At 55.7% G+C, this 42,882-nt stretch carries 50 protein-coding genes and 4 tRNA genes; 1 reads left to right on the forward strand and 53 read right to left on the reverse strand.

Features of this window, described 5'->3' with window-relative positions:
- Window positions 1-49: 49 nt before the first annotated feature.
- The 4 genes from AC19YT_RS22735 to AC19YT_RS22750 all read right to left on the reverse strand — a co-directional run bounded on the left by AC19YT_RS22735 (window position 50) and on the right by AC19YT_RS22750 (window position 3,949).
- Window positions 50-673: a hypothetical protein gene (locus AC19YT_RS22735; protein WP_500611076.1), complete on the reverse strand. Its 624-nt coding sequence runs from the start codon at window positions 671-673 to the stop codon at window positions 50-52.
- Window positions 663-1,880 carry a site-specific integrase gene (locus AC19YT_RS22740; protein WP_177055547.1) on the reverse strand — a complete coding sequence of 406 codons (1,218 nt, stop codon included), beginning with the start codon at window positions 1,878-1,880 and terminating at the stop codon, window positions 663-665. Before AC19YT_RS22740 ends, AC19YT_RS22735 begins: the two co-directional genes overlap by 11 nt.
- Window positions 1,881-2,023: 143 nt before the next feature.
- Complete coding sequence (locus tag AC19YT_RS22745; protein WP_095109681.1) at window positions 2,024-2,542, reverse strand: single-stranded DNA-binding protein; 519 nt, start codon at window positions 2,540-2,542, stop codon at window positions 2,024-2,026.
- Between the two features lie 9 nt (window positions 2,543-2,551).
- Complete coding sequence (locus AC19YT_RS22750; RefSeq protein WP_095109682.1) at window positions 2,552-3,949, reverse strand: MFS transporter; 1,398 nt, start codon at window positions 3,947-3,949, stop codon at window positions 2,552-2,554.
- Window positions 3,950-4,138: 189 nt separating this feature from the next.
- Between AC19YT_RS22750 and uvrA the strand changes: the two genes are divergently transcribed.
- Window positions 4,139-6,973: an excinuclease ABC subunit UvrA gene (gene uvrA / locus AC19YT_RS22755; protein ID WP_500611075.1), complete on the forward strand. Its 2,835-nt coding sequence runs from the start codon at window positions 4,139-4,141 to the stop codon at window positions 6,971-6,973.
- Between the two features lie 91 nt (window positions 6,974-7,064).
- Here uvrA and bfr read toward each other — a convergent pair whose 3' ends face one another.
- From bfr to birA, 49 genes are all read right to left on the reverse strand, one after another.
- Window positions 7,065-7,529 carry a bacterioferritin gene (gene bfr, locus AC19YT_RS22760; protein ID WP_095109683.1) on the reverse strand — a complete coding sequence of 155 codons (465 nt, stop codon included), beginning with the start codon at window positions 7,527-7,529 and terminating at the stop codon, window positions 7,065-7,067.
- Window positions 7,530-7,684: 155 nt separating this feature from the next.
- Window positions 7,685-9,133 carry a catalase gene (locus AC19YT_RS22765; protein ID WP_095109684.1) on the reverse strand — a complete coding sequence of 483 codons (1,449 nt, stop codon included), beginning with the start codon at window positions 9,131-9,133 and terminating at the stop codon, window positions 7,685-7,687.
- A 225-nt stretch (window positions 9,134-9,358) separates the two neighbouring features.
- Window positions 9,359-9,745: a 50S ribosomal protein L17 gene (gene rplQ, locus AC19YT_RS22770; protein ID WP_095109685.1), complete on the reverse strand. Its 387-nt coding sequence runs from the start codon at window positions 9,743-9,745 to the stop codon at window positions 9,359-9,361.
- Between the two features lie 41 nt (window positions 9,746-9,786).
- Window positions 9,787-10,788, reverse strand: coding sequence for a DNA-directed RNA polymerase subunit alpha (locus AC19YT_RS22775; RefSeq protein WP_003176403.1), 1,002 nt, complete (start codon window positions 10,786-10,788; stop codon window positions 9,787-9,789).
- A 22-nt stretch (window positions 10,789-10,810) separates the two neighbouring features.
- Window positions 10,811-11,431, reverse strand: coding sequence for a 30S ribosomal protein S4 (gene rpsD, locus AC19YT_RS22780; protein WP_003210056.1), 621 nt, complete (start codon window positions 11,429-11,431; stop codon window positions 10,811-10,813).
- An 18-nt stretch (window positions 11,432-11,449) separates the two neighbouring features.
- Window positions 11,450-11,839 carry a 30S ribosomal protein S11 gene (rpsK, locus tag AC19YT_RS22785; RefSeq protein WP_007924177.1) on the reverse strand — a complete coding sequence of 130 codons (390 nt, stop codon included), beginning with the start codon at window positions 11,837-11,839 and terminating at the stop codon, window positions 11,450-11,452.
- Between the two features lie 30 nt (window positions 11,840-11,869).
- Window positions 11,870-12,226 (reverse strand): 30S ribosomal protein S13, encoded by a 357-nt coding sequence (gene rpsM / locus AC19YT_RS22790; protein WP_003194635.1) that lies wholly within the window; start codon window positions 12,224-12,226, stop codon window positions 11,870-11,872.
- A 129-nt stretch (window positions 12,227-12,355) separates the two neighbouring features.
- Entirely contained in the window at window positions 12,356-12,472 is a 117-nt protein-coding gene (gene rpmJ, locus AC19YT_RS22795) for a 50S ribosomal protein L36 (protein WP_002555468.1), read from the reverse strand.
- Between the two features lie 30 nt (window positions 12,473-12,502).
- On the reverse strand, window positions 12,503-13,831 hold the full coding sequence (secY, locus tag AC19YT_RS22800) for a preprotein translocase subunit SecY (protein WP_095109686.1): 1,329 nt from the start codon (window positions 13,829-13,831) through the stop codon (window positions 12,503-12,505).
- Window positions 13,832-14,266: a 50S ribosomal protein L15 gene (gene rplO / locus AC19YT_RS22805; RefSeq protein WP_047277881.1), complete on the reverse strand. Its 435-nt coding sequence runs from the start codon at window positions 14,264-14,266 to the stop codon at window positions 13,832-13,834.
- A 3-nt stretch (window positions 14,267-14,269) separates the two neighbouring features.
- Window positions 14,270-14,446 carry a 50S ribosomal protein L30 gene (gene rpmD / locus AC19YT_RS22810; protein ID WP_003186033.1) on the reverse strand — a complete coding sequence of 59 codons (177 nt, stop codon included), beginning with the start codon at window positions 14,444-14,446 and terminating at the stop codon, window positions 14,270-14,272.
- A 2-nt stretch (window positions 14,447-14,448) separates the two neighbouring features.
- Window positions 14,449-14,949 carry a 30S ribosomal protein S5 gene (gene rpsE, locus AC19YT_RS22815; protein WP_003176409.1) on the reverse strand — a complete coding sequence of 167 codons (501 nt, stop codon included), beginning with the start codon at window positions 14,947-14,949 and terminating at the stop codon, window positions 14,449-14,451.
- A gap of 3 nt (window positions 14,950-14,952) precedes the next feature.
- Window positions 14,953-15,303, reverse strand: a complete 351-nt coding sequence (gene rplR, locus AC19YT_RS22820) for a 50S ribosomal protein L18 (RefSeq protein ID WP_003186037.1) — start codon at window positions 15,301-15,303, stop codon at window positions 14,953-14,955.
- 10 nt (window positions 15,304-15,313) lie between these two features.
- Entirely contained in the window at window positions 15,314-15,847 is a 534-nt protein-coding gene (gene rplF, locus AC19YT_RS22825) for a 50S ribosomal protein L6 (protein WP_007896774.1), read from the reverse strand.
- A 12-nt stretch (window positions 15,848-15,859) separates the two neighbouring features.
- Window positions 15,860-16,252: a 30S ribosomal protein S8 gene (gene rpsH, locus AC19YT_RS22830; RefSeq protein ID WP_017848802.1), complete on the reverse strand. Its 393-nt coding sequence runs from the start codon at window positions 16,250-16,252 to the stop codon at window positions 15,860-15,862.
- A gap of 209 nt (window positions 16,253-16,461) precedes the next feature.
- On the reverse strand, window positions 16,462-16,767 hold the full coding sequence (gene rpsN, locus AC19YT_RS22835) for a 30S ribosomal protein S14 (protein WP_095109687.1): 306 nt from the start codon (window positions 16,765-16,767) through the stop codon (window positions 16,462-16,464).
- Window positions 16,768-16,780: 13 nt separating this feature from the next.
- Window positions 16,781-17,320, reverse strand: a complete 540-nt coding sequence (gene rplE / locus AC19YT_RS22840; protein ID WP_003210069.1) for a 50S ribosomal protein L5 — start codon at window positions 17,318-17,320, stop codon at window positions 16,781-16,783.
- 20 nt (window positions 17,321-17,340) lie between these two features.
- Window positions 17,341-17,655 carry a 50S ribosomal protein L24 gene (gene rplX / locus AC19YT_RS22845; RefSeq protein ID WP_042561341.1) on the reverse strand — a complete coding sequence of 105 codons (315 nt, stop codon included), beginning with the start codon at window positions 17,653-17,655 and terminating at the stop codon, window positions 17,341-17,343.
- Between the two features lie 11 nt (window positions 17,656-17,666).
- The gene (gene rplN / locus AC19YT_RS22850; RefSeq protein WP_002555479.1) at window positions 17,667-18,035 is read right to left on the reverse strand and encodes a 50S ribosomal protein L14; all 369 of its coding nucleotides are present in this window, start codon (window positions 18,033-18,035) and stop codon (window positions 17,667-17,669) included.
- 23 nt (window positions 18,036-18,058) lie between these two features.
- Complete coding sequence (rpsQ, locus tag AC19YT_RS22855) at window positions 18,059-18,325, reverse strand: 30S ribosomal protein S17 (RefSeq protein WP_003176419.1); 267 nt, start codon at window positions 18,323-18,325, stop codon at window positions 18,059-18,061.
- Window positions 18,326-18,327: 2 nt separating this feature from the next.
- Window positions 18,328-18,519, reverse strand: coding sequence for a 50S ribosomal protein L29 (gene rpmC / locus AC19YT_RS22860; protein ID WP_002555481.1), 192 nt, complete (start codon window positions 18,517-18,519; stop codon window positions 18,328-18,330).
- Complete coding sequence (gene rplP / locus AC19YT_RS22865) at window positions 18,519-18,932, reverse strand: 50S ribosomal protein L16 (protein ID WP_003232424.1); 414 nt, start codon at window positions 18,930-18,932, stop codon at window positions 18,519-18,521. Before rplP ends, rpmC begins: the two co-directional genes overlap by 1 nt.
- Before the next feature lie 12 nt (window positions 18,933-18,944).
- Complete coding sequence (rpsC, locus tag AC19YT_RS22870; protein ID WP_003176422.1) at window positions 18,945-19,631, reverse strand: 30S ribosomal protein S3; 687 nt, start codon at window positions 19,629-19,631, stop codon at window positions 18,945-18,947.
- A gap of 13 nt (window positions 19,632-19,644) precedes the next feature.
- Window positions 19,645-19,977, reverse strand: a complete 333-nt coding sequence (rplV, locus tag AC19YT_RS22875) for a 50S ribosomal protein L22 (protein WP_003210077.1) — start codon at window positions 19,975-19,977, stop codon at window positions 19,645-19,647.
- 11 nt (window positions 19,978-19,988) lie between these two features.
- Window positions 19,989-20,264, reverse strand: coding sequence for a 30S ribosomal protein S19 (gene rpsS, locus AC19YT_RS22880; RefSeq protein ID WP_002555486.1), 276 nt, complete (start codon window positions 20,262-20,264; stop codon window positions 19,989-19,991).
- A gap of 16 nt (window positions 20,265-20,280) precedes the next feature.
- Window positions 20,281-21,105: a 50S ribosomal protein L2 gene (gene rplB / locus AC19YT_RS22885; RefSeq protein ID WP_003176423.1), complete on the reverse strand. Its 825-nt coding sequence runs from the start codon at window positions 21,103-21,105 to the stop codon at window positions 20,281-20,283.
- A gap of 14 nt (window positions 21,106-21,119) precedes the next feature.
- Complete coding sequence (rplW, locus tag AC19YT_RS22890; protein ID WP_002555488.1) at window positions 21,120-21,419, reverse strand: 50S ribosomal protein L23; 300 nt, start codon at window positions 21,417-21,419, stop codon at window positions 21,120-21,122.
- On the reverse strand, window positions 21,416-22,018 hold the full coding sequence (gene rplD / locus AC19YT_RS22895; RefSeq protein ID WP_003210082.1) for a 50S ribosomal protein L4: 603 nt from the start codon (window positions 22,016-22,018) through the stop codon (window positions 21,416-21,418). The genes rplW and rplD overlap by 4 nt, the downstream gene beginning before the upstream one ends.
- 12 nt (window positions 22,019-22,030) lie before the next feature.
- On the reverse strand, window positions 22,031-22,666 hold the full coding sequence (gene rplC / locus AC19YT_RS22900; RefSeq protein WP_003186059.1) for a 50S ribosomal protein L3: 636 nt from the start codon (window positions 22,664-22,666) through the stop codon (window positions 22,031-22,033).
- A gap of 80 nt (window positions 22,667-22,746) precedes the next feature.
- Window positions 22,747-23,058, reverse strand: coding sequence for a 30S ribosomal protein S10 (gene rpsJ / locus AC19YT_RS22905; protein ID WP_003186070.1), 312 nt, complete (start codon window positions 23,056-23,058; stop codon window positions 22,747-22,749).
- 159 nt (window positions 23,059-23,217) lie between these two features.
- On the reverse strand, window positions 23,218-24,411 hold the full coding sequence (gene tuf, locus AC19YT_RS22910; protein WP_095109688.1) for an elongation factor Tu: 1,194 nt from the start codon (window positions 24,409-24,411) through the stop codon (window positions 23,218-23,220).
- Between the two features lie 30 nt (window positions 24,412-24,441).
- Window positions 24,442-26,547, reverse strand: a complete 2,106-nt coding sequence (gene fusA, locus AC19YT_RS22915) for an elongation factor G (protein ID WP_095109689.1) — start codon at window positions 26,545-26,547, stop codon at window positions 24,442-24,444.
- Window positions 26,548-26,577: 30 nt separating this feature from the next.
- Window positions 26,578-27,048 carry a 30S ribosomal protein S7 gene (gene rpsG / locus AC19YT_RS22920; protein WP_002555493.1) on the reverse strand — a complete coding sequence of 157 codons (471 nt, stop codon included), beginning with the start codon at window positions 27,046-27,048 and terminating at the stop codon, window positions 26,578-26,580.
- Window positions 27,049-27,167: 119 nt separating this feature from the next.
- Window positions 27,168-27,539 carry a 30S ribosomal protein S12 gene (gene rpsL, locus AC19YT_RS22925; protein ID WP_002555494.1) on the reverse strand — a complete coding sequence of 124 codons (372 nt, stop codon included), beginning with the start codon at window positions 27,537-27,539 and terminating at the stop codon, window positions 27,168-27,170.
- A gap of 216 nt (window positions 27,540-27,755) precedes the next feature.
- Window positions 27,756-31,955 carry a DNA-directed RNA polymerase subunit beta' gene (rpoC, locus tag AC19YT_RS22930; RefSeq protein WP_095109690.1) on the reverse strand — a complete coding sequence of 1,400 codons (4,200 nt, stop codon included), beginning with the start codon at window positions 31,953-31,955 and terminating at the stop codon, window positions 27,756-27,758.
- 64 nt (window positions 31,956-32,019) lie between these two features.
- Window positions 32,020-36,093, reverse strand: a complete 4,074-nt coding sequence (gene rpoB / locus AC19YT_RS22935; protein WP_095109691.1) for a DNA-directed RNA polymerase subunit beta — start codon at window positions 36,091-36,093, stop codon at window positions 32,020-32,022.
- Between the two features lie 220 nt (window positions 36,094-36,313).
- Window positions 36,314-36,679: a 50S ribosomal protein L7/L12 gene (gene rplL / locus AC19YT_RS22940; RefSeq protein WP_003176432.1), complete on the reverse strand. Its 366-nt coding sequence runs from the start codon at window positions 36,677-36,679 to the stop codon at window positions 36,314-36,316.
- A gap of 78 nt (window positions 36,680-36,757) precedes the next feature.
- Complete coding sequence (gene rplJ / locus AC19YT_RS22945; RefSeq protein WP_095109692.1) at window positions 36,758-37,258, reverse strand: 50S ribosomal protein L10; 501 nt, start codon at window positions 37,256-37,258, stop codon at window positions 36,758-36,760.
- A gap of 198 nt (window positions 37,259-37,456) precedes the next feature.
- On the reverse strand, window positions 37,457-38,152 hold the full coding sequence (gene rplA / locus AC19YT_RS22950; RefSeq protein ID WP_003232403.1) for a 50S ribosomal protein L1: 696 nt from the start codon (window positions 38,150-38,152) through the stop codon (window positions 37,457-37,459).
- Window positions 38,152-38,583, reverse strand: a complete 432-nt coding sequence (rplK, locus tag AC19YT_RS22955) for a 50S ribosomal protein L11 (protein ID WP_003210097.1) — start codon at window positions 38,581-38,583, stop codon at window positions 38,152-38,154. The genes rplA and rplK overlap by 1 nt, the downstream gene beginning before the upstream one ends.
- Window positions 38,584-38,700: 117 nt before the next feature.
- Complete coding sequence (nusG, locus tag AC19YT_RS22960; RefSeq protein WP_003186097.1) at window positions 38,701-39,234, reverse strand: transcription termination/antitermination protein NusG; 534 nt, start codon at window positions 39,232-39,234, stop codon at window positions 38,701-38,703.
- A 9-nt stretch (window positions 39,235-39,243) separates the two neighbouring features.
- Window positions 39,244-39,612: a preprotein translocase subunit SecE gene (secE, locus tag AC19YT_RS22965; RefSeq protein ID WP_009045851.1), complete on the reverse strand. Its 369-nt coding sequence runs from the start codon at window positions 39,610-39,612 to the stop codon at window positions 39,244-39,246.
- Window positions 39,613-39,657: 45 nt separating this feature from the next.
- A tRNA-Trp gene (locus tag AC19YT_RS22970) sits at window positions 39,658-39,733 on the reverse strand.
- Between the two features lie 145 nt (window positions 39,734-39,878).
- Window positions 39,879-39,954, reverse strand: a tRNA-Thr gene (locus AC19YT_RS22975).
- Window positions 39,955-39,980: 26 nt separating this feature from the next.
- Window positions 39,981-40,054 (reverse strand) — tRNA-Gly (locus AC19YT_RS22980).
- Between the two features lie 24 nt (window positions 40,055-40,078).
- Window positions 40,079-40,163 (reverse strand) — tRNA-Tyr (locus tag AC19YT_RS22985).
- Window positions 40,164-40,306: 143 nt separating this feature from the next.
- Window positions 40,307-40,756, reverse strand: a complete 450-nt coding sequence (locus AC19YT_RS22990) for a hypothetical protein (protein ID WP_095109693.1) — start codon at window positions 40,754-40,756, stop codon at window positions 40,307-40,309.
- 7 nt (window positions 40,757-40,763) lie between these two features.
- On the reverse strand, window positions 40,764-41,513 hold the full coding sequence (locus AC19YT_RS22995) for a pantothenate kinase (RefSeq protein WP_095109694.1): 750 nt from the start codon (window positions 41,511-41,513) through the stop codon (window positions 40,764-40,766).
- Entirely contained in the window at window positions 41,503-42,462 is a 960-nt protein-coding gene (gene birA, locus AC19YT_RS23000; RefSeq protein ID WP_095109695.1) for a bifunctional biotin--[acetyl-CoA-carboxylase] ligase/biotin operon repressor BirA, read from the reverse strand. Before birA ends, AC19YT_RS22995 begins: the two co-directional genes overlap by 11 nt.
- Window positions 42,463-42,882: the final 420 nt, after the last annotated feature.

Genomic DNA, 42,882 nt, shown 5'->3' on the forward strand with positions numbered 1-42,882 from the left:
GCGATATCAGCCATTTCTTGATGCATCGGTACAATTGGATTCGACCCCATCAATTCAATGATGGGCTGGCGCCAGCTCGGGCCGAAGAAAAACTTAACGTCGTGTCCGGGATTAGTTGACCACTACATAGGCTACCATCTGAGTAACAATCAATAAGTCTAGAGACGACCCCTTCCATTTCAATATCCGTGAGCGGCCCACTCTCAGGACACATCGACTGCACTGCATATCCTTTCTCATTTCCTTTTATTCTCCAGCCCTCCATCATCTTCAGCGTTTCACCAGGCACGCCCTCGTAGCCCAAGCTAACCCAGGTTCTGATGAACGCACGCATCGAACTGAGATGCCAATCCTCACCTTCTAAAGCGGAACGATAGGAAATGACCGATTCTGGGGAGAACAACAGGGGCCCTGTCGTAGACTCAAAATAATGTCTGAACCGCCTGAACACCGCCATTGTGTAAGGTGCAGAAGAAGTCTGAGCATAAATTGACAGCACCTGTAGAAACGCCCGTTTGATCTCACTATCAAGCCATTCTGGAAGGTGATCCAGGAAGAATCCGATATCTTTGTTTAGCTTCCAGTGGTCGGAGAAGATTGCTACCTCATATCCGTCCTTGGAAATAAAATTGGTACGCTCATAACGGGCAATGATAGAACTGTTAATAATCATCAGACTTAATCCCCAAATGCTTTTTCTGCAAACTCATGGTCGCTTCCCCGGCAGCTTCTTTGATGTGTCTTTTATTATAAGTTTGTGCTGTCCCCGAGGTTTCACTCCAACCCATGAGGTACGACCGTAGCTTGTTCTCTCGCTCCTGGCTCAAGCCTTTTTCTTCGCTGTTTTTTGAGAACATGTAATTCCAGTGATGCCGCAACGCATGCGAGTGCATGCCAGAGAACTCATCTGCCAAATTCGACAATGAGCCAATGAACTTGCCGAAGCCGGAGCCCGAAAGAGGCCATCCGACAGTTTTTCCAGGGCGATGGGTAACAAAAAGGTAGCCATGCTTACGAGCCCCAGGAACCTTGTTACGGTAACCACTGATATAGCGCTGGATCTTGTCCATCAACTCTGGAATCAGCGGAAATGTTCGCTCTCGCGTCTTTGCAAGTGGCTGATAGGTTCTGGGGTCACCGGCAGAGTCTGGCCGACGTACGATCTTCAAGGTGTATTTCCCAAAATCGAAGTCCTCGATCTTTAGGTTTAACAACTCGCCCCGACGCATCCCAGTTAGTCGGAGAACTGTAAACATCAAAGCGTTTCGATACTGCAATCCAATATCAGTAACAGGATTGGAGTCGCCTCCAGGTTTGAGAATTTCTTCTAAGACGTCCAGGACGTTATCGTCAAAATCTGATTCCGATCTGTCCTTTTCCGTTTGGCTGCTCAGAGTGGGCCGGTTAGCTTTGACCTGAGACACCATCGCCGCGATCTCACGAGCGCTAGTTGCCGTCACAGGATGCAACCTTCCAGCAAGAAATCCGACGTATTCGGCGATAACACTCATGCGGTTGTACTGATTATCTTTAGCTACTCGATCCTGTTTCCGCTGAATTGCTAAGACATTACCAGCTGATGGCCACATGCTACTCATAGGCTTCTGCATGAAGTCTCTCAGAGAGTGGACTTCATGACCTACGAGCAACTCGCTCCGCTTAAAACGCGACTCTAGGTTGAGATCGTAGTAGCTCTGCCAGGCATACATTGCTTTGAGTGCCGACAATGCATTGTCTATGGTATTGATCGACAGCGAGGCCCCACGCATCTGTGCAGTTACGTAAAGAGCGGGGTAGAACAGCGGCATGCCAAACTCGTCGATCAGAATCGCGAACCTTTCGCCCGACTCGCCCTTAAACCGCCTGATCGCTAGCTGCATACCCACCTCGAATACCTAACAGAAACTCAAGGTATGAGCCTAGTAAATTTAGGTCAAGTTTTTTTTAACACCCCCAAAACGACAAAACCCCCGCATGGCGGGGGTTTTAGGAAGAAACCTAACAAAACGGTCTCTGCGGCTCCTCAGAACGGAATGTCGTCATCAAAACTGTCGAAATCCGGAGCCGGTTGCGGCGCGGCCTGCTGGGGAGCCGGGGCCGAACGCTGTTGCGGGGCCGACTGCTGCGGGCGCGGAGCCTGCTGGCGTGGGGCCTGCTGCTGGTAGTTGTTGCCGCCACCTTGTTGCTCGCCCTGTTGTGGGCGGCCGCCGAGCAGTTGCATGGTGCCTTGCATGTCAACCACGATTTCAGTGGTGTAACGCTTGATGCCGTCTTTTTCCCACTCGCGGGTCTGCAACTTGCCTTCGATGTAGACTTGCGAACCTTTACGCAGGTATTCGCCGGCGATCTCCGCCACTTTGCCGAACATCGACACACGGTGCCATTCGGTTTTCTCGACCTTCTGACCGGTTTGCTTATCGGTCCATTGTTCGCTGGTCGCCAGACTCAGGTTGGTCACGGCGTTACCGTTAGGCAAGTAGCGAACTTCGGGATCCTGGCCGCAAGTGCCGACCAATATGACTTTGTTAACCCCACGGGCCATAACGTTCTCCTAGGCTTCGCACGCTGTCGGTGCCGGGTTGTTGACCAGGCCTTCGAGGGTCGTGCGATCCAATAGTTCGGTGTCCAATTTGATATAAATGGCGGCCTCTTCGGCCACCACCACTGCATCCGTTACTCCGACGACGGCCTTGAGGCGCTCGACCAGGCCGGCTTCGCGAATCGCTTCGGGCGACAGCGGCAAGCGCAGGCTCGTCACATACGGAGGTTCGCGCATGGTAACAGCAAAGGCGAACCAGAGTGCAGCCAGCGCAGCGCATCCCAGGAACACAACCGACAAACCGCCATGCTGGTACAACCAGCCGCCCATGATGCCGCCCAACGCCGAACCGAGGAACTGGCTGGTGGAGTAGACCCCCATCGCCGTGCCCTTGCCCCCCGCCGGTGAAACCTTGCTAATCAGCGACGGCAGCGTAGCCTCCAGTAGATTGAACGCGGTGAAGAACACCACCGTCGCCACCACCAGCGCCCTCAGGCTGTCGCCGAACCGCCAGAAGAATAGCTCAGTGAGCAGCAGCGTCAGCACGGCGCCGAGCAACACTCGTTTCATTTTGCGTTTCTTCTCGCCGTAGATGATGAACGGGATCATGGCGAAGAACGAAATCAGCAACGCGGTGAGGTACACCCACCAATGCTGCTCCTTGGGCAACCCGGCCTTTTCTACCAGGGCCAGGGGCAAGGCGACGAAGCTGGACATCAGCATCGCGTGCAACACAAAAATGCCCAGATCCAGGCGCAGCAGGTCCGGGTGCTTGAGCGTCGGCATCAGGGCCTGGCGCGCGACGCCGGATTCGCGGTGCTGCAAGGTGCCGGTGGAGCGCGGCACCATGAAGGCCACGATCAGAATGCCAAGCATGGCCATCGCCCCGGTAGCCAGGAACAGGCCCGACAGGCCAAAGGCGCGGGTCAGCAGCGGGCCGACGACCATGGCCACGGCGAACGATAGGCCGATGGTCATGCCGATCATCGCCATGGCCTTGGTGCGGTGCTGTTCGCGGGTCAGGTCCGAAAGCAGCGCCATGACCGCCGCGGAAATCGCCCCGGCACCCTGCAGCACCCGCCCGGCAATCACGCCCCAGATGGAATCGGCGTTGGCCGCCAGTACGCTGCCCAGGGCAAAGATGATGAGCCCCAGGTAAATCACCGGCCGACGACCGATACGGTCGGAAATGACGCCAAAGGGAATCTGGAACAACGCCTGGGTCAGGCCATAGGCGCCGATCGCCAGGCCGATCAGGGCCGGGGTGGCGCCCGCCAGGTCCATGCCATAGGTCGCCAGCACCGGCAGCACCATGAACATGCCAAGCATACGGAACGCAAACACCAGGGCCAGACCGCTTGCCGCGCGGGTCTCACCGCTGCTCATGCGTTCGCTGTGGGGATCGTGCATGGAAAAACCTCGTGTGAACCGGCGGCGATTCTACCAGTCCGATCGAGGGAGGGGGTACATGCGACCGTTTGCCGCGAGGATGTATCCCGCGTCAGCCCGGCATGGCCTGCAAAGGCGCATTTGATAGTGTGCATCCATCCAGTATTTGGCTTTATACTCCTGCCTTTACGCCCGCCGAGCGAGGCCACCTTGGACAAGATCCTGATTCGTGGGGCTCGAACCCACAACCTGAAGAACATCGACCTGACCCTGCCACGGGACAAATTGATCGTTATCACTGGCTTGTCCGGTTCGGGCAAGTCTTCCCTGGCCTTCGATACGTTGTATGCCGAAGGTCAGCGGCGCTATGTAGAATCGCTGTCGGCCTACGCCCGCCAGTTCCTGTCGATGATGGAAAAACCCGATGTCGATACCATCGAGGGCCTGTCGCCGGCCATTTCCATCGAGCAAAAGTCGACGTCCCATAACCCGCGCTCCACTGTGGGCACCATCACCGAGATCTACGACTACCTGCGCCTGCTTTACGCGCGCGTCGGCATTCCGCGCTGCCCGGATCACGACATCCCGCTGGAAGCCCAGACCGTCAGCCAAATGGTTGACTTGGTGCTGGCCCAGCCCGAAGGCGCCAAGCTGATGCTGCTGGCGCCGGTGATCCGCGAACGCAAGGGCGAACACCTTTCAGTCTTTGAAGAACTGCGTGCGCAGGGCTTCGTGCGAGCTCGGGTCAACGGCAAGCTGTGCGAGCTGGACGAGTTGCCGAAACTGGATAAACAGAAAAAGCACTCCATCGACGTGGTGGTCGACCGCTTCAAGGTGCGCGCCGACCTGCAACAGCGCCTGGCCGAATCCTTTGAAACCGCGCTGAAACTGGCGGACGGCATCGCTCTGGTGGCGCCGATGGACGACGAGCCCGGCGAGGAAATCATCTTCTCCGCACGCTTTGCCTGCCCGATTTGCGGCCACGCCATCAGCGAGCTGGAGCCCAAGCTGTTCTCCTTCAACAACCCCGCCGGTGCCTGCCCGACCTGCGATGGCCTGGGAGTGAAGCAGTTCTTCGACATCAAACGCCTGGTCAACGGTGACCTGACCCTCGCCGAAGGTGCGATACGCGGCTGGGACCGGCGCAACGTCTATTACTTCCAGATGCTCGGCTCCCTGGCCAGCCACTTCGGCTTCAGCCTGGAAGTGCCGTTCAATGAACTGCCGGCCGAACAGCAGAAAGTCGTCCTGCATGGCAGTGGCTCGAAGAACGTCGATTTCAAATACCTCAACGACCGGGGCGATATCGTCAAGCGCTCCCACCCGTTCGAGGGCATCGTGCCGAACCTGGAGCGGCGCTACCGCGAAACCGAGTCGGCCAGCGTGCGCGAAGAGTTGGCCAAGTTCCTCAGCACCCAGTCCTGCCCGGACTGCCGCGGCACGCGCTTACGCCGTGAAGCTCGGCACGTGTGGGTCGGCGAAAAAACCCTGCCGGCGGTGACCAACCTGCCGATTGGCGACGCCAGCGAATACTTTGCCGGGCTGAAGCTGACCGGCCGGCGTGGCGAAATCGCCGACAAGATCCTCAAGGAAATCCGCGAGCGCCTGCAATTTCTCGTCAATGTGGGCCTGGACTACCTGTCCCTGGATCGCAGTGCCGACACCCTATCCGGCGGTGAAGCCCAGCGTATTCGCCTGGCCAGCCAGATCGGCGCGGGCCTCGTGGGCGTGCTGTACATCCTCGACGAGCCGTCCATTGGCCTGCATCAACGGGATAACGACCGCTTACTCGGCACCCTCAAGCACCTGCGCGACATCGGCAATACGGTGATCGTGGTCGAGCACGACGAAGACGCCATTCGCCTGGCCGATTACGTCGTCGATATCGGCCCCGGTGCCGGCGTGCATGGCGGCCACATCGTCGCCGAGGGCACGCCCGCCGAAGTCATGGCGCACCCGGATTCGCTGACCGGCAAATACCTGTCAGGCCGCGTGAAAATCGGAGTGCCCGCCAAACGCACCCCGCGCAACAAGAAGCTGACCCTGTCCCTCAAAGGCGCGCGCGGCAACAACCTGCGCAACGTCGACCTGGAAATCCCCATCGGCCTGCTGACCTGCGTCACTGGCGTGTCTGGCTCGGGTAAATCGACGCTTATCAACAACACCCTGTTCCCCCTCAGCGCCACGGCACTGAACGGCGCGACCACCCTGGAAGCGGCAGCCCACGACAGCATCAAGGGCCTGGAACACCTGGACAAAGTGGTCGATATCGACCAAAGCCCCATCGGCCGCACGCCGCGCTCCAACCCGGCCACCTACACCGGGTTGTTCACGCCGATCCGCGAACTCTTCGCCGGCGTACCGGAGTCCCGCTCCCGGGGCTACGGGCCGGGGCGGTTCTCCTTCAACGTCAAGGGCGGCCGCTGCGAGGCGTGCCAAGGCGATGGCCTTATCAAGGTGGAAATGCACTTTCTACCGGACATCTATGTGCCGTGCGACGTGTGCAAGAGCAAGCGCTACAACCGCGAAACCCTGGAGATCAAGTACAAGGGCAAGAGCATCCACGAAACCCTGGAGATGACCATCGAAGAAGCGCGAGTGTTCTTCGATGCCGTCCCGGTCCTGGCGCGCAAACTGCAAACCCTGATGGATGTAGGCCTGTCCTACATCAAACTGGGGCAATCGGCGACCACCCTGTCCGGGGGCGAGGCGCAGCGGGTGAAGCTGTCCCGCGAGCTATCCAAGCGCGATACCGGCAAGACCCTGTATATCCTCGACGAGCCGACCACCGGCCTGCACTTCGCCGATATCCAACAGTTGCTGGATGTGCTGCATCGCCTGCGCGACCACGGCAACACGGTGGTGGTGATCGAGCACAACCTGGACGTCATCAAGACCGCCGACTGGCTGGTGGACTTGGGGCCGGAAGGCGGCTCCAAGGGCGGCCAGATCATTGCCGTCGGCACACCGGAGGAGGTGGCGGACATGAAGCAGTCCCACACCGGCTTCTACCTCAAGCCATTGTTGGAGCGCGACCGCGCCTGATTACGGGCCACAAAAAAGCCCCTGTCACTTGAATCGTGACAGGGGCTTCTTCATTTCTGGCATGTGGGCGCGGGGCTGGCCCGCGGCCGCATCAGAACTGCGATTGCAGGTAGTTTTGCAAACCGATGGATTTAATCAGGCCCAACTGCTTTTCCAGCCAGTAAGTGTGATCTTCCTCGGTGTCGTTCAATTGAACCCGCAGGATCTCGCGGCTCACATAGTCGTTGTGCTGCTCGCACAACTCGATGCCCTTACAGAGTGCGGCACGGACCTTGTTCTCCAGACGCAGATCGCTGGCGAGCATCTCAGGCACCGTGGTGCCGGTGTCCAGGTCGTCGGGGCGCATGCGGGGCGTGCCTTCAAGCATCAGGATGCGGCGCATCAGAGCATCCGCGTGTTGCGCCTCCTCTTCCATTTCGTGGTTGATGCGTTCGAAGAGCTTGGTAAAGCCCCAGTCTTCGTACATCCGCGAGTGAATGAAATATTGGTCACGAGCTGCCAGTTCTCCCGTCAGCAACGTGTTGAGGTAATCGATTACGTCCGGGTGACCTTGCATCGCCCTACATCTCCCTGCTTGAAAGGCCCTAGTTTGAACCAACGGGACTTGCAGGTCACGGGACAAACGGCAGAAAAGTGAAGATTTTCCGGGAAACGTGGCCGAAATAACGCAAAAACCGCCCAATTGAGGGCGGTTCTGCTTCTCGTTTAGAGTCAGTTAAGCGATACGCCTAGCGCCGCTGCGACTCCTTCTCCATAAGCAGGGTCAGCCTTGATGAAATGCTGCAATTGACGCTGAACCACATCCGCCGAAACGCCAGCCATCGCGCCGGCAATGTTGGCGATCAACAGTGCTTTCTGATCGTCATTCATCAACCGGAAAAGCGCACCGGCATGGCTGTAGTAATCGGTGTCTTCGCGATGATCGTAGCGATCTGCCGCGCCGCTCAGCGCCAACGACGGCTCAGCGTATTGCGGGGCCTGCTTGGGCGCATCAGCGTAGCTGTTGGGCTCATAGTTCGGTGCCGCTCCACCATTGCTGCCCAAAGCCATCGAACCGTCACGCTGATAGCTGTTGACCGGGCTACGTGGCGCGTTCACCGGTAACTGCTGGTGATTGGTGCCTACACGGTAGCGGTGAGCATCGGCGTAAGCGAATACGCGCCCCTGCAGCATGCGGTCCGGCGACAGGCCAACACCCGGCACCATGTTGCTGGGGCCGAACGCGGCCTGCTCGACTTCAGCGAAATAATTGAGCGGGTTGCGATTGAGTTCCAACTCACCCACTTCGATCAGCGGAAACTCTTTTTGCGACCAGGTCTTGGTCACGTCAAAAGGGTTTTCGTAATGAGCGACGGCCTGGGCCTCGGTCATGATCTGGATGCACACACGCCATTTCGGGAAGTCCCCGCGCTCGATGGCACCGAACAGGTCGCGCTGGGCGTAGTCCGGGTCGGTACCGGCCAGGCGCGCGGCCTCGGCCGGGGCCAGGTTCTTGATGCCTTGCTTAGTCTTGTAGTGCCACTTGACCCAGTGCCGCTCGCCTTGAGCGTTAATCAAGCTGTAGGTGTGGCTGCCGAAACCATGCATGTGGCGATAGCCGTCCGGGATCCCGCGATCCGAAAACAGAATGGTGACCTGGTGCAGCGCCTCAGGGGAATGCGACCAAAAATCCCACATCATCTGCGCACTTTTCAGGTTGCTTTGCGGTAGGCGTTTTTGGGTGTGGATAAAGTCCGGGAACTTCAGGGGGTCGCGGATAAAGAACACTGGCGTGTTGTTGCCCACAATGTCCCAGTTACCCTCCTCGGTGTAGAACTTCAAGGCAAAGCCGCGTGGATCGCGCTCGGTATCCGCCGAACCGCGCTCGCCACCGACAGTGGAGAAACGCAGGAAGGTCGGGGTCTGCTTGCCCACAGACTCAAAGAGCTTGGCGCTGGTGTAGGCAGTGATATCCCGCGTCACCGTGAACGTGCCGTAGGCACCCGAGCCTTTCGCATGCACGCGGCGCTCCGGGATGTTTTCACGGTTGAAGTGGGCAAGCTTCTCGATCAGATGAAAGTCGTCGAGCAACAATGGGCCGCGCGGGCCGGCGGAACGGGAATTCTGGTTATCAGCGACGGGAGCGCCACTGGCGGTCGTCAGGGTTTTGCTCTGGCTCATGCTCAATCTTCCTCTTCAGTCCTGGACACTGCCGGCTAATCGGCTGGGGAGGAGTATCGACCATGGCGATGACACCATCAAATTCATTAATTATTCGCGCGTGATAGAAAATAACTAATTATTAACCCCCATATGTAGTGCGCCTATTCCAATCAGCAACGGACACTTTTCACGCACACACAAAAAACCGGGCACTAGGCCCGGTTCTTTGTTCAGACTGACGTCTTACTCAGCGGATACAGCTTCACCGCTGGTAGAACGATCAACCAACTCGACATACGCCATAGGCGCGTTGTCGCCAGCGCGGAAACCGCACTTGAGGATGCGCAGGTAACCACCCTCACGGGTAGCGTAACGCTTGCCCAGGTCGTTGAAGAGCTTACCAACGATAGCTTTCGAACGAGTACGGTCGAAAGCCAGACGGCGGTTAGCCAGGCTGTCTGTCTTGGCCAGAGTAATCAGCGGCTCGGCAACGCGGCGCAATTCTTTGGCTTTCGGCAGTGTAGTTTTAATCAGCTCGTGCTCGAACAGCGACACCGCCATGTTTTGGAACATAGCCTTGCGGTGCGAGCTGGTACGGCTCAGGTGACGACCACTTTTACGATGACGCATGGTTCATTCCTTACCAAACTCACGTTCGGTGATTACGACGATCAGGCAGTCGCCTTGTCGTCCTTCTTAAGACTTGCAGGCGGCCAGTTGTCGAGGCGCATGCCGAGGGACAGACCGCGGGAGGCCAGAACGTCCTTGATTTCAGTCAAGGATTTCTTGCCCAGGTTCGGAGTCTTCAACAGTTCTACTTCGGTACGCTGAATCAGGTCGCCGATGTAGTAAATGTTTTCCGCCTTAAGGCAGTTAGCCGAACGTACAGTCAGTTCCAGATCGTCAACCGGGCGAAGCAGGATCGGATCGATCTCGTCTTCTTGCTCGATTACCACTGGTTCGCTGTCACCCTTGAGGTCGACGAACGCAGCCAACTGCTGTTGAAGGATGGTTGCAGCGCGGCGGATAGCCTCTTCAGGATCCAGGGTACCGTTGGTTTCCAGATCAATAACCAGCTTGTCCAGGTTAGTACGTTGCTCGACACGGGCGTTTTCCACCACGTATGCGATGCGACGTACCGGGCTGAACGAAGAGTCAAGCTGCAAGCGACCAATGCTGCGGCTCTCATCTTCATCGCTCTGACGCGAGTCGGCCGGTTCATAACCACGACCACGAGCTACAGTGAGCTTCATGTTCAGGGCGCCGTTAGACGCCAGGTTAGCGATTACGTGATCGGGATTAACGATCTCGACATCATGATCCAGCTGAATATCGGCAGCGGTAACCACCCCCGAACCCTTCTTCGACAAGGTCAGCGTAACTTCGTCACGGCCGTGCAGCTTGATAGCCAGACCTTTAAGGTTCAACAGGATTTCAATTACGTCTTCCTGTACACCTTCGATGGCGCTGTACTCGTGGAGCACACCGTCAATCTCGGCCTCGACTACTGCACAGCCGGGCATTGAGGACAACAGGATGCGGCGCAGCGCGTTGCCCAGGGTGTGGCCAAAACCACGCTCGAGAGGCTCGAGAGTGATCTTGGCGCGGGTTGGACTGACAACCTGCACATCAATATGGCGGGGTGTCAGGAACTCATTTACCGAAATCTGCATGGATGCACCTATTTTCTAGCCCTTACTTGGAGTAGAGCTCGACAATCAGGCTTTCGTTGATGTCGGCGGACAGATCACTGCGAGCTGGAACGTTCTTGAAAACGCCCGACTTCTTCTCAGTGTCTACTTCTACCCATTCTACGCGGCCACGTTGGGCACACAGATCGAGAGCTTGGACAATGCGAAGTTGGTTCTTTGCTTTCTCGCGAATCGCGACCACGTCACCAGCACGAACCTGGTAGGACGGGACGTTAACGGTTTGGCCGTTTACGCTGACGGATTTGTGCGATACCAGCTGACGGGATTCGGCACGAGTCGAACCAAAGCCCATACGGTATACAACGTTGTCCAGACGGCATTCGAGCAGTTGCAGCAGGTTTTCACCGGTTGCACCTTTCTTGCCAGCAGCTTCTTTGTAGTAGCCGCTGAACTGACGCTCGAGAACGCCGTAGATACGACGGACCTTCTGCTTTTCACGCAGTTGTGTGCCGTAGTCGGACTGGCGACCGCGGCGTTGGCCGTGGATACCAGGTGCTGCTTCAATGTTGCACTTCGATTCGATCGCGCGCACGCCGCTCTTCAGGAAGAGATCGGTGCCTTCGCGACGAGCGAGTTTGCATTTTGGACCAATGTAACGAGCCATTCTTTACAATCTCCTGGATTACACGCGGCGCTTCTTCGGCGGACGGCACCCGTTGTGCGGGATTGGCGTCACGTCGGTGATGCTGGCGATCTTGTAGCCACAGCCATTCAAAGCGCGGACTGCGGATTCACGACCTGGACCTGGACCTTTGACGTTGACGTCAAGGTTTTTCAGGCCATATTCCAGCGCAGCTTGACCAGCACGCTCAGCAGCTACTTGAGCAGCGAACGGGGTGGACTTGCGAGAACCGCGGAAACCCGAACCACCGGAGGTAGCCCAAGAAAGCGCGTTACCCTGACGGTCGGTGATGGTCACGATGGTGTTATTGAAAGACGCGTGGATGTGGGCGATGCCATCAACCACTGTCTTTTTGATTTTTTTACGAGGACGAGCAGCAGGTTTTGCCATGATTAATTTCCTGTCGATTCGCTGGGGCGATTACTTGCGGATCGGCTTACGCGGACCTTTACGGGTACGCGCGTTAGTCTTAGTACGCTGACCGCGTACTGGAAGACCACGACGATGACGCAGACCGCGATAGCAACCGAGGTCCATCAAACGCTTGATTTTCATGTTGATTTCGCGGCGCAGGTCACCTTCAGTGGTGAACTTCGCCACTTCGCCACGCAGCTGTTCAATCTGCTCGTCGCTCAGATCCTTGATCTTTGCGGCTGGGTTGACCCCAGCAACTGCACAAATTTTCTGTGCAGTGGTGCGACCAACACCATAGATGTAGGTCAGCGAGATAACAGTGTGCTTGTTATCTGGAATGTTAACGCCTGCAATACGGGCCATTCAGTGGGACTCCAATTGACAGCTACCTACGCCCCGGAAGCCAAGAAATAGGGCGTGAGATAATATCGCTGTAATAACAAATAATCAACCCGGCAGCGCACTAGCTGCCGGGCTTCAAGCGGATCACACTCAGCCTTGGCGCTGTTTGTGACGCGGTTCCGCGCTGCAAATTACTCGAACAACACCTTCGCGGCGAATAATCTTGCAGTTACGGCACAGCTTTTTCACCGATGCACGAACTTTCATCACCAACTCCTCGAACCTTATGGGTGCTACTCAGCGCAACATGCCGCTGCCGTAACCCTTCAGGTTGGCTTTCTTCATCAGGGATTCATACTGGTGCGAAACGAGGTGCGATTGTACTTGGGACATGAAGTCCATCACAACCACGACCACGATCAGCAACGAGGTCCCGCCAAGGTAGAACGGAACGTTTGCCGCAACCACCAGGAACTGGGGCAACAGACATACGGCCGTCATATATAGAGCACCGAACATGGTCAAGCGAGTCAGAACGCCATCAATGTAGCGCGCAGACTGCTCACCTGGACGGATACCCGGAATAAAGGCACCGGACTTCTTCAGGTTTTCCGCTACGTCTTTCGGATTGAACATCAACGCCGTATAGAAGAAGCAGAAGAAAATAATCCCTGCACTAAACAGCAGAATATTCAACGGCTGACCAGGAGCGATCGACTGCGAGATGTCCTGCAACCAGCCCAAACCTTCAGACTGACCGAACCAGGCACCCAGCGAAGCCGGGAACAGCAAAATGCTGCTCGCGAAGATGGCCGGAATAACACCAGCCATGTTCACTTTCAACGGCAAGTGGCTCGTCTGCGCAGCGAAGACCTTGCGGCCCTGCTGACGCTTGGCGTAGTGAACAGCGATACGACGCTGGCCACGCTCAATGAACACCACAAAACCGATAATCGCTACTGCCAACAAACCGATGGCAACCAGGGCAAAGATATTGATATCGCCCTGACGGGCAGACTCGAAAGACTGCCCAATCGCTCTCGGAAGACCGGCGACGATACCCGCGAAGATCAACATCGAGATACCGTTGCCAACACCACGCTCAGTAATCTGCTCACCCAGCCACATCATGAACATCGCACCAGCCACAAACGTGGTTACCGCGACGAAATGGAAGCCAAAGTCACCAGTGAACGCAACACCCTGCCCCGCCAGACCAACGGACATGCCGATAGCCTGAACCAGGGCGAGGATGACAGTGCCGTAGCGGGTGTACTGGCTGATCTTGCGACGGCCAGCTTCACCTTCCTTCTTCAACTGCTCCAGCTGCGGGCTGACGGCGGTCATAAGTTGCATGATGATCGATGCCGAAATGTACGGCATGATCCCCAGCGCAAATATGCTCATCCGTTCCAGCGCGCCGCCGGAAAACATGTTGAACAAGCTAAGAATGGTCCCCTCATTCTGTCGAAACAGGTCCGCGAGTCGGTCAGGGTTAATACCTGGAACCGGGATGTGTGCGCCTATTCGGTAGACGATAATCGCCAGGAACAGAAAACGCAGACGAGCCCAGAGTTCAGACATACCGCCTTTGCCGAGCGCAGAGAGAGCACCTTGCTTAGCCATTTATTCCTCGAACTTGCCGCCAGCTGCTTCGATAGCCGCACGCGCACCTTTGGTGGCGGCGATGCCCTTGATGGTGACAGCGCGAGTGACTTCACCGGACAGCATGATTTTCACACGTTGTACGTTGACGTTAATCACGTTGGCATCCTTCAGGGTCTGCACGGTGACGATGTCGCCTTCCACTTTGGCCAGCTCGGACAGACGCACTTCTGCGCGGTCCATGGCTTTCAGGGAAACGAAACCGAACTTCGGCAGGCGACGATGCAGCGGCTGTTGACCGCCTTCAAAGCCTGGAGCAATGGTGCCACCGGAGCGGGAGGTCTGACCTTTGTGGCCACGGCCACCGGTCTTGCCCAAACCACTACCGATACCACGGCCCGGACGATGCTTTTCGCGACGGGAACCCGGCGCTGGACTCAGATCATTGAGTTTCATCGATTAACCCTCGACACGCAGCATGTAGTAAGCCTTGTTGATCATCCCGCGATTCTCGGGAGTATCAAGTACTTCTACAGTGTGACCGATGCGACGCAGACCCAGACCCTTAACGCACAGCTTGTGGTTAGGGATGCGGCCGGTCATGCTTTTGATCAGCGTTACTTTTACGGTAGCCATGATCAGAAGATCTCCTTGACAGTCAAGCCACGCTTGGCGGCGATAGACTCAGGAGATTGCATGGCCTTCAAACCCTTGAAAGTGGCGTGAACCACGTTTACCGGGTTAGTCGAGCCGTAGCACTTGGCCAGAACGTTCTGAACGCCAGCAACTTCGAGGACAGCACGCATAGCGCCGCCTGCGATGATACCGGTACCTTCAGAAGCAGGCTGCATGTAAACCTTGGAAGCGCCGTGGGCGGATTTCATGGCGTACTGCAGAGTGGTGCCGTTCAGGTCCACTTGGATCATGTTGCGACGAGCAGCTTCCATTGCCTTCTGGATCGCAGCAGGCACTTCACGCGACTTGCCACGGCCGAAGCCAACACGCCCTTTACCATCACCTACCACGGTCAACGCGGTGAAAGTGAAGATACGGCCGCCTTTAACGGTTTTGGCTACGCGGTTAACTTGAACCAACTTCTCAATGTAGCCTTCGTCGCGCTTTTGGTCGTTATTTGACATAACTTAGAACTCCAGCCCAGCTTCACGAGCAGCATCAGCCAGCGCCTTGACGCGGCCGTGGTACTTGAAGCCAGAGCGGTCGAAAGCCACCTGCGAGACGCCAGCGGCTTTTGCACGCGTAGCGACCAGCTGGCCAACCTTAGTGGCCGCGTCGATGTTGCCGGTGGCACCATCACGCAGTTCTTTATCCAAAGTCGAGGCGCTTGCCAGGACTTTGTTGCCGTCGGCCGAGATGACCTGGGCGTAGATGTGCTGCGACGAGCGGAACACGCAGAGACGCACGACTTCGAGTTCGTGCATTTTCAGGCGTGCTTTGCGAGCGCGACGCAGTCGAGTAACTTTTTTGTCGGTCATTTGCTATGCCCTACTTCTTCTTGGCTTCTTTACGACGGACGACTTCGTCCGCGTAGCGCACACCTTTGCCTTTGTAAGGCTCTGGTGGACGGAAGTCGCGGATCTCAGCGGCCACTTGACCCACTAGCTGTTTATCGATGCCCCGGATCAGGATATCGGTCTGGCTAGGAGTCTCAGCGGTGATGCCTTCCGGCAGTTCGTAATCCACTGGGTGCGAGAAGCCAAGGGCCAGGTTCAGCACCGTGCCTTTTGCTTGCGCTTTGTAACCAACACCGACCAGCTGGAGCTTACGCTCGAAGCCTTGGCTTACGCCTTGGACCATGTTGTTTACCAACGCACGAGTGGTACCGGCCATTGCGCGGGTTTGTTGATCGCCATTGCGAGCAGCGAAACGCAGCTCACCAGCTTCTTCAACAATCTCAACGGACGAATGGATGTTCAGTTCAAGAGTACCCTTGGCACCCTTCACCGAAAGCTGTTGGCCTGCGAATTTGACTTCGACACCGGCTGGCAGCTTAACGGGGTTCTTAGCGACGCGAGACATGCTTATCCCCCCTTAGAACACAGTGCAAAGAACTTCGCCGCCGACACCGGCAGCGCGCGCAGCACGATCCGTCATCACACCTTTGTTGGTGGAGACGATAGACACGCCAAGACCGCCACGAACTTTCGGCAGATCTTCAACGGACTTGTACTGACGCAGGCCTGGACGGCTAACGCGCTTCACTTCCTCGATGACCGGACGGCCCTCGAAGTACTTCAGCTCGATGGACAGCAGTGGCTTGATTTCGCTGCTGATCTGATAACCCGCAATGTAGCCTTCGTCTTTCAGGACTTTGGCAACAGCTACCTTCAACGTGGAAGATGGCATGCTTACGACGGACTTTTCAGCCATCTGGGCATTACGGATACGAGTTAGCATGTCCGCTAACGGGTCCTGCATACTCATGGGCTAGACGCTCCTAATACAAAAAAATTAGCCTTGCGGCTACATATGTCGCCGAGAATCTCCGAGCATAGAAAAACACGGGCTCAGGCGAGCCGGGTATTCTAGACACACTGCGGAAATGAAACAAGCCCCAAAAGGGGCTTGTTCCTGATTCAAGGTCACCGGCGGTCAGTATCTTGCGAGACCAACCACCTTGACGCTGAACGTACTTACCAGCTGGCTTTAACCAGACCCGGCACGTCACCACGCATTGCCGCTTCACGCAGTTTGTTACGGCCGAGGCCGAACTTGCGGTAAACGCCGTGTGGACGACCAGTCAGGCGGCAGCGGTTACGCATGCGCGAAGCGCTTGCGTCACGTGGCTGCTTCTGCAGAGCAACTGTAGCTTCCCAACGCGCTTCTGGACTTGCGTTCAGATCAACGATGATTGCTTTCAGTGCTGCACGCTTTTTGGCGTACTTGGCAACCGTGAGCTGACGCTTCAGCTCGCGGTTTTTCATGCTCGTCTTGGCCATGGTCCTACTCCAATCAGTTGCGGAACGGGAATTTGAATGCACGCAGCAGAGCGCGGCCTTCATCATCGTTCTTGGCAGTGGTGGTCAGGGTGATGTCCAGACCGCGGAGAGCATCGATCTTGTCGTAGTCGATTTCCGGGAAAATGATCTGCTCTTTTACGCCCATGCTGTAGTTACCACGACCATCGAAGGACTTGGCATTCAGGCCGCGGAAGTCGCGAACCCGAGGCAGGGAGATCGACAGCAGACGATCCAGGAATTCGTACATACGCTCACGACGCAGGGTCACTTTGACGCCGATCGGCCAACCTTCGCGGACTTTAAAGCCTGCGATGGATTTGCGAGCGTAGGTCACAACGACTTTCTGGCCGGTGATCTTTTCCAGGTCAGCAACAGCGTGCTCGATGACTTTCTTGTCACCGATCGCTTCGCCCAGACCCATGTTCAGGGTGATTTTGGTAACGCGCGGAACTTCCATCACGTTCGAAAGCTTAAGTTCTTCCTTAAGTTTCGGTGCGATTTCCTTCCGGTAAATCTCTTTTAGTCGTGCCATGGTCTTCTACCTAGCAGTGTTCAAGCATCAACCGCTTTTTGGGTCGACTTGAAGACACGAATTTTCTTACCTTCTTCTACTTTGAAACCAACGCGATCAGCTTTGTTGGTTTCGCCGTTGAAGATGGCGACGTTAGAAGCGTGCAATGGCGCTTCTTTCTCGACGATACCGCCTTGTACGCCCGACATCGGGTTAGGCTTGGTATGACGCTTGACCAAGTTCAGACCACCAACAACCAGACGGTTGTCAGCAAGAACCTTCAGCACCTTACCGCGCTTACCTTTGTCTTTGCCGGCGATCACGATGATCTCGTCGTCACGACGAATCTTTTGCATGTCGGATCTCCTTACAGCACTTCTGGGGCGAGCGAGACGATCTTCATGAACTTCTCAGTACGAAGCTCACGGGTCACTGGCCCAAAGATACGGGTGCCGATTGGCTCTTGCTTGTTGTTCAGAAGAACAGCAGCGTTGCCATCAAAGCGGATAATGGAGCCATCTGCACGGCGAACGCCGTGACGAGTGCGGACTACTACAGCAGTCATCACTTGGCCTTTTTTCACTTTACCGCGAGGAATTGCTTCCTTCACGGTAACTTTGATGATGTCACCGATACCAGCGTAACGACGATGGGAGCCACCCAGCACCTTGATGCACATAACACGGCGAGCGCCGCTGTTATCGGCCACATCGAGCATGGATTGAGTCTGAATCATATAATTTCTCCGACCCCTAGTCCTTAGACTTCCACAGCGCGTTCGAGAACATCAACCAGTGCCCAAGACTTGGTCTTGGCCAACGGACGAGTTTCACGAATAGTGACTTTGTCGCCGATGTGGCACTGGTTGGTTTCGTCGTGCGCGTGCAGCTTAGTCGAACGCTTAACGTATTTACCGTAGATCGGGTGCTTAACGCGACGCTCGATCAGAACGGTGATGGTTTTGTCCATCTTGTCGCTGACAACACGGCCAGTCAGCGTACGGACAGTTTTTTCGGCTTCAGCCATGATTACTTACCTGCCTGCTGGTTGAGCACAGTCTTCACGCGAGCGATGTCACGCTTAACTTGCGAGAGCAGATGAGACTGCCCCAACTGGCCAGTTGCTTTCTGCATACGCAGATTGAACTGGTCGCGCAGCAGGCCGAGCAGTTGCTCGTTCAGCTGCTGTGCGGATTTTTCACGAAGTTCATTCGCTTTCATCACATCACCGTCCGTTTAACAAAGGCGGTGGCGAGCGGCAGCTTTGCAGCAGCCAGGGCAAAAGCCTCACGCGCCAGCTCTTCAGTTACACCCTCGATTTCATACAGGACTTTGCCTGGCTGAATCTGGGCAACCCAGTACTCCACGTTACCCTTACCTTTACCCATCCGAACTTCGAGTGGCTTCTTGGAAATAGGCTTGTCCGGGAATACACGGATCCAGATCTTGCCGCCACGTTTTACGTGACGGGTCAGAGCACGACGCGCTGACTCGATCTGACGAGCGGTGAGACGACCACGAGCTACAGACTTCAGCGCGAACTCGCCGAAGCTGACTTTGCTACCGCGCTGAGCCAGACCACGGTTGTGGCCTGTCATCTGCTTGCGGAACTTCGTACGCTTTGGTTGCAACATTTGGCGTACCCCTTACTTAGCAGCTTTTTTACGAGGCGCAGGTGCTTGTGGTTTCAGTTCTTCTTGGCGACCACCAATTACTTCGCCTTTGAAGATCCAAACCTTTACACCGATCACACCGTAAGTGGTGTGAGCTTCGTAGTTGGCATAGTCGATGTCGGCACGCAGGGTGTGCAGTGGCACACGACCTTCGCGATACCATTCAGTACGTGCGATTTCAGCACCGCCGAGACGACCGCTCACTTGGATTTTGATGCCTTTGGCACCAATGCGCATGGCGTTCTGTACGGCGCGCTTCATAGCGCGACGGAACATTACGCGACGCTCCAGCTGCTGAGCTACGCTCTGCGCAACCAGCATACCGTCGAGCTCCGGCTTACGGATCTCTTCGATATTGATGTGCACAGGCACACCCATTTGCTTGGTCAGGTCCTGACGCAGTTTCTCAACATCTTCACCTTTCTTCCCGATAACGATACCTGGACGAGCAGTGTGGATGGTGATACGTGCAGTTTGCGCCGGACGATGGATATCGATACGGCTTACGGACGCGCTTTTTAGTTTGTCTTGGAGATACTCACGCACCTTCAGATCAGCGAACAAATAGTCCGCATAAGTCCGACCGTCTGCGTACCAGACGGAGGTGTGCTCCTTGACGATTCCCAGGCGAATGCCAATGGGATGTACTTTCTGACCCATCTCTTCGACTCCGTTACTTGTCAGCAACCTTGACAGTGATATGGCAAGACCGCTTGACGATGCGATCAGCACGGCCTTTGGCACGTGGCATGATTCGCTTCAGCGAACGCCCTTCGTTGACGAAAACGGTGGAGACCTTAAGGTCATCAACGTCTGCGCCTTCGTTATGCTCGGCGTTGGCTACGGCCGACTCCAGCACTTTCTTGATGATCTCGGCGGCTTTCTTACTGCTGAAAGCCAACAGGTTGAGCGCTTCGCCCACCTTCTTCCCGCGGATCTGGTCGGCGACCAAGCGGGCTTTCTGGGCGGAGATTCGAGCGCCCGACAACTTAGCGGCTACTTCCATTTCCTTACCCCTTAACGCTTGGCTTTCTTGTCTGCCACGTGCCCACGATATGTGCGGGTACCGGCAAACTCGCCTAGTTTGTGGCCGACCATGTCTTCGTTAACGAGAACTGGGACGTGCTGACGACCGTTGTGTACTGCGATGGTCAGACCGACCATTTGTGGCAGGATCATCGAACGACGCGACCAGGTCTTAACTGGTTTGCGATCGTTCTTTTCCGCCGCCACTTCGATCTTCTTCAGTAGGTGAAGATCAATAAAAGGACCTTTTTTCAGAGAACGTGGCACTGTCGTATCCCTCTATTTACTTGCGACGACGGACGATCATTTTGTCGGTACGCTTATTACCACGAGTCTTCGCGCCCTTAGTCGGGAAGCCCCATGGCGATACCGGATGACGACCACCAGAGGTACGACCTTCACCACCACCATGTGGGTGGTCAACCGGGTTCATGGCAACACCACGAACGGTTGGGCGAACGCCACGCCAGCGTTTGGCACCAGCTTTACCCAGCGAACGCAGGCTGTGCTCGGAGTTCGAGACCTCGCCCAGAGTCGCACGGCATTCAGCCAATACTTTACGCATCTCACCGGAACGCAGACGCAGGGTCACGTAGACACCTTCGCGAGCGATCAACTGAGCCGAAGCACCAGCGGAACGAGCGATTTGCGCGCCCTTGCCTGGCTTCAATTCGATGCCGTGTACGGTGCTACCAACTGGAATGTTACGCAGTTGCAGAGCGTTGCCCGGCTTGATCGGTGCCAGGGCACCTGCGATCAGCTGGTCGCCAGCGCTCACGCCTTTAGGCGCGATGATGTAGCGACGCTCGCCATCTGCGTACAGCAGCAGAGCGATGTGAGCAGTACGGTTTGGATCGTATTCGATACGCTCGACAGTGGCAGAGATGCCATCTTTGTCGTTACGACGGAAATCGACCAGACGATAATGCTGCTTATGGCCACCACCGATGTGACGAGTGGTAATACGACCATTGTTGTTACGACCACCAGTCTTCGATTTCTTCTCGAGCAGCGGTGCGTGAGGAGCGCCTTTATGCAGCTCCTGGTTGACCACCTTGACCACAAAACGGCGGCCAGGGGAAGTCGGTTTGCATTTAACGATTGCCATGATGCACCCCTTCCTTACTCAGCACTGCTGCTGAAATCGAGATCTTGGCCTGGCTGAAGGGAGATAACTGCCTTCTTCCAGTCATTACGCTTGCCCAGACCGCGAGCAGTGCGCTTGCTCTTACCCAGAACATTCAGGGTAGTAACACGCTCTACTTTCACGCTGAACAGGCTTTCGACGGCCTTCTTGATTTCCAGCTTGGTTGCATCAGTAGCAACCTTGAAAACGAACTGGCCTTTCTTGTCTGCCAGAACCGTAGCCTTCTCGGAAACGTGCGGGCCAAGCAGAACTTTAAATACGCGTTCCTGGTTCATCCCAGCAGCTCCTCGAATTTCTTCACGGCCGACACGGTAATCAATACCTTGTCGTATGCGATCAGACTAACTGGATCGGAACCTTGCACGTCACGTACATCAACATGTGGCAGGTTGCGAGCAGCCAGGTACAGGTTCTGATCTACAGCTTCGGACACGATCAGGACATCAGTCAGACCCATGCCATTGAGCTTGTTCAGCAGATCTTTGGTTTTCGGCGCTTCAACAGCGAAGTCCTGAACCACGACCAGACGATCAGTACGCACGAGTTCAGCAAGGATGGAGCGCAGAGCTGCGCGGTACATCTTCTTGTTGAGCTTCTGAGTGTGATCCTGCGGACGAGCTGCGAAAGTAGTACCGCCGCCGCGCCAGATAGGGCTACGGATAGTACCGGCACGAGCACGGCCAGTACCTTTCTGACGCCAAGGGCGCTTACCGCCACCACGAACGTCGGAACGGGTCTTTTGCTGCTTGCTACCTTGACGGCCGCCGGCCATGTAGGCCACGACTGCTTGGTGAACCAGCGTCTCGTTGAATTCGCCGCCAAATGTCAGTTCGGAAACTTCGATCGCTTGAGCGTCATTTACATTTAATTGCATGTCAGCTTCCCCTTAACCGCGAGCCTTGGCCGCTGGACGTACAACCAGGTTGCCGCCAGTAGCGCCAGGAACAGCACCCTTGACCAACAACAGATTGCGTTCAGCGTCGACGCGCACTACTTCGAGGGACTGCACGGTCACGCGCTCAGCGCCCATATGACCGGACATTTTTTTGCCCTTGAATACACGACCAGGAGTCTGGCACTGGCCAATAGAGCCCGGGACGCGGTGGGAAACGGAGTTGCCGTGAGTGTTGTCTTGACCACGGAAATTCCAACGCTTGATCGTACCCTGGAAGCCTTTACCTTTGGACTGACCGGTTACATCAACCAGTTGACCAGCAGCGAAGATTTCAGCGTTGATCAGATCGCCTGCTTGGTACTCGCCTTCTTCAAGGCGGAATTCCATTACGGTACGACCAGCTGCAACGTTTGCTTTAGCGAAGTGACCTGCTTGAGCAGCAGTCACACGCGAAGCACGACGCTCGCCGACAGTGACTTGCACTGCACGATAGCCATCGGTTTCTTCAGTTTTGAACTGGGTGACGCGATTCGGCTCGATCTCAATGACCGTGACCGGAATGGAGACACCTTCTTCGGTGAAAATACGGGTCATACCGCATTTACGACCGACTACACCAATAGTCATGTTGTAAACCTCATGAGTGTACGGGGCTTTCACCCGCTATGGCCGCCCATTTCAGAGCGTTACACGACTAAGACCGAGTCTTAGCCGAGGCTGATCTGCACTTCCACACCGGCCGCAAGATCAAGCTTCATAAGTGCATCAACGGTTTTATCCGTTGGCTGGACGATATCCAGAACGCGCTTATGAGTACGGATCTCGTACTGGTCACGCGCGTCTTTGTTGACGTGCGGGGAGACCAGAACGGTGAACCGCTCTTTACGGGTAGGCAGTGGAATTGGACCACGCACTTGAGCACCAGTACGTTTCGCGGTTTCCACGATTTCCTGGGTGGATTGGTCGATCAGGCGATGGTCGAAAGCCTTCAACCTGATACGGATTTGCTGATTTTGCATTGGATTTCAGACTCCGGCTGCTATTCCCAGCGAGCGCAATACGCCCGTTAAAAGGAGGCGCAATTCTATAGACGGCCCAGATAGGTGTCAACCCAATAAAAAAGGCCCCCGCTAAGCGGGGGCCTCTCTCAAAACATCAGCGCAATCTCAGAAGAGAGATTACTCGATGATTTTAGCTACAACGCCAGCACCAACGGTACGGCCGCCTTCGCGGATTGCGAAACGCAGACCGTCTTCCATTGCGATGGTTTTGATCAGGGTGACAACCATTTTGATGTTGTCGCCCGGCATTACCATTTCAACGCCTTCTGGCAGCTCGCAGTTACCAGTCACGTCAGTAGTACGGAAGTAGAACTGTGGACGGTAGCCTTTGAAGAACGGAGTGTGACGACCGCCTTCTTCCTTGCTCAGAACGTAAACTTCTGCTTCGAACTTGGTGTGCGGCTTAACCGAACCTGGCTTGACCAGAACCTGGCCACGCTCAACGTCGTCACGCTTGGTACCACGCAGGAGAACGCCGCAGTTCTCGCCAGCACGACCTTCGTCGAGCAGCTTACGGAACATCTCAACACCGGTGCAGGTGGTGACGGTAGTGTCACGCAGACCAACGATTTCCAGTGGATCTTGAACCTTGACGATACCGCGCTCGATACGACCAGTTACAACAGTACCGCGACCGGAGATCGAGAATACGTCTTCGATTGGCATCAGGAACGGCTTGTCGATAACACGGACAGGATCTGGGATGTAGCTATCCAGAGTCTCAACCAGTTTCCGTACGGAAGTGGTGCCCATTTCGTTGTCGTCTTTGCCTTCCAGCGCCATACGAGCAGAACCGATGATGATCGGAGTGTCGTCGCCTGGGAAGTCGTAAGTGCTCAGCAGATCGCGCACTTCCATCTCAACCAGTTCCAGCAGCTCAGCGTCGTCTACCAGGTCAGCCTTGTTCAGGTAAACCACGATGTACGGAACGCCTACCTGACGAGACAACAGGATGTGCTCACGGGTTTGTGGCATCGGACCATCAGCGGCCGAGCAAACCAGGATCGCGCCGTCCATTTGGGCAGCACCGGTGATCATGTTCTTCACATAGTCGGCGTGACCTGGGCAGTCAACGTGAGCGTAGTGACGGATCAGCGAGTTGTATTCAACGTGAGCAGTGTTGATCGTGATACCACGAGCTTTTTCTTCTGGCGCACTGTCGATTTTGTCGAAATCAACAACAGCCGAACCGAAAATCTCGGAGCAAACACGAGTCAGAGCAGCAGTCAGCGTAGTTTTACCGTGGTCAACGTGACCGATAGTGCCAACGTTGACGTGCGGTAGGGAACGATCAAATTTTTCTTTAGCCACGACAATTAACTCCTTGCCTAAAGGACTGAATCAGCCTTGTTTTTTGGTAACGGTTTCGACGATGTGCGACGGAGCCGTATTGTATTTTTTGAATTCCATAGAGTAGCTTGCGCGACCCTGAGACATCGAACGAACGTCGGTCGCGTAACCGAACATCTCGCCCAACGGAACTTCAGCACGGATAACCTTACCGGAAACCGTATCTTCCATACCCAGGATCATGCCGCGACGACGGTTAAGGTCGCCCATTACGTCACCCATATAGTCTTCAGGCGTAACAACTTCCACCGCCATGATCGGCTCAAGCAGCTCACCACCACCCTTCTGGGCCAGCTGCTTGGTCGCCATGGAAGCAGCTACCTTAAACGCCATCTCGTTCGAGTCGACGTCGTGGTAAGAACCATCAAAAACGGTCGCCTTCAGGCCGATCAGCGGATAGCCGGCAACAACACCGTTCTTCATCTGCTCTTCGATACCCTTCTGGATAGCCGGGATGTATTCCTTAGGAACCACACCACCCACTACTTCGTTCACGAATTGCAGACCTTCCTGACCTTCGTCAGCAGGAGCAAAACGGATCCAGCAATGGCCAAACTGACCACGACCGCCGGACTGACGAACGAACTTGCCTTCGATTTCACAGTTCTTCGTGATGCGCTCACGATAGGAAACCTGAGGCTTACCGATGTTGGCTTCAACGTTGAACTCACGGCGCATCCGGTCAACCAAGATGTCCAGGTGCAACTCGCCCATGCCAGAGATGATCGTCTGACCAGTCTCTTCATCAGTTTTCACACGGAAAGATGGATCTTCCTGAGCAAGTTTGCCCAGTGCGATGCCCATTTTTTCCTGGTCATCCTTGGTCTTAGGCTCAACGGCAACCGAAATAACCGGCTCCGGGAAGTCCATGCGAACCAGGATGATTGGCTTGTCAGCGTTGCACAAAGTCTCGCCAGTAGTGACGTCCTTCATACCGATCAAGGCCGCGATGTCGCCAGCGCGCACTTCCTTGATTTCTTCACGGGCGTTTGCGTGCATTTGCACCATACGACCCACGCGCTCTTTCTTGCCTTTGACCGAGTTGATTACGCCGTCGCCGGAGTTCAACACGCCCGAGTAAACACGGACGAAGGTCAAGGTACCCACGAATGGGTCGGTAGCGATCTTGAACGCCAGAGCCGAGAACGGCTCGCTATCGTCTGCATGACGCTCCATTTCCTTTTCCTCATCATCCGGGTCAGTACCCTTGATGGCAGGAATGTCGGTAGGAGCCGGCAAGTAGTCGATAACGGCGTCGAGAACCAGGGGAACACCCTTGTTCTTGAAGGAGGAACCGCAAACAGCCAGAACGATCTCACCCGCAATAGTACGCTGACGCAGAGCGGCCTTGATTTCCTCGTTGGTAAGCTCTTCACCTTCGAGGTACTTGTTCATGAGCTCTTCGTTGGCTTCGGCTGCAGCCTCGACCATGTTGTTGCGCCACTCGTCAGCCAGCTCCTGCAACTCAGCAGGAATAGCTTCGCGACGAGGAGTCATGCCCTTGTCGGCATCATTCCAATAAACAGCTTCCATGGTGACCAGATCGATCTGACCCTGGAAGTTATCTTCGGAACCGATAGCCAACTGAATTGGCACCGGAGTGTGACCCAGACGCTGCTTGATCTGACCGATCACGCGCAGGAAGTTCGCACCCGCACGGTCCATCTTGTTGACGTAAACAAGACGTGGAACGCCGTATTTGTTGGCTTGGCGCCATACGGTTTCCGACTGAGGCTCAACACCCGAAGTACCGCAGAACACGACGACAGCGCCGTCGAGCACGCGCAGGGAACGCTCAACTTCAATGGTGAAGTCTACGTGACCCGGGGTATCAATAACGTTAAAGCGATGCTCGTCTTTGTACTGCTTAGCAGAACCCTTCCAGAAGGCGGTAATGGCAGCAGAAGTAATGGTAATACCACGCTCCTGCTCCTGAACCATCCAGTCGGTGGTCGCGGCGCCGTCATGCACCTCGCCCATCTTGTGACTTTTGCCAGTGTAAAAAAGGACGCGCTCGGTGGTGGTGGTTTTACCAGCATCCACGTGAGCAACGATACCGATGTTACGGTAGCGGTTAATCGGTGTAGTACGAGCCATAAAGCCCTCGCAAAATGAGTAGCGCTGAAATTAGAAGCGGTAGTGCGAGAAAGCTTTGTTAGCTTCAGCCATACGGTGCACGTCTTCACGCTTCTTAACTGCAGCACCTTTACCTTCAGCAGCGTCCAACAGTTCGCCAGCCAAACGCAGGGCCATAGACTTCTCGCCGCGCTTACGGGCGAAGTCTACCAACCAGCGCATTGCCAGAGCGTTACGACGGGACGGGCGAACTTCGACCGGAACCTGGTAAGTAGCACCGCCTACACGGCGCGACTTCACTTCGACCAGCGGAGCGATGGCGTCGAGAGCTTTCTCGAAGATTTCCAGGGGGTCGCTGTTCTTGCGTTCTTTAACCTTTTCCAGCGCGCCATAAACGATACGCTCGGCAACGGCTTTTTTGCCGCTCTCCATTACGTGGTTCATGAACTTGGCCAGGATTTGGCTTCCGTATTTTGGATCGTCAAGCACTTCGCGCTTGGCTGCTACGCGTCTTCTTGGCATGGATAAGCCCTCAAACGGTCTTCAGGTTCGCTCGGAATCGGTGCCCTTTCGGGACGCCTCCGACCTTACTCTTATCGACTCAGAAAATAAGATGGTTCAGTTTTTACAAAAAGCCGCTACTACTTAGGCTTCTTGGTACCGTACTTCGAACGGCCCTGGTTACGACCTTTAACGCCGGAAGTATCCAGAGAGCCGCGTACGGTGTGATAACGAACACCCGGCAAGTCTTTTACACGACCGCCACGGATCAGTACCACGCTGTGTTCTTGCAGGTTGTGGCCTTCACCGCCGATGTACGAGGAAACCTCGAAACCGTTGGTCAGACGCACACGGCATACTTTACGCAGTGCCGAGTTAGGTTTTTTCGGCGTGGTGGTATACACACGGGTGCATACGCCACGACGTTGCGGGCAGTTCTGCAGCGCAGGCACGTCGGATTTCTCGACGATACGCTTACGCGGCTGACGTACCAGCTGGTTGATAGTTGCCATCTACTAGCTCCACTGTTGTCTTGCGACGCTATTGTCTTGCAAGAAAAGCAAAATGGCAGGAACGAGTTCCCGCCAAATTTAGGGGTACAAGAGTCTAAAGAGGATCTTGCCCCCAGTCAAGGCAAGGCCCCGACCTCTCCACCCTTCGTGCCGGGACATGAATGTCTCGACCCGACGAACGGAGCTGCCAGGGCCCGGCCTTATTTATCGCAGAACTCAGTTACCGCTAGAGTTCAGCGCTTCGGTCAGTGCAGCTTCCACTTCACTGGCGCTCACGCGCAGCGGCTTGTCAGCATCACGGCGGCGCTTGCGCTCGCTGTGATAGGCCAGGCCGGTACCGGCCGGGATCAAACGACCCACAACCACGTTTTCTTTCAGGCCGCGCAGGTAGTCACGCTTGCCAGTTACCGCCGCTTCGGTCAGTACGCGAGTGGTTTCCTGGAAGGAAGCCGCCGAGATGAACGATTCGGTGGACAACGACGCCTTGGTGATACCCAGCAGTACGCGAGTGAACTTGGAGACAAATTTGTCTTCTGCGCTCAAACGCTCGTTCTCTACCAGTACATGAGTCAGTTCCATCTGGTCGCCCTTGATGAAACTGGAATCGCCGGATTCAGCGATCTCAACTTTACGCAGCATCTGACGCAGGATGGTCTCGATGTGCTTGTCGTTGATCTTCACGCCTTGCAGGCGATAAACATCCTGGATCTCGTTGACGATGTACTTGGCCAATGCACTCACACCCAGCAGACGCAGGATGTCGTGCGGGTCGCTCGGACCGTCGGAGATAACTTCGCCGCGGTTCACTTGTTCGCCTTCGAAGACGTTCAGGTGACGCCACTTCGGAATCAGCTCCTCGTACGGGTCGGTACCATCGTTCGGGGTAATGACCAGACGGCGCTTGCCCTTAGTCTCTTTACCGAACGCGATGGTGCCGCTGACTTCAGCCAGAATCGAGGCTTCTTTCGGACGACGGGCTTCAAACAGGTCGGCAACACGCGGCAGACCACCGGTGATGTCACGGGTCTTCGAGGTCTCTTGCGGGATACGAGCGATTACATCACCGATCGCGATCCGCGCACCGTCCGCCACACCGACGAGGGCGTTGGCTGGCAGGAAGTACTGAGCGATTACGTCAGTGCCTGGCAGCAACAGATCCTTGCCGTTGTCGTCGACCATCTTCACGGCTGGACGGATGTCCTTGCCAGCAGCTGGACGATCTTTCGCGTCAAGTACTTCAATGTTGGTCATACCGGTCAATTCGTCAGTCTGACGCTTGATCGTGATGCCTTCTTCCATGCCCACGTAGGTCACGGTACCTTTCATTTCGGTAACGATTGGGTGAGTGTGCGGATCCCACTTGGCCACGATTGCGCCAGCGTCGACCTTGTCACCTTCTTTAACCGAAATCACGGCGCCGTATGGCAGCTTGTAGCGCTCACGCTCACGACCGAAGTCATCAGCGATGGCCAGCTCACCGGAACGGGATACAGCCACCAGGTGACCATCCACTCGCTCAACGTGCTTGAGGTTATGCAGACGGACGGTACCGCCATTCTTCACCTGAACGCTGTCGGCTGCGGAGGTCCGGCTTGCCGCACCACCGATGTGGAACGTACGCATGGTCAGCTGGGTACCCGGCTCACCGATGGACTGGGCAGCGATTACGCCGACCGCTTCACCGATGTTCACCTGGTGACCACGGGCCAGATCACGGCCGTAGCACTTGGCGCAAATGCCGTAGCGGGTTTCGCAGCTGATCGGCGAGCGAACGATCACTTCGTCGATGCTGTTGAGTTCGATGAACTCGACCCACTTCTCGTCCACCAGGGTGCCGGCAGGAACGATAACGTCCTCGGTACCTGGCTTGAATACGTCGCGGGCGATGACTCGACCCAGTACGCGCTCACCCAAAGGCTCAACTACATCACCGCCTTCAATGTGCGGAGTCATCAGCAGGCCGTGCTCGGTGCCGCAGTCGATCTCGGTCACGACCAAGTCTTGTGCAACGTCTACCAGACGACGAGTCAGGTAACCGGAGTTAGCGGTTTTCAACGCGGTATCCGCCAGACCTTTACGAGCACCGTGAGTGGAGATGAAGTACTGGAGTACGCTCAAACCTTCACGGAAGTTCGCGGTAATCGGCGTTTCGATGATGGAGCCGTCCGGCTTGGCCATCAGGCCACGCATACCGGCGAGCTGACGGATCTGCGCAGCAGAACCCCGCGCACCCGAGTCGGCCATCATGTACATCGAGTTGAACGATTCTTGATCGACTTCAACGCCATGGCGGTCGATGACTTTCTCTTTCGAGAGGTTGGCCATCATTGCCTTGGAGACTTCGTCGTTGGCCTTGGACCAAAGGTCGATCACCTTGTTGTACTTCTCGCCCTGGGTTACCAGGCCAGAGGCATACTGGCTCTCGATCTCTTTCACTTCATCAGTGGCAGCACTGATGATGCGGGCTTTTTCATCCGGGATAACGAAGTCGTTAACACCGATGGAAACGCCGGAAATGGTCGAATAAGCAAAACCGGTGTACATCAACTGGTCAGCGAAAATCACGGTCTCTTTCAAACCAACCACGCGGTAGCACTGGTTAATCAGCTTGGAGATCGCCTTTTTCTTCATCGGCAGGTTGACGACGTCGTACGACAGACCTTTTGGCACAACTTGATACAACAGTGCACGGCCGACAGTCGTGTCGACAATACGAACGTTGCTCACGCTGCCGCCATCACGGTCGTTGACGGTTTCGTGGATCCGCACTTTGACCTTGGCATGCAGTGCGGCTTCGCCGGCACGGAATACACGGTCAACTTCTTGCAGGTCAGCGAACACACGACCTTCGCCCTTGGCGTTGATCGCTTCACGGGTCATGTAGTACAGACCCAATACAACGTCCTGCGACGGAACGATGATTGGCTCACCGTTGGCTGGCGACAGAATGTTGTTGGTCGACATCATCAACGCACGCGCTTCCAACTGGGCTTCCAGTGTCAGCGGTACGTGCACGGCCATTTGGTCGCCGTCGAAGTCGGCGTTGTACGCAGCACAGACCAGAGGGTGCAGCTGGATAGCCTTACCTTCGATCAGTACCGGTTCAAACGCCTGGATACCCAGACGGTGAAGGGTCGGTGCACGGTTGAGGAGAACCGGGTGTTCGCGGATCACTTCAGCGAGAACGTCCCAAACCTCTGGCAGCTCGCGCTCGACCATTTTCTTGGCCGCTTTGATGGTGGTCGCGAGGCCACGCATTTCAAGCTTGCCGAAAATGAACGGCTTGAACAGTTCCAGAGCCATCTTCTTCGGCAGACCGCACTGGTGCAGACGCAAGGTCGGGCCCACGGTAATTACCGAACGACCGGAGTAGTCAACACGCTTACCGAGCAAGTTCTGACGGAAACGACCCTGCTTACCCTTAATCATGTCAGCCAGGGATTTCAGAGGACGCTTGTTCGAACCGGTGATCGCACGGCCACGACGGCCGTTGTCGAGCAAGGCGTCAACCGCTTCCTGCAACATACGCTTTTCGTTGCGCACGATGATGTCCGGAGCGGACAGGTCGAGCAGACGCTTCAAGCGGTTGTTACGGTTGATAACGCGGCGGTACAGGTCGTTGAGGTCGGAAGTCGCGAAGCGGCCGCCATCCAACGGTACCAGCGGACGCAGGTCTGGCGGCAGAACCGGCAGAACGGTCAGCACCATCCACTCTGGGAGGTTGCCGGAACCCTGAAAGGCTTCCATCAACTTCAGACGCTTGGACAGTTTCTTGATTTTGGTTTCGGAGTTGGTTTGCGGAATTTCTTCACGCAGACGACCAATCTCGTGTTCCAGGTCGATAGCGTGCAGCAGTTCGCGCACAGCCTCGGCACCCATGCGGGCATCGAAATCGTCGCCAAACTCTTCCAGCGCTTCGAAGTACTGCTCATCGTTGAGCAGCTGACCTTTTTCAAGAGTGGTCATGCCTGGATCGATAACGACGTAGCTCTCGAAGTAGAGAACGCGTTCGATATCACGCAGGGTCATGTCCATCAGCAAGCCGATACGCGACGGCAGTGACTTCAGGAACCAGATGTGGGCAACCGGCGAAGCCAGTTCGATGTGCGCCATGCGCTCACGGCGAACTTTTGCCAGCGCAACTTCAACGCCGCACTTCTCGCAGATCACACCACGGTGCTTCAAGCGCTTGTACTTACCGCACAGGCACTCGTAATCCTTTACCGGGCCAAAGATCTTGGCGCAGAACAGGCCGTCACGCTCAGGTTTGAACGTACGGTAGTTGATGGTTTCCGGCTTTTTAACTTCACCGAACGACCACGAACGGATCATCTCAGGCGATGCCAACCCAATACGGATGGCGTCGAACTCTTCGACTTGACCCTGGTTTTTCAGCAAATTCAGTAGGTCTTTCAAGGCCTTTCCTCCTGGCGGAGCAGAGAGCGGGCATCACTGCCACGCTCTCGATTCGCGTCACGTGTTATTCGGTTTCCAGATCGATATCGATGCCGAGGGAACGAATTTCTTTGATCAACACGTTGAAGGACTCGGGCATGCCCGGCTCCATACGGTGATCGCCGTCCACGATGTTTTTGTACATCTTGGTCCGGCCGTTCACATCGTCCGACTTCACTGTGAGCATTTCTTGCAGAGTGTATGCAGCACCGTATGCTTCCAGTGCCCAGACCTCCATCTCCCCGAAACGCTGACCACCGAACTGCGCCTTACCACCCAGCGGCTGCTGGGTAACCAGGCTGTACGAACCGGTAGAACGAGCGTGCATCTTGTCGTCTACCAAGTGGTTCAGCTTCAGCATGTACATGTAGCCAACGGTAACCGGGCGCTCGAACTTGTTGCCGGTACGGCCATCAGTCAGCTGCATCTGGCCGCTTTCCGGCAGGTCAGCCAGTTTCAGCATGGCCTTGATTTCGCTTTCCTTGGCACCGTCGAACACCGGAGTGGCCATCGGTACACCGCCGCGCAGGTTCTTCGCCAGGTCCAGGATTTCCTGGTCGGAGAAGGTGTCCAGCTCTTCGTTGCGGCCGCCGATCTCGTTGTAGATCTCGTGCAGGAACTTGCGCAGGTCAGCGACTTTGCGCTGCTCTTCGATCATGCGGTTGATCTTCTCGCCCAGACCTTTGGCCGCGAGGCCCAGGTGGGTTTCAAGGATCTGACCGACGTTCATACGCGAAGGTACGCCCAACGGGTTGAGAACGACGTCTACCGGCGTGCCATTGGCATCGTGCGGCATGTCTTCAACCGGCATGATGACGGACACCACACCTTTGTTACCGTGACGACCGGCCATCTTGTCGCCCGGCTGGATGCGGCGGCGGATTGCCAGGTAGACCTTGACGATTTTCAGCACGCCTGGAGCCAGGTCATCGCCCTGCTGCAGTTTGCGCTTCTTGTCTTCGAACTTGTCGTCCAGCAGACGGCGGCGATCAACGATATAGGCCTGAGCCTTCTCGAGCTGCTCGTTCAGAGCATCCTCAGCCATGCGCAGTTTGAACCACTGGCCATGCTCAAGACCGTCGAGCACTTCGTCGGTGATCTCCTGACCTTTCTTCAGGCCCGCGCCGCCTTCGGCTTTGTGGCCGACCAGAGCGGAGCGCAGACGCTCGAAGGTCGCACCTTCAACGATACGGAACTCTTCGTTGAGGTCCTTGCGGATCTCGTCGAGCTGAGTCTTCTCGATGGACAGGGCACGAGCATCACGCTCAACGCCGTCACGGGTGAAGACCTGCACGTCGATGACAGTACCCTTGGTGCCGGTTGGCACACGCAGGGAAGTGTCTTTAACGTCGCTGGCTTTCTCACCGAAGATGGCACGCAGCAGTTTTTCTTCTGGAGTCAGTTGGGTCTCGCCTTTCGGAGTGACCTTACCGACCAGAATGTCGCCTGCGCCGACTTCAGCACCTACATAAACGATACCGGCTTCGTCCAGCTTGTTCAGTGCGGCTTCACCCACGTTCGGGATGTCCGCAGTGATTTCCTCAGGCCCAAGCTTGGTGTCACGTGCCACGCAGGTCAGTTCCTGGATGTGGATCGTGGTGAAGCGATCTTCTTGAACCACACGCTCGGACAGGCAGATGGAGTCTTCGAAGTTGAAGCCGTTCCATGCCATGAACGCGATGCGCATGTTCTGGCCAAGCGCCAGTTCACCCATATCGGTGGACGGGCCGTCGGCCATGATGTCGCTACGCTGAACGCGATCACCCTTGCTCACCAGCGGACGCTGGTTGATGCAGGTGTTCTGGTTCGAGCGGGTGTACTTGGTCAGGTTGTAGATGTCGACACCGGCTTCGCCAGTTTCAACTTCGTCATCGGCAACACGAACCACGATACGGCTAGCATCAACAGAGTCGATCACGCCACCACGACGAGCCACGACGCAAACGCCGGAGTCACGGGCAACGTTGCGCTCCATGCCGGTACCTACCAGCGGCTTGTCAGCGCGCAGGGTCGGTACAGCTTGACGCTGCATGTTGGAACCCATCAACGCACGGTTGGCGTCATCGTGTTCCAGGAACGGGATCAGCGACGCAGCAACCGAAACTACCTGCTTGGGCGATACGTCCATCAGGGTGACGTCTTCCGGCGCCTTGACGGTGAACTCGTTCAAGTGACGAACAGCCACCAGCTCATCGATCAGGACTTTCTTGTCGTTCATCGTGGCCGAGGCCTGAGCGATCACGTGATCGGCTTCTTCGATGGCGGACAGGAACACGATCTCGTCGGTTACCAGAGCGTCTTTCACCACACGGTACGGGCTCTCGAGGAAGCCGTACTGGTTGGTGCGCGCGTAGGCCGCCAGGGAGTTAATCAGACCGATGTTCGGGCCTTCCGGCGTTTCGATCGGGCAAACTCGACCGTAGTGCGTCGGGTGTACGTCACGCACTTCAAAGCCAGCACGCTCACGGGTCAGACCGCCCGGGCCCAGTGCGGAGACACGGCGCTTGTGGGTAATCTCGGAGAGCGGGTTGTTCTGGTCCATGAACTGCGAAAGCTGGCTGGAGCCGAAGAACTCTTTCACTGCCGCAGCCACAGGCTTGGCATTGATAAGGTCCTGAGGCATCAGGCCTTCGCTTTCCGCCATCGACAGACGCTCTTTGACCGCACGCTCTACGCGCACCAGGCCAACACGGAACTGGTTCTCAGCCATTTCGCCTACGCAGCGAACACGGCGGTTACCCAGGTGGTCGATGTCGTCGACGATGCCTTTACCGTTGCGGATGTCGACCAGGGTCTTCAGCACAGCAACGATGTCTTCCTTGCACAACACGCCCGAACCTTCGATCTCGGTACGACCGATACGACGGTTGAACTTCATCCGGCCGACCGCAGACAGGTCATAACGCTCAGGGCTGAAGAACAGGTTGTTGAACAGAGTTTCGGCAGCGTCTTTGGTTGGCGGCTCGCCTGGACGCATCATGCGATAGATCTCGACCAGCGCTTCCAATTGGTTGCTGGTGGAGTCGATCTTCAGCGTGTCGGAAACGAACGGACCGCAGTCGATGTCGTTGGTGTACAGCGTCTCGATGCGGACAACCTGAGACTTGGCGATTTTGGCCAGAATCTCGGTGTTCAGCTCGGTGTTGCACTCGGCCAGGATTTCACCGGTGGCCGGATGCACGATGACCTTGGCAGTAGTGCGGCCCAGGACATAGTCCAGAGGCACTTGCAGCTCCTTGATCCCGGCTTTTTCCAGCTGGTTGATGTGGCGAGCGGTAATACGGCGACCCTGCTCGACAATAACCTTGCCCTTGTCATCGAGAATGTCGAGGACAGCAATTTCACCACGCAGGCGCTGAGGCACCAGCTCCAGGCTGAGGTTCTCACCTTGCACATGGAATACGTTGGTGGTGTAGAACGCATCGAGCACTTGCTCGGTGGTGTAACCCAGGGCACGCAACAGTACCGACGCAGGCAGTTTGCGACGACGGTCGATACGCACAAACACGCAGTCTTTCGGGTCGAACTCGAAGTCCAACCACGAACCGCGGTAAGGGATGATGCGCGCGGAGTACAGCAGTTTACCGGAGCTGTGCGTCTTGCCACGGTCGTGGTCGAAGAACACGCCAGGGGAACGGTGCAACTGGGAAACGATTACACGTTCGGTACCGTTGATTACGAAGGTACCGTTCTCAGTCATCAGGGGGATTTCACCCATGTAGACTTCTTGCTCTTTGATGTCCTTGATCGCTTTGTTCGACGACTCTTTGTCGAAAATGATCAGGCGCACTTTTACCCGCAAAGGTACGGCGTAAGTTACACCGCGCAATACGCATTCTTTGACATCAAATGCCGGTTCGCCCAGGCGATAACCGACGTACTCCAGCGCAGCATTGCCGGAGTAGCTGATGATCGGGAAAACGGATTTGAAGGCCGCATGCAGGCCCACGTCGCGGAACTGATCTTTGGTCGCTCCCGCCTGCAAGAATTCACGATACGAATCCAGCTGGATAGCCAGAAGGTACGGGACATCCATGACGTCCGGCAACTTGCTAAAGTCCTTGCGGATACGTTTTTTCTCAGTATATGAGTAAGCCATCAGCGTTCCCCAGCTTGGTCACCTGCTTGTTTGGCCCCTCCCGACGGGAGCAGCCAGAAAATCGTGCAAACCCCATGGTCTGCGCCACCGCATCGGGTGGTTACCGCACGTTAATGGCGACGACCGAGTCGATTGCCAATAACGGAAAAAGGCCGGTGGCAAGAGCCACCAGCCATCAGCCTTTCGCTTAACGCTTGGGCTGGAGACGCAAAGTCGATGCTTACTTCAGCTCGACTTTAGCGCCTGCTTCTTCCAGAGTTGCTTTGGCTTTGTCAGCTGCGTCTTTCGATACAGCTTCCAGAACCTGGGCAGGAGCGCCGTCAACTACAGCCTTGGCTTCTTTCAGGCCCAGACCGGTCAGTTCACGTACTGCCTTAATTACGTTTACTTTCTTCTCGCCAGCTTCCAGCAGCATGACGTTGAATTCGGTTTGCTCTTCAGCAGCAACAGCAGCAACAGCTGGGCCAGCAGAAGCAGCGGCAGCGGAAACGCCGAATTTTTCTTCGAAAGCTTTGATCAGCTCAACAACCTGCAGAACCGACATTTCAGCTACGGCGTTGAGGATATCGTCTTGGGAGATAGACATTGCTGTATTTCCTGAATTGGGGGACGGCCTACGCGGCCATCGAAATAAACAAAAATACGCGAGAGAAAATGCTCAGCCTTAGGCTGCTGCAGCTTCTTTTTGTTCGCGAACTGCAGCCAGAGTACGAGCCAGCTTGCTGGTAGCGCCTTGAATCACGCTCATCAGCTGCGAAATAGCTTCGTCACGGGTCGGCAGTGTTGCCAGTACGTCGATTTGGTTAGCTGCGAGGAACTTGCCCTCGAACGCAGCTGCCTTGATCTCGAACTTATCCTGACCCTTGGCGAATTCCTTGAACAAACGGGCAGCAGCGCCTGGATGATCCTTGGAAAACGCAATCAGGGTCGGGCCGGTGAACACGTCATTGAGAACACTGTATTCAGTGTCCGCAACAGCGCGCTTGAGCAGGGTGTTACGTACAACACGTACGTAAACGCCAGCTTCACGAGCCTCTTTACGGAGTCCGGTCATAGCGCCTACTGTCACACCACGGGCATCAGCCACGACAGCGGACAGAGCAGCTTTGGCAGCCTCGTTGACTTCAGCGACGATGGCCTTCTTGTCTTCGAGATTAATTGCCACGGGTTTAACTCCTGCTTGTTACCGTTTCATCCAACCGGAGCCGGATGTCGTTTTGGTGTCTGATTCGGTAAGGAACCGGGAGCACCATCTGCGTAGGCTTGAGGTTTAAGACTTGCGTCGCCTACGGTCTTGGATAGCCCCCGCCAGGCAGGGACCCCAATCTTTCAATTGGCACGATGACTCATGCCAACCTGTGTCTTATACGTCCAGCGAGCCTTGGTCGATGACCAGACCTGGGCCCATAGTGGTGCTCAGGGTAACGCGCTTGACGTAGATGCCTTTCGAGGAAGCTGGCTTGATACGCTTCAGATCAGCGATCAGGGCTTCAACGTTTTCCTTCAGCTTGACGGCGTCGAAACCAACCTTGCCAACGGAAGTGTGAATGATGCCGTTTTTGTCGGTGCGATAACGAACCTGACCAGCCTTGGCGTTTTTAACCGCGGTAGCTACGTCTGGCGTTACGGTGCCAACTTTAGGGTTGGGCATCAGGCCGCGCGGGCCGAGGATTTGACCCAACTGACCTACAACACGCATTGCATCCGGGGAAGCAATAACGACGTCATAGTTCAGGTCGCCGCCTTTCATTTCGGCAGCCAGATCATCCATGCCAACGCGATCGGCGCCAGCGGCCAGAGCAGCTTCAGCCGCCGGGCCTTGGGTGAAGACAGCAACGCGTACAGTCTTGCCAGTACCGTGTGGCAGCACAGTTGCGCTACGAACGACCTGGTCGGATTTACGCGGGTCAACACCCAGATTTACAGCAACGTCTACGGACTCGCTGAACTTGACAGTCGACAGCTCAGTCAGCAGAGCGGCGGCGTCTACAAAGTTGTAGGCCTTGCCTGCTTCGATTTTGCCGGCGATAGCCTTTTGGCGCTTGGTCAGCTTAGCCATTACACACCCTCCACGTTAAGGCCCATGCTACGAGCAGAACCGGCGATGGTACGCACGGCTGCATCCATATCAGCTGCAGTCAGATCCGCGTTTTTGGTTTTCGCGATTTCTTCCAGCTGAGCACGGGTAACGGTGCCAACCTTAACGGTGTTAGGACGAGCGGAACCGCTAGTCAGACCAGCAGCCTTCTTCAGCAGAACCGAAGCAGGGGTCGACTTGGTTTCGAACGTGAAGCTACGGTCGCTATAGACAGTAATAATCACTGGAGTCGGCAGGCCTGGCTCAATACCCTGAGTACGGGCGTTGAAAGCTTTGCAGAACTCCATGATGTTCACACCGTGTTGACCCAGAGCTGGACCGACGGGCGGGCTTGGGTTGGCCTGAGCGGCCTTAACTTGCAGCTTGATGTAAGCGGTAATCTTCTTGGCCATGAGGCACTCCAATTACGGGTTCAAACGCCTCGAAAGGCTCCCCGGTTACTTGCGCGTTTATCCCAGTGACGACAAAACCCCACAGCCTAAGGCTGCGGGGTTGGGATGTTTGTTCTGCTAGACCTTTTCGACCTGGCTGAACTCTAGCTCTACCGGGGTAGAGCGACCGAAAATGAGCACCGCGACCTGAATCCGGCTCTTTTCGTAGTTAACTTCTTCGACTGTACCGTTGAAATCAGCGAACGGACCGTCGGTGACACGCACAACTTCACCCGGCTCGAACAGTGTTTTCGGCTTCGGCTTGTCACTACCATCGGCAACGCGACGCAGAATCGCTTCCGCTTCTTTGTCGGTAATCGGAGCCGGCTTGTCAGCCGTACCGCCGATAAAACCCATGACGCGAGGAGTATCCTTGACCAAGTGCCAAGTACCCTCATTCATATCCATTTGAACTAGCACATAACCAGGAAAGAACTTGCGCTCACTTTTGCGTTTCTGGCCATTACGCATTTCAACCACTTCTTCAGTGGGAACCAGAATTTCGCCGAAGCCATCTTCCATGCCTGCCAGCTTTACACGCTCTACCAGCGAGCGCATCACGTGCTTCTCGTAACCCGAGTAAGCATGCACAACGTACCAACGCTTAGCCACGGGACACCCTTAGCCAACAATCAAAGAAACAAGCCAGCCTAGCAGGGAATCCAAACCCCACAACAGCAACGCCATAACCAGAACAACAGCCACAACGATCAACGTGGTCTGCGTGGTTTCTTGGCGAGTTGGCCAAACGACTTTACGAATCTCGGTACGAGCTTCCTTTACCAGCACAAAGAATGACTTGCCCTTGGCAGTCTGCAGACCTACAAAGGCAGCTACAGCAGCAATAGCAAGCAAGGCGAGTACGCGGTACAGGATCGGCGAGGCGGAATAGTATTGATTACCAACAACGCCAACAACCACCAAAGCGACTACTACAAGCCACTTGAGCAGATCGAAGCGAGAGCCTTGAGCTTCAGCTTTAGGAGTCATCTATGAAGATCCTGTGAAAAGAAAGCCAGACACACCGAGTGAATCTGGCAGGTCAGGAGGGAATCGAACCCCCAACCTACGGTTTTGGAGACCGTCGCTCTGCCAATTGAGCTACTGACCTAAAACAAAATCAGGCCGACCATTATGCAGACCTGAAAAAGACATTACAACCACTTGACTGCTGAACTGCGGCCCAACATCACCTGCAAGCCGACCAATCCAACCCTTAAAACAAAGGCAGATATTTTCATATCTGCCTTGTCATATGGAGCTCTTGAGCGGATTTGAACCGCTGACCTCACCCTTACCAAGGGTGTGCTCTACCAACTGAGCTACAAGAGCAAAACACGCCGCACAACCTGCAAACTTGGAGCGGGTAGCGGGAATCGAACCCGCATCATCAGCTTGGAAGGCTGAGGTTCTACCACTAAACTATACCCGCGGAGCTTGCAGCTCACGCTAAAAATGGTGGAGGGGGAAGGATTCGAACCTTCGAAGTCGTAGACGTCAGATTTACAGTCTGATCCCTTTGGCCGCTCGGGAACCCCTCCTAAGCGAGCCGGCATTTTACATTACGCCGACCTTCTGTCAAGCATTTTCTCATTAAAAACCTGAGGTTAGCTGCGTTGACCTTCGCTCTACACTATCAACCCGTTAAGGTCATCACTGCTGAGCGGGCGCCATTCTATGCAACCTATTCCTGAGTTGCAACCCCCTCACAGGGCATTATTTTATGTTTTAACTCATTGAATTCCTTGGCAAGGTTCTGCAACAACGGATCGTCCAACAGGTTACGACTTTCAGGCTCAATACGAAGCCAAACACCCATCACGCCACCCAAACCAGCAGACTCACGTCGACTCCGAATCTGGAGTCCCGCCAGGCGCCGCTCCAAAGACTGAACCTCCTGCGAGCTGGCAAAGCCACCAACAAAGAGGCAAGTACTTTTGGCTTGCGGCGCCGCGCCACCTGCCCCCCACGACATACCCGTAATCGCCGACTCACTGACCAGCCGAATATCTTGCTGGGACCCGCGGTACAGCGTTAGCGGCATAACGTCTTTCGCCCTTAACGGCGCCTCCTGCTGATGCCAGAAGTAATAGAAGACATTGAGAACCACCAGCAACAAAAACAACCAACGCATAAACACCTCAAGACAATGGGCACGCCATCGCCAAGCCGACAAATACCAGGTCAGGGACGACCTTCGCCTTCGGCACTATGCTCGAGACCAGCGCCGCATCCCCACCTGTGAGGAATACTTCAAAATCGTCCCCCCAATAGCTGCGGGCCAACTCAAGCTGGGTCAGCACAAAACCCCGGAGCATCAATGTACATCCGCGCTCAACGGCCTCCACGGTTGAGCGACCAGGAGTAAAACTATCCAGCGCGCGCTCGGCAGCGATATCGTCATATCTTATTTTTCGTGTATGCGTTCGTAGCTGGTGACGCATCAACGGCATGCCAGGGCAGATAAACCCACCCAGGTGCTCACCATCTGCACAGATGAAATCCGCCGTGGCAGCGGTGCCGAAGTCGAGCACCAAACATGCCCCTGACGCCAGACGAAACCCTCCAAGCATCGCGAGCCAGCGATCCAACCCTAAGCGTTCAAAATCCTCATAGCCATTCTTCACCCCCGACATCTCCCGAGCAGGAGCAGCACAGGCGATAGAGACACCAAAGGCGTCCACCAAGACAGCAACTAGATTAGCGGTCTCCGCCGCAGCCCTGACACTTACCAGGCGGCAATGTTCCAATGAGAGCCCCACGAGGGCATGCAACCCTACCAACAGAGCAAGATCCGAATCAACGACGCCTTCGGCAAACACTCGCACCTTGTCCGCTTCAAGGACCCGCCATTTGATGAAGCTATTTCCACAATCGAGCTCAAGTATCATCACGCAACCTCAGACTCAGCTCGCCACCGCTATATGTGTTCTCAACCCCGGCCACATCCAGGCGCAAGGCCCCCTGCCGATCAATTCCAAGTACGACGCCATCAATCTGGCTAACTCCAGCAACGAGAGAGACCGCACACCCCTGCCACAGGTGATTTTTTTCCCATTCCGCCTGAATCGCCGCAAAACCAAACTGCTGATGACGAAGCAGGTAGCTCTGGAGCACACCTCCCAAGTGAGCCACCAGCTGATTACGATCAACCAATTCACCCGTTTCGAGCCGGATTGACGTCCATTGCTGATCGACCTCCTCAGCAACCCGCATGTTCGCATTAACTCCTATACCAAGCACGACGTGGCAAACATCCGCAGGATCACCGACCAGCTCCAACAAAATCCCAGCTATTTTCCTAGGCCCGACCAACACATCATTCGGCCACTTTAAGCCCGCCTCCGATACACCGGAATCACGTAGCGCCTGGAGCACCGCCAAGCCGACAACCAAGCTAAGCCCTTCTAGTTGCCGAAGACCGCCATCGATGCGTAGAACAAGACTGTAATAAAGGTTTTGAGCAAAAGGACTCACCCATTTGCGGCCACGTCGCCCACGCCCAGCCAACTGCTGTTCTGCGAGCACGAGAAATGGTGCAACCACTCCCTCCTCAACAAGACGTAAGGCGTGGGCATTTGTGGAGTCAACAGAATCAGAAATGAACATCGGCCAGCAGGACCCATGAGCGAGACTCATTATGGCGCCAGCCTCCAACAGCTGCAGCGGCTCAGCTAAACGGTACCCACGCCCTCTCACTCTATGGATAGGCATGCCAAGTTCAGATTCAAGGCGCTGTAGTTGTTTCCATACAGCACTTCGACTGACGCCTAGGATCGCGCCCAGCGCTTCACCCGAGTGAAACCGACCATCCTTCAGGAGCTTTAACAACGTCAGCATGCAAGCCTCGCCTCACAATGAGGCACGCATAATAGCCATGCCTCGGCCTATTGCATAGAAATCACAAGAGGAGTGAAGTGGTCAGGCATCCCATCTTGCGTAGCTAAGCCGACTGCCAACGATGTGACAACAACTCCCCAATTTCACTCACCCACTACGCCAGCAGTCGTCACAGACCAACTTGCCTTCCAATCTCCCAGAAAGTTGCGGGCATACAAAAATAGAGCAGATGCCGGCCTAAATCAAAGAGTGGTGCGGCAAGCCAACAACTTAGCTTCGCCTTTGCTACTCGAACTTTTCCATCGCGCAAAAACAAAACCCCATCTGCTTTCGCAAATGGGGTTTCGGAATTTAATCTTGACGATGACCTACTCTCACATGGGGAAACCCCACACTACCATCGGCGATGCATCGTTTCAC

It is taken from the genome of Pseudomonas sp. MF08875, assembly GCF_059862525.1.

Excerpts from the sequence above, each read along its gene's own strand:
- rplK (WP_003210097.1), bottom strand. The coding sequence starts at position 38,583 with ATGGCCAAGAAGATTACCGCTTACATCAAGCTGCAAGTTAAGGCCGCT.
- rpsJ (WP_003186070.1), bottom strand. The coding sequence starts at position 23,058 with ATGCAAAATCAGCAAATCCGTATCAGGTTGAAGGCTTTCGACCATCGC.
- rplL (WP_003176432.1), bottom strand. The coding sequence starts at position 36,679 with ATGTCTATCTCCCAAGACGATATCCTCAACGCCGTAGCTGAAATGTCG.
- fusA (WP_095109689.1), bottom strand. The coding sequence starts at position 26,547 with ATGGCTCGTACTACACCGATTAACCGCTACCGTAACATCGGTATCGTT.
- rplC (WP_003186059.1), bottom strand. The coding sequence starts at position 22,666 with ATGACTATTGGTGTAGTCGGTCGTAAATGCGGTATGACCCGTATTTTC.
- rpsL (WP_002555494.1), bottom strand. The coding sequence starts at position 27,539 with ATGGCAACTATCAACCAGCTGGTACGTCAGCCGCGTAAGCGTATCGTC.
- rplN (WP_002555479.1), bottom strand. The coding sequence starts at position 18,035 with ATGATTCAGACTCAATCCATGCTCGATGTGGCCGATAACAGCGGCGCT.
- AC19YT_RS22745 (WP_095109681.1), bottom strand. The coding sequence starts at position 2,542 with ATGGCCCGTGGGGTTAACAAAGTCATATTGGTCGGCACTTGCGGCCAG.
- AC19YT_RS22740 (WP_177055547.1), bottom strand. The coding sequence starts at position 1,880 with ATGCAGCTAGCGATCAGGCGGTTTAAGGGCGAGTCGGGCGAAAGGTTC.
- bfr (WP_095109683.1), bottom strand. The coding sequence starts at position 7,529 with ATGCAAGGTCACCCGGACGTAATCGATTACCTCAACACGTTGCTGACG.
- rplX (WP_042561341.1), bottom strand. The coding sequence starts at position 17,655 with ATGCAAAAGATTCGTCGTGACGACGAGATCATCGTGATCGCCGGCAAA.
- AC19YT_RS22995 (WP_095109694.1), bottom strand. The coding sequence starts at position 41,513 with ATGATACTTGAGCTCGATTGTGGAAATAGCTTCATCAAATGGCGGGTC.
- rpsM (WP_003194635.1), bottom strand. The coding sequence starts at position 12,226 with ATGGCCCGTATTGCAGGCGTTAACATTCCAGATAACAAGCACACTGTT.
- AC19YT_RS22775 (WP_003176403.1), bottom strand. The coding sequence starts at position 10,788 with ATGCAGATTTCGGTAAATGAGTTCCTGACACCCCGCCATATTGATGTG.
- AC19YT_RS22735 (WP_500611076.1), bottom strand. The coding sequence starts at position 673 with ATGATTATTAACAGTTCTATCATTGCCCGTTATGAGCGTACCAATTTT.
- rplO (WP_047277881.1), bottom strand. The coding sequence starts at position 14,266 with ATGAAACTCAATGATCTGAGTCCAGCGCCGGGTTCCCGTCGCGAAAAG.
- rplW (WP_002555488.1), bottom strand. The coding sequence starts at position 21,419 with ATGAACCAGGAACGCGTATTTAAAGTTCTGCTTGGCCCGCACGTTTCC.
- birA (WP_095109695.1), bottom strand. The coding sequence starts at position 42,462 with ATGCTGACGTTGTTAAAGCTCCTGAAGGATGGTCGGTTTCACTCGGGT.
- rplD (WP_003210082.1), bottom strand. The coding sequence starts at position 22,018 with ATGCAATTAAATGTAAATGACGCTCAAGCGATCGAAGTTTCCGAACTG.
- rplQ (WP_095109685.1), bottom strand. The coding sequence starts at position 9,745 with ATGCGTCATCGTAAAAGTGGTCGTCACCTGAGCCGTACCAGCTCGCAC.
- rpmD (WP_003186033.1), bottom strand. The coding sequence starts at position 14,446 with ATGGCTACCGTAAAAGTAACGCTGATCAAAAGCATGACCGGCCGCATC.
- rpoB (WP_095109691.1), bottom strand. The coding sequence starts at position 36,093 with ATGGCTTACTCATATACTGAGAAAAAACGTATCCGCAAGGACTTTAGC.
- rpsQ (WP_003176419.1), bottom strand. The coding sequence starts at position 18,325 with ATGGCTGAAGCCGAAAAAACTGTCCGTACGCTGACTGGCCGTGTTGTC.
- rplA (WP_003232403.1), bottom strand. The coding sequence starts at position 38,152 with ATGGCTAAGCTGACCAAGCGCCAAAAGGCTATCGCCGGCAAAATCGAA.
- rplR (WP_003186037.1), bottom strand. The coding sequence starts at position 15,303 with ATGACCGACAAAAAAGTTACTCGACTGCGTCGCGCTCGCAAAGCACGC.
- rpsC (WP_003176422.1), bottom strand. The coding sequence starts at position 19,631 with ATGGGTCAGAAAGTACATCCCATTGGCATTCGCCTGGGAATCGTCAAG.
- rpsH (WP_017848802.1), bottom strand. The coding sequence starts at position 16,252 with ATGAGTATGCAGGACCCGTTAGCGGACATGCTAACTCGTATCCGTAAT.
- rpsN (WP_095109687.1), bottom strand. The coding sequence starts at position 16,767 with ATGGCCAAGACGAGCATGAAAAACCGCGAGCTGAAGCGTCAGCTCACG.
- rpsG (WP_002555493.1), bottom strand. The coding sequence starts at position 27,048 with ATGCCAAGAAGACGCGTAGCAGCCAAGCGCGAAGTGCTTGACGATCCA.
- rpsE (WP_003176409.1), bottom strand. The coding sequence starts at position 14,949 with ATGTCAAATAACGACCAAAAGCGCGACGAAGGCTACATTGAGAAGTTG.
- rpsD (WP_003210056.1), bottom strand. The coding sequence starts at position 11,431 with ATGGCTCGTTACATTGGTCCAAAATGCAAACTCGCTCGTCGCGAAGGC.
- rplB (WP_003176423.1), bottom strand. The coding sequence starts at position 21,105 with ATGGCAATCGTTAAATGCAAACCGACTTCCCCTGGCCGCCGTTTTGTG.
- rpmJ (WP_002555468.1), bottom strand. The coding sequence starts at position 12,472 with ATGAAAGTTCGTGCATCGGTGAAAAAGCTGTGCCGTAACTGCAAGATT.
- rplF (WP_007896774.1), bottom strand. The coding sequence starts at position 15,847 with ATGTCTCGCGTCGCTAAGAACCCCGTTAAGCTGCCAGCCGGTGTCGAA.
- AC19YT_RS22750 (WP_095109682.1), bottom strand. The coding sequence starts at position 3,949 with ATGCACGATCCCCACAGCGAACGCATGAGCAGCGGTGAGACCCGCGCG.
- secE (WP_009045851.1), bottom strand. The coding sequence starts at position 39,612 with ATGACTCCTAAAGCTGAAGCTCAAGGCTCTCGCTTCGATCTGCTCAAG.
- rplV (WP_003210077.1), bottom strand. The coding sequence starts at position 19,977 with ATGGAAGTAGCCGCTAAGTTGTCGGGCGCTCGAATCTCCGCCCAGAAA.
- rpmC (WP_002555481.1), bottom strand. The coding sequence starts at position 18,519 with ATGAAAGCGAATGAACTTCGTGAAAAATCCGCACAGCAGCTGAACGAG.
- AC19YT_RS22990 (WP_095109693.1), bottom strand. The coding sequence starts at position 40,756 with ATGCGTTGGTTGTTTTTGTTGCTGGTGGTTCTCAATGTCTTCTATTAC.
- AC19YT_RS22765 (WP_095109684.1), bottom strand. The coding sequence starts at position 9,133 with ATGAGCCAGAGCAAAACCCTGACGACCGCCAGTGGCGCTCCCGTCGCT.
- secY (WP_095109686.1), bottom strand. The coding sequence starts at position 13,831 with ATGGCTAAGCAAGGTGCTCTCTCTGCGCTCGGCAAAGGCGGTATGTCT.
- rplP (WP_003232424.1), bottom strand. The coding sequence starts at position 18,932 with ATGTTGCAACCAAAGCGTACGAAGTTCCGCAAGCAGATGACAGGCCAC.
- rplE (WP_003210069.1), bottom strand. The coding sequence starts at position 17,320 with ATGGCACGACTAAAAGAGATTTACCGGAAGGAAATCGCACCGAAACTT.
- rpsK (WP_007924177.1), bottom strand. The coding sequence starts at position 11,839 with ATGGCAAAACCTGCTGCTCGTCCTCGTAAAAAAATCAAAAAGACAGTG.